General features: G+C 37.4%; 52 protein-coding genes (2 of these 52 cut by a window edge). 44 read left to right on the plus strand and 8 right to left on the minus strand.

The features are described from left to right. The 27 genes from der to GMB86_RS04550 form a co-directional block, all read left to right on the plus strand. On the plus strand, positions 1-992 hold the 3' portion of the coding sequence (gene der / locus GMB86_RS04420) for a ribosome biogenesis GTPase Der (protein WP_155217219.1). Its footprint begins 325 nt before the window's first position; 992 of the gene's 1317 nt are visible here — the last part of the coding sequence; the start codon falls outside the window, past its left edge; it ends in the stop codon at positions 990-992. 19 nt (positions 993-1011) lie between these two features. Next, positions 1012-1608 carry a glycerol-3-phosphate 1-O-acyltransferase PlsY gene (gene plsY / locus GMB86_RS04425; protein WP_155217221.1) on the plus strand — a complete coding sequence of 199 codons (597 nt, stop codon included), beginning with the start codon at positions 1012-1014 and terminating at the stop codon, positions 1606-1608. A 19-nt stretch (positions 1609-1627) separates the two neighbouring features. Next, complete coding sequence (locus GMB86_RS04430; RefSeq protein WP_155217223.1) at positions 1628-2668, plus strand: NAD(P)H-dependent glycerol-3-phosphate dehydrogenase; 1041 nt, start codon at positions 1628-1630, stop codon at positions 2666-2668. Between the two features lie 246 nt (positions 2669-2914). Beyond that, positions 2915-3175: a stage VI sporulation protein F gene (locus tag GMB86_RS04435; protein ID WP_155217225.1), complete on the plus strand. Its 261-nt coding sequence runs from the start codon at positions 2915-2917 to the stop codon at positions 3173-3175. 471 nt (positions 3176-3646) lie between these two features. Then, complete coding sequence (spoIVA, locus tag GMB86_RS04440) at positions 3647-5125, plus strand: stage IV sporulation protein A (protein ID WP_155217227.1); 1479 nt, start codon at positions 3647-3649, stop codon at positions 5123-5125. A gap of 296 nt (positions 5126-5421) precedes the next feature. Continuing rightward, positions 5422-5694 carry an HU family DNA-binding protein gene (locus tag GMB86_RS04445; RefSeq protein ID WP_141190645.1) on the plus strand — a complete coding sequence of 91 codons (273 nt, stop codon included), beginning with the start codon at positions 5422-5424 and terminating at the stop codon, positions 5692-5694. 508 nt (positions 5695-6202) lie between these two features. Then, a complete protein-coding gene (folE, locus tag GMB86_RS04450) occupies positions 6203-6766 on the plus strand; it encodes a GTP cyclohydrolase I FolE (RefSeq protein ID WP_155217229.1) in 564 nt (187 codons plus the stop codon). Positions 6767-6787: 21 nt separating this feature from the next. Then, positions 6788-7012, plus strand: coding sequence for a trp RNA-binding attenuation protein MtrB (gene mtrB / locus GMB86_RS04455; protein ID WP_230458994.1), 225 nt, complete (start codon positions 6788-6790; stop codon positions 7010-7012). 129 nt (positions 7013-7141) lie between these two features. Beyond that, complete coding sequence (locus GMB86_RS04460) at positions 7142-7957, plus strand: heptaprenyl diphosphate synthase component 1 (RefSeq protein WP_155217231.1); 816 nt, start codon at positions 7142-7144, stop codon at positions 7955-7957. After that, complete coding sequence (locus GMB86_RS04465; RefSeq protein WP_155217233.1) at positions 7947-8660, plus strand: demethylmenaquinone methyltransferase; 714 nt, start codon at positions 7947-7949, stop codon at positions 8658-8660. The genes GMB86_RS04460 and GMB86_RS04465 overlap by 11 nt, the downstream gene beginning before the upstream one ends. 241 nt (positions 8661-8901) lie before the next feature. Further along, positions 8902-9867, plus strand: a complete 966-nt coding sequence (hepT, locus tag GMB86_RS04470) for a heptaprenyl diphosphate synthase component II (protein WP_155217235.1) — start codon at positions 8902-8904, stop codon at positions 9865-9867. 284 nt (positions 9868-10151) lie between these two features. After that, positions 10152-10595 (plus strand): nucleoside-diphosphate kinase, encoded by a 444-nt coding sequence (ndk, locus tag GMB86_RS04475; RefSeq protein ID WP_155217237.1) that lies wholly within the window; start codon positions 10152-10154, stop codon positions 10593-10595. Between the two features lie 151 nt (positions 10596-10746). Beyond that, a complete protein-coding gene (locus GMB86_RS04480; RefSeq protein ID WP_155217239.1) occupies positions 10747-11541 on the plus strand; it encodes a CheR family methyltransferase in 795 nt (264 codons plus the stop codon). 13 nt (positions 11542-11554) lie between these two features. Then, entirely contained in the window at positions 11555-12721 is a 1167-nt protein-coding gene (gene aroC, locus GMB86_RS04485) for a chorismate synthase (RefSeq protein WP_155217241.1), read from the plus strand. Between the two features lie 610 nt (positions 12722-13331). Beyond that, positions 13332-14354 (plus strand): anthranilate phosphoribosyltransferase, encoded by a 1023-nt coding sequence (gene trpD / locus GMB86_RS04490; RefSeq protein ID WP_155217243.1) that lies wholly within the window; start codon positions 13332-13334, stop codon positions 14352-14354. Next, complete coding sequence (trpC, locus tag GMB86_RS04495; protein ID WP_155217245.1) at positions 14347-15108, plus strand: indole-3-glycerol phosphate synthase TrpC; 762 nt, start codon at positions 14347-14349, stop codon at positions 15106-15108. The genes trpD and trpC overlap by 8 nt, the downstream gene beginning before the upstream one ends. 1 nt (position 15109) lies before the next feature. Continuing rightward, entirely contained in the window at positions 15110-15751 is a 642-nt protein-coding gene (locus tag GMB86_RS04500; RefSeq protein WP_155217247.1) for a phosphoribosylanthranilate isomerase, read from the plus strand. After that, positions 15745-16968, plus strand: coding sequence for a tryptophan synthase subunit beta (gene trpB, locus GMB86_RS04505; protein ID WP_155217249.1), 1224 nt, complete (start codon positions 15745-15747; stop codon positions 16966-16968). Before GMB86_RS04500 ends, trpB begins: the two co-directional genes overlap by 7 nt. Then, positions 16955-17776 (plus strand): tryptophan synthase subunit alpha, encoded by an 822-nt coding sequence (gene trpA / locus GMB86_RS04510; protein WP_155217251.1) that lies wholly within the window; start codon positions 16955-16957, stop codon positions 17774-17776. The genes trpB and trpA overlap by 14 nt, the downstream gene beginning before the upstream one ends. Before the next feature lie 129 nt (positions 17777-17905). After that, positions 17906-19006, plus strand: coding sequence for a prephenate dehydrogenase (locus GMB86_RS04515; protein WP_155217392.1), 1101 nt, complete (start codon positions 17906-17908; stop codon positions 19004-19006). Between the two features lie 8 nt (positions 19007-19014). Beyond that, positions 19015-20310 (plus strand): 3-phosphoshikimate 1-carboxyvinyltransferase, encoded by a 1296-nt coding sequence (gene aroA / locus GMB86_RS04520; protein WP_155217253.1) that lies wholly within the window; start codon positions 19015-19017, stop codon positions 20308-20310. A 351-nt stretch (positions 20311-20661) separates the two neighbouring features. Then, positions 20662-21912, plus strand: a complete 1251-nt coding sequence (locus GMB86_RS04525; protein WP_155217255.1) for a tetratricopeptide repeat protein — start codon at positions 20662-20664, stop codon at positions 21910-21912. A 108-nt stretch (positions 21913-22020) separates the two neighbouring features. Then, on the plus strand, positions 22021-22575 hold the full coding sequence (locus GMB86_RS04530) for a YpiB family protein (protein WP_196220123.1): 555 nt from the start codon (positions 22021-22023) through the stop codon (positions 22573-22575). A 57-nt stretch (positions 22576-22632) separates the two neighbouring features. Further along, positions 22633-23226, plus strand: a complete 594-nt coding sequence (locus GMB86_RS04535; RefSeq protein ID WP_408033829.1) for a DUF1405 domain-containing protein — start codon at positions 22633-22635, stop codon at positions 23224-23226. Positions 23227-23443: 217 nt separating this feature from the next. Continuing rightward, entirely contained in the window at positions 23444-24247 is an 804-nt protein-coding gene (locus GMB86_RS04540) for a sporulation protein YpjB (protein ID WP_155217261.1), read from the plus strand. A gap of 82 nt (positions 24248-24329) precedes the next feature. After that, on the plus strand, positions 24330-25010 hold the full coding sequence (locus GMB86_RS04545) for a zinc metallopeptidase (RefSeq protein ID WP_408033830.1): 681 nt from the start codon (positions 24330-24332) through the stop codon (positions 25008-25010). Between the two features lie 287 nt (positions 25011-25297). Continuing rightward, a complete protein-coding gene (locus tag GMB86_RS04550) occupies positions 25298-26221 on the plus strand; it encodes a nucleoside hydrolase (protein WP_155217265.1) in 924 nt (307 codons plus the stop codon). A 57-nt stretch (positions 26222-26278) separates the two neighbouring features. On the opposite strand, the gene GMB86_RS04555 is transcribed toward GMB86_RS04550, so the two are convergent. Beyond that, on the minus strand, positions 26279-27121 hold the full coding sequence (locus GMB86_RS04555) for a fructosamine kinase family protein (protein WP_329602754.1): 843 nt from the start codon (positions 27119-27121) through the stop codon (positions 26279-26281). 157 nt (positions 27122-27278) lie between these two features. Here GMB86_RS04555 and GMB86_RS04560 point away from each other — a divergent pair, with 157 nt between their 5' ends. Further along, positions 27279-28415 carry an NAD(P)/FAD-dependent oxidoreductase gene (locus GMB86_RS04560; protein WP_155217267.1) on the plus strand — a complete coding sequence of 379 codons (1137 nt, stop codon included), beginning with the start codon at positions 27279-27281 and terminating at the stop codon, positions 28413-28415. A 126-nt stretch (positions 28416-28541) separates the two neighbouring features. Here GMB86_RS04560 and GMB86_RS04565 read toward each other — a convergent pair whose 3' ends face one another. Continuing rightward, on the minus strand, positions 28542-29423 hold the full coding sequence (locus GMB86_RS04565; protein ID WP_155217269.1) for an alpha/beta hydrolase: 882 nt from the start codon (positions 29421-29423) through the stop codon (positions 28542-28544). A gap of 543 nt (positions 29424-29966) precedes the next feature. Here GMB86_RS04565 and GMB86_RS04570 point away from each other — a divergent pair. The 5 genes from GMB86_RS04570 to glgA all read left to right on the plus strand — a co-directional run bounded on the left by GMB86_RS04570 (position 29967) and on the right by glgA (position 37126). Next, positions 29967-30986: a glycoside hydrolase family 15 protein gene (locus GMB86_RS04570; RefSeq protein ID WP_155217394.1), complete on the plus strand. Its 1020-nt coding sequence runs from the start codon at positions 29967-29969 to the stop codon at positions 30984-30986. Positions 30987-31262: 276 nt separating this feature from the next. Continuing rightward, entirely contained in the window at positions 31263-33209 is a 1947-nt protein-coding gene (gene glgB / locus GMB86_RS04575) for a 1,4-alpha-glucan branching protein GlgB (protein ID WP_155217271.1), read from the plus strand. After that, on the plus strand, positions 33199-34356 hold the full coding sequence (locus GMB86_RS04580; protein ID WP_155217273.1) for a glucose-1-phosphate adenylyltransferase: 1158 nt from the start codon (positions 33199-33201) through the stop codon (positions 34354-34356). The genes glgB and GMB86_RS04580 overlap by 11 nt, the downstream gene beginning before the upstream one ends. Before the next feature lie 218 nt (positions 34357-34574). Continuing rightward, a complete protein-coding gene (gene glgD, locus GMB86_RS04585; RefSeq protein WP_155217275.1) occupies positions 34575-35681 on the plus strand; it encodes a glucose-1-phosphate adenylyltransferase subunit GlgD in 1107 nt (368 codons plus the stop codon). 20 nt (positions 35682-35701) lie between these two features. After that, positions 35702-37126, plus strand: a complete 1425-nt coding sequence (gene glgA, locus GMB86_RS04590; RefSeq protein WP_155217277.1) for a glycogen synthase GlgA — start codon at positions 35702-35704, stop codon at positions 37124-37126. A gap of 82 nt (positions 37127-37208) precedes the next feature. On the opposite strand, the gene GMB86_RS04595 is transcribed toward glgA, so the two are convergent. Beyond that, positions 37209-37706, minus strand: coding sequence for a metal-dependent hydrolase (locus GMB86_RS04595; protein WP_155217279.1), 498 nt, complete (start codon positions 37704-37706; stop codon positions 37209-37211). Between the two features lie 232 nt (positions 37707-37938). On the opposite strand from GMB86_RS04595, the gene pflB reads away from it, so the two are divergent. From pflB to GMB86_RS04610, 3 genes are all read left to right on the plus strand, one after another. Continuing rightward, positions 37939-40167, plus strand: coding sequence for a formate C-acetyltransferase (pflB, locus tag GMB86_RS04600; RefSeq protein ID WP_155217281.1), 2229 nt, complete (start codon positions 37939-37941; stop codon positions 40165-40167). 25 nt (positions 40168-40192) lie between these two features. Next, positions 40193-40930 carry a pyruvate formate-lyase-activating protein gene (pflA, locus tag GMB86_RS04605; protein ID WP_329602757.1) on the plus strand — a complete coding sequence of 246 codons (738 nt, stop codon included), beginning with the start codon at positions 40193-40195 and terminating at the stop codon, positions 40928-40930. A gap of 149 nt (positions 40931-41079) precedes the next feature. Further along, entirely contained in the window at positions 41080-42243 is a 1164-nt protein-coding gene (locus GMB86_RS04610; protein WP_155217283.1) for an amidohydrolase, read from the plus strand. A gap of 68 nt (positions 42244-42311) precedes the next feature. Here the strand turns inward: GMB86_RS04610 and GMB86_RS04615 are convergent, their stop codons facing one another. The 3 genes from GMB86_RS04615 to pdxS all read right to left on the minus strand — a co-directional run bounded on the left by GMB86_RS04615 (position 42312) and on the right by pdxS (position 45579). After that, positions 42312-43817, minus strand: coding sequence for an MFS transporter (locus GMB86_RS04615; protein ID WP_155217396.1), 1506 nt, complete (start codon positions 43815-43817; stop codon positions 42312-42314). A 196-nt stretch (positions 43818-44013) separates the two neighbouring features. Then, complete coding sequence (pdxT, locus tag GMB86_RS04620) at positions 44014-44604, minus strand: pyridoxal 5'-phosphate synthase glutaminase subunit PdxT (RefSeq protein ID WP_155217285.1); 591 nt, start codon at positions 44602-44604, stop codon at positions 44014-44016. Between the two features lie 84 nt (positions 44605-44688). Next, a complete protein-coding gene (gene pdxS, locus GMB86_RS04625; RefSeq protein ID WP_155217287.1) occupies positions 44689-45579 on the minus strand; it encodes a pyridoxal 5'-phosphate synthase lyase subunit PdxS in 891 nt (296 codons plus the stop codon). 191 nt (positions 45580-45770) lie between these two features. On the opposite strand from pdxS, the gene pdxR reads away from it, so the two are divergent. From pdxR to GMB86_RS04645, 4 genes are all read left to right on the plus strand, one after another. Continuing rightward, the gene (gene pdxR, locus GMB86_RS04630) at positions 45771-47207 is read left to right on the plus strand and encodes a MocR-like pyridoxine biosynthesis transcription factor PdxR (RefSeq protein ID WP_155217288.1); all 1437 of its coding nucleotides are present in this window, start codon (positions 45771-45773) and stop codon (positions 47205-47207) included. A gap of 185 nt (positions 47208-47392) precedes the next feature. Beyond that, the gene (locus GMB86_RS04635) at positions 47393-48871 is read left to right on the plus strand and encodes an amino acid ABC transporter substrate-binding protein/permease (protein WP_155217290.1); all 1479 of its coding nucleotides are present in this window, start codon (positions 47393-47395) and stop codon (positions 48869-48871) included. Next, positions 48849-49574 carry an amino acid ABC transporter ATP-binding protein gene (locus GMB86_RS04640; RefSeq protein ID WP_155217292.1) on the plus strand — a complete coding sequence of 242 codons (726 nt, stop codon included), beginning with the start codon at positions 48849-48851 and terminating at the stop codon, positions 49572-49574. Before GMB86_RS04635 ends, GMB86_RS04640 begins: the two co-directional genes overlap by 23 nt. Before the next feature lie 103 nt (positions 49575-49677). Beyond that, positions 49678-51123 (plus strand): DEAD/DEAH box helicase, encoded by a 1446-nt coding sequence (locus tag GMB86_RS04645; protein WP_155217294.1) that lies wholly within the window; start codon positions 49678-49680, stop codon positions 51121-51123. 72 nt (positions 51124-51195) lie between these two features. On the opposite strand, the gene GMB86_RS04650 is transcribed toward GMB86_RS04645, so the two are convergent. Then, a complete protein-coding gene (locus tag GMB86_RS04650; RefSeq protein WP_155217296.1) occupies positions 51196-51639 on the minus strand; it encodes a GNAT family N-acetyltransferase in 444 nt (147 codons plus the stop codon). 225 nt (positions 51640-51864) lie between these two features. On the opposite strand from GMB86_RS04650, the gene GMB86_RS04655 reads away from it, so the two are divergent. Then, complete coding sequence (locus tag GMB86_RS04655; protein WP_155217298.1) at positions 51865-52278, plus strand: DUF2871 domain-containing protein; 414 nt, start codon at positions 51865-51867, stop codon at positions 52276-52278. A 34-nt stretch (positions 52279-52312) separates the two neighbouring features. Here the strand turns inward: GMB86_RS04655 and GMB86_RS04660 are convergent, their stop codons facing one another. After that, on the minus strand, positions 52313-52837 hold the full coding sequence (locus GMB86_RS04660; protein WP_155217300.1) for a type 1 glutamine amidotransferase domain-containing protein: 525 nt from the start codon (positions 52835-52837) through the stop codon (positions 52313-52315). A 629-nt stretch (positions 52838-53466) separates the two neighbouring features. On the opposite strand from GMB86_RS04660, the gene GMB86_RS04665 reads away from it, so the two are divergent. From GMB86_RS04665 to GMB86_RS04675, 3 genes are all read left to right on the plus strand, one after another. Further along, on the plus strand, positions 53467-55500 hold the full coding sequence (locus GMB86_RS04665; protein WP_196220124.1) for a glycoside hydrolase family 32 protein: 2034 nt from the start codon (positions 53467-53469) through the stop codon (positions 55498-55500). Positions 55501-55768: 268 nt separating this feature from the next. Continuing rightward, entirely contained in the window at positions 55769-57235 is a 1467-nt protein-coding gene (katA, locus tag GMB86_RS04670; RefSeq protein ID WP_155217304.1) for a catalase KatA, read from the plus strand. Positions 57236-57525: 290 nt separating this feature from the next. Next, on the plus strand, positions 57526-57671 hold the 5' portion of the coding sequence (locus GMB86_RS04675; protein WP_230459000.1) for a Glu/Leu/Phe/Val family dehydrogenase. 1111 nt of this gene lie beyond the right edge of the window; only the first 146 of its 1257 coding nucleotides appear in the window; the start codon lies at positions 57526-57528; its stop codon lies off the right edge, out of view.

Here is a 57671-nt window from a genome sequence, read left to right on the forward strand (position 1 = left end):
GCTCGGAAAAACCCGTTGTTCTAGGAGTAAATAAGATTGATAATTTTAAGCAAAGAGAAAACTTATATGAATTTTACTCGTTAGGTCTTGGTGATCCTATCGGCATATCTGGCTCCCATGGAATCGGAATAGGGGATTTATTAGATAGCGTTGTTTCACACTTTGAACAAGAAGAGAAAGATGAGTATGATGAAACAACCATTAAATTCTCATTAATTGGGAGACCGAATGTCGGTAAATCCTCTCTTGTTAATGCTATATTAGGTGAAGAAAGAGTCATTGTGAGTGATATAGCTGGTACGACTCGTGATGCGATTGATACACCTTTTACCAGGGATAATCAAGAATATGTCATCATTGATACAGCAGGTATCCGAAAACGTGGAAAAGTATATGAAAAAACTGAGAAATATAGTGTATTACGAGCACAAAAAGCGATTGAAGGATCAGATGTTGTTCTTGTTATCATTAACGGTGAGGAAGGAATTATTGAGCAAGATAAAAAAATTGCAGGTTATGCACACGAAGCAGGTCGGGCCATTGTCATTGTCGTTAATAAATGGGATGCTGTTAAGAAAGATACGAAAACAATGGATCAATTTAAAAGAAAAATTAGAGAACAATTTCAGTATTTGAGTTATGCTCCTATTGTTTTTCTATCAGCAAAAACGAAACAAAAACTCGTTAATTTACTCCCAACAATTCAAATGGTGGCAGAGAACCATGCGATGAGAGTCCAAACAAGTCTATTAAATGATGTCATTAATGATGCGACAGCCATTACACCGCCGCCATCTGATAAAGGGAAAAGACTTAAAATTTATTATGCAACCCAGGTTAGTGTAAAACCACCAGCTTTTGTTTTATTTGTAAACGATCCAGAGCTCATGCATTTTTCTTATCAACGTTATTTAGAAAATAAAATAAGAGATACATTTGGATTTATTGGAACACCCATTCGATTGATGGTAAGAAGAAAGAACGAACAGTAAAAGGGAGAGAAAATGGGGAATGATGTTTATTTCGTTTGTACTAGCTTACTTAATTGGTTCGGTAAGTTTTAGCTATTTAATCACGAAAAAAATAAAAAAAGTTGATATTCGTAAAGAAGGAAGCGGTAATGCTGGGGCAACAAACACATTACGTGTCCTTGGCATTGGTCCAGCTATCGGCGTTCTGATCCTTGATGTTTTGAAGGGGGTCATGGCCATCCTTATCGCCCAAGCTTTACATTTAGATCTATGGGCCGTTGCATTAAGCGGCTTATGTGCTATATTAGGCCATAACTTTCCAGTATTTTTTGGGTTTAAAGGTGGAAAGGGAGTCGCCACAACAATAGGTGTCTTTATTATGCTGCTTCCGATTCCCTTTGTCATTGCAGGCATCATAGGGCTCGTTTTAATTGCTATTACGAGGTATGTATCACTTGGTTCTATCATATTAATCATTTTAACGCCTACGCTAAGTCTTATCATTGGTCATTATTCCAATAGTATAACAGCGATCGGTTTTCTTATCGTTATTTTAGCGGTATGGCAGCATAGAATGAATATTGTCCGTTTATTTCATGGAGAAGAAAACAAATTGGGTCATAAAAAAGGAGTCTAATAAAGGGGAAGTGGATTAAATGAAAAAAATAGCAGTTATTGGATCGGGAAGTTGGGGAACGGCTCTTTCTATTGTTCTTGCTGATAACGGGTATAGGGTTCAATTATGGGGGCATCGTCAAAATCAAATTGATGAAATCAATCGTTCACATACAAACCAACGCTATTTACCAGGAATCCCTTTATCTGACCAAATTATCGCTTCCTCCGATATGAAATTGGTTCTCAAAGAAGTAGATATGGTTGTGATTGTTGTTCCAACAAAAGCCATGCGTGAAGTTCTAACAAACATTCGAGAAAACCTTGACCATTCCGTCATTTTCGTTCATGGGAGTAAGGGAATCGAACCAGGGAGTTCAAAGCGTATTTCCGAAATGATCGAGGAAGAAATACCTAGTGACAAAAGGCAAGGTGTTGTTGTATTATCGGGGCCAAGTCATGCAGAAGAGGTTTGCCTTAGACACCCAACAACGGTTGCTGTAGCCTCACATTCTCTTGACGCTGCAAGACAAGTTCAAGATGCCTTTATAAATAATCATTTTCGTGTTTATACAAATGATGATATTGTTGGAGTCGAAATTGGAGGTGCTCTGAAGAATATCATCGCTTTAGGCGCTGGTATTTCAGATGGCCTTGGTTACGGAGATAACGCAAAAGCAGCACTTATTACACGAGGTCTCGCAGAAATTGCTCGATTAGGAACAAAATTAGGGGCAAATCCATTAACGTTTATCGGCCTTGCTGGAATGGGAGATCTTATTGTGACATGTACAAGTATACATAGTCGTAATTGGCGATGTGGCCATTTACTGGGGAAGGGTCACAATCTAGAAGAGGCATTAAATGAAATGGGGATGGTTGTCGAAGGTGTTAGAACGACCAAAGCAGCTCATCTACTCGCACACCAAGAAAATGTCGAGTTGCCGATTACTTCTGCCATCTATAACGTCTTATTCGAAGGAAAGTCGCCTAAACAAGCAGTAGACGAGTTAATGAATCGAGACAAAAAAGATGAAATAGGACCATTATTCGATATGTTACAAACTAAATTCAATCAATGAAACAGTTACGTAGATAAAAGATTGTGGCAGTTTTCAAAACTAGTGGATAAGAATAGTACATGGAATACATGTTTTTGACTCTGTATAAAGTAAGATTTTTTACATCATTTTCAACTACCTATTTAGAAATACCATTTCAAAAGATACGTGGGTCATGGTGTATAAATGTAAATTAGATTTTTTTTCTGCACAATGATTTCCCCCTTGCATATAATGTTTTGAAAGTAAGGAAAAGGGGGATTCTCATTGGATTCAAAAAATCCTTTTTTTGATCATATTGAAAAGAAGACCAATGTAAAGAAAGAAGATATTTTCTCGCTTGCTAACTCAGTTTCAAATGCAGACTTTCATGACGAAAAAACAGTAAGAGATCTCATTGGACAAGTTGCAAAATTGGCCAATGTATCAGTACCTAAAGAAAAAGAAGATCAACTCGTTAAAACGATTATTAACAATAACGTCCCTTTAAATTTCTCTTCTTTGTCAAAAATGTTCGATCAAAAATAAGAAACTAGGCTATCGTCAAGAGCAATATAAATGGCCATGGCATACGGTATATTGAAGACCACAACATTAGAAGAGATGCTAGTTGTAGAAGGATTTAGTCAAGTCAGGTAAAGCGTATGCTTTGCCTGATTTTTTTCATGCAAAAATGGAAAAAGTTCAAGTTGGCAGGCATGTTTAGCGCAATAGATACCCTCAATAATACTAACATAGGCGTGTTAAAAACATCATGGTCAATGCTCGAAAAGTTTTTCTTATAAAATATTAAAAAAATGGTCTGAAAGGTCAAGTTATACAATAGCTTATTTGAGAAGGGTATTTACCAAACGGCGGTCCATTTTAAATATTGGAGCTGATGCATGGTATAAAATCATAGAATTAATAGTGTAAGTTGTCATATTCGATGGACAAAGTCATATTTATATAGTATATGACGTCTTCGAAACATTTTTGGAGATCGGGAGGGTGTATAATTTGGAACAAATCGATATTTTCAAAGATATTGCTGAAAGAACTGGTGGAGATATTTATCTCGGTGTTGTTGGTGCCGTTCGTACGGGTAAATCAACCTTCATTAAAAAGTTTATGGAACTTGTTGTACTCCCTAATATTGAGAATGAGGCTGACCGTGCTCGCGCACAAGATGAATTGCCTCAAAGTGCAGCTGGCAAACAAATCATGACAACGGAGCCAAAATTTGTTCCGAATCATGCAGTCTCAGTCAAAGTAGATGATGGTCTTGAAGTCAATATCCGTATTGTTGATTGTGTGGGTTATGCCGTCAGCGGAGCAAAGGGCTTTGAAGATGAAAACGGGCCACGAATGGTGCATACACCTTGGTATGATGAGCCGATTCCATTTCAAGAAGCAGCAGAAATTGGCACAAGAAAAGTCATTCAAGAACACTCTACACTCGGTGTTGTTGTAACAACGGATGGTTCGATTGGTGAAATACCACGTGGGGACTATATTGAGGCAGAGGAACGAGTCGTTGAAGAATTAAAAGAAGTGGGTAAACCATTTATAATGATTGTCAACTCAACCCATCCTTATCATCCGAGTACAGAAGCCCTAAGAAATGAGTTAGCTGAAAAATATGACATTCCAGTGCTTGCACAAAGTGTAGAAAATATAACCGAACAGGATATTAATAATATATTGAGAGAAACATTATATGAATTTCCTGTTTTAGAGGTTAATGTTAATCTGCCAAGCTGGGTCATGGTGTTACATGATGATCACTGGCTTAGACAAAGCTATGAGGGTGCGGTCAAAGATACAGTCAAAGATATTAAGAGACTACGTGATGTTGATCGTGTTGTTGGCCACTTTGGCGAGTATGAATTTATTGAAAATGCAAAACTGGCGGGTATTAATATGGGCCAAGGTATTGCAGAAATTGATTTGTATGCACCAGATGATCTATATGATCAAGTTTTAAAAGAGGTTGTAGGTGTTGAAATACGCGGAAAAGATCACTTGCTTCAACTGATGCAAGAGTTTGCTCATGCTAAGAAAGAATATGATCAAGTAGCAGATGCCTTAACAATGGTTAAACAAACGGGGTATGGCATTGCAGCGCCCGCTCTAACTGATATGAGCCTCGATGAACCTGAAATTATAAGACAAGGATCACGATTTGGGGTTAGACTGAAGGCTGTTGCTCCTTCGATTCATATGATAAAAGTAGATGTAGAGTCAGAATTTGCACCGATTATTGGTACTGAAAAACAAAGCGAAGAGCTGGTTCGATATTTAATGCAAGATTTTGAAGATAACCCGTTATCTATATGGAATTCAGATATTTTCGGAAGATCGTTGAACTCCATTGTACGCGAGGGCATCTCAGCTAAGTTATCCCTCATGCCAGAAAATGCTCGTTATAAATTAAAAGAGACACTGGAAAGAATTATTAATGAGGGTTCAGGTGGGTTAATCGCCATTATATTGTAAATAAAAATAGAACTTACTTTTCTAAGACTCTTCAATTTGGGGGTCTTTTTTGTTGGTTTTTTTCTTTAATTATTTTAATATATACGTTCATGAGGGATGTGACCAAATTTAAAAATATAGCCATAGATACATGAAATTTAGTGATTTAAGGTTAAAAAACGATGAATATGACTATATTTTAATAAAAGATGTTGAATTATTGAATTGGTTCGTATAAGATAAGCCTTGTTAATGTTTTTGCAACCACAAAAATAATGAAAGTGATACGAATGATATTTTGAGAGGAGGTGAAGGTGTTGAATAAGACTGAACTTATTAATGCTGTAGCAGAATCTGCTGAGCTTTCCAAAAAAGATGCAACTAAAGCTGTTGATTCTGTATTTTCAACAATTGCTGATGCTCTCAAAGAAGGTAGCAAAGTGCAATTAATTGGTTTTGGTAACTTTGAAGTACGCGAACGTTCGGCGCGTAAAGGCCGCAACCCTCAAACGGGTGAAGAAATTGATATCGCTGCAAGTAAAGTACCTGCTTTTAAACCAGGCAAAGCTCTTAAAGAGTCTGTGCAATAATTTACATAGGGCTTATGCTTTCAGAATGATGCGAAGGGGTCACATGAGTGACTCCTTTTTTACACTAATAAAATAACTTGTATCGTAACTCATGCGTAAGAGGCAATGGTTAACGCCTCCTTAGATTAGCTAAAGAAGGAAAGCCATTATCGGTATTTAAATTATTTAACATATAAAAAATACTAAAAGAAGATTGGTTTAGTGAAATTGAGGGTATAGAGGTTTGTTAGGGTATTTAATAACGATGTTTTCTTTACTTTAAGGAAATGCCTATGCTAATATTTCTTTAGATAGTGATAGAAATAGAAACGGAAGTTACTCTGAGTATTTCTTTGTTTGCGACCTGTGCATAAAAGAATCCATCATTCATTTTATTATTAACAAACCTCCACTATCTCAATTTTTCATATCCTAATTTCTTAGACAACGAACTCATATCTTGTATATTATTGGCCATTTTTTTCATCATGAAGAATACATAGAAAGTTGAAACTGGAGGAAATACACCATGACTGTGGACCATAAAAAAATCGAAAAAGCGGTAACGATGATTCTTGAGGCGATTGGTGAAGATCCAAGTCGTGAAGGACTAATAGAAACGCCTCAGCGCGTTGCACGAATGTACGAAGAAGTATTTCAAGGATTACATCAAGATCCAAAAGAACATTTGTCAAAAGTTTTTGGCGAAAATCATGAAGAACTTGTTATTGTCAAAGACATTCCATTTTATTCGATGTGTGAACATCATCTAGTCCCTTTTTTTGGAAAAGTACATGTCGGTTATATCCCGAGAGGTGGTCGTGTGACTGGGCTTAGCAAACTTGCACGTGCGGTAGAAGCGGTTGCTAAAAGACCACAACTTCAAGAACGAATAACCACGACTGTTGCCGATAGTATTGCTGAATCTCTTCATCCCTATGGGGTGATTGTTGTTATAGAAGCTGAACATATGTGTATGACAATGCGAGGAGTTAAAAAACCCGGAGCAAAAACGGTGACCTCTGCAGTTAGAGGGATTTTTCAAAACGATGCAACTGCAAGAGCAGAAGCACTTTCTTTAATTAAAGACTAACAAAAAGATGAGGGATAATATATGGCTGATGAATATCAAATGAATGATTATTTTATTGTCAAAGCTGAAGAAGATGGGGTCAATGTGATCGGGATGACACGTGGGGCAGAAACGAAATTCAATCATCTAGAAAAGCTAGACAAAGGCGAAATCATGATTGCTCAATTTACAGAGCATACAGCAGCCGTCAAAATTAGAGGGAAGGCAACCGTACATACAAAGTATGGGGATATTTCCTCTGAATGATAGGATTATAGTCTCCTACTTCACTCGCTTTATGATATAATTTATAACGATCATCGGTAGTTCTAATCATTCAATCTTTTTTGATTAGAACGACAAGAAAAGGAAGAATTTTAAGTATGGGGGAATAGCATGCCAATACAAGATGAAGTTGTTCAAATATACCATAAAATTCAAAAAAAAGTTAATCACCCATACCTCAATCGCTATTTGCCTAAACCAGCCGTTGACATAGATAAAGTACTAACCCTTTTTTTATTATTTAAACAACATGGGTCTTATAAAAATATAGAACAATATGTCATGAGTGTGATGATTGCACAAATGGGGTTAGATACTCATGAAAAAATCACGAAAAATGAAAAGTTAAAAGGCCTTGAACTTAAACAAAGACAACTCACCGTCTTATCTGGTGATTTTTATAGCTCACTTTACTACTACATATTAGCAGAACAGAAAGATATCCAAATGGTTAAATGGATCTCACAAGCTATACAAGAATTAAATATAAATAAAATGCACTTTTTCTATGCTGAAAATGACGCAAATATTGATTATTATTTTGATCATTTAAGACAAATAGAATCGCACTTAATCATAAAGTTGGCAGAAAGATTAGGGATTAACGATTGGACCGATATAATAGCAGACTTCTTTTTCTTAAAGCGCCTTCATTTAGAAAGAGATTATCTAGATCACACTAGGGAAGATACTCATACGTCTTACATCTACCACATTATACAAGATACGGACATCGATAAGCGAAAATTTATAGAGCAGATTGAGAATAAGATGAATCAGATAAGAAATAAATGGTCAATGGATATCCTACCTAAAAAGCAAATTTTATCAAAACATCTAGGATACCTAATCGATCACTTCACGAAGGAAAGTCCATCATTTACGAGGACCACGTTACTTAAGGGAAGGATAAATTATGCCGATTGATGAAATGAACTCAAAACATGACAAAGTTCATCATGTGTTTCAAACCATTTATAAAAAATATGACTTTATGAATTCTCTTATAAGTTTCAATCGCCATAAATCATGGCGAAAGAGAACGATGCAATTAATGAATGTTAAAAAAGGACGTTCTGCCATTGACTTGTGTTGTGGAACAGGGGATTGGACACTTGCTTTAGGAGAGAGTGTAGGACCAAATGGTCATGTTGTTGGTCTCGATTTCAGTGACAATATGCTAGAAGTGGCTAAAATGAAATTAAATGAAACAAACCTGCAGAATGTTGAGCTTACACAGGGCGATGCCATGTCACTTCCATTTGATGACAATTCGTTTGACTATGCAACGATTGGTTTCGGTTTGCGAAATGTGCCTGATTATCTTACAGTACTAAAAGAAATGTTCCGTGTTTTAAAACCAGGCGGTATGGCTGTATGTCTTGAAACGTCACAACCCACTTTACCAGTATATAAACAAATGTATTTTTTCTACTTTAAAAATATTATGCCGATATTAGGTAAAATTTTTGCTGGCAGTTATAAAGAGTATGTTTGGTTAAATGAATCAACCCAAAACTTCCCAAACAAACAAAAGTTAGCCGAATTATTTAAAGAGGCTGGATTTCGAGATGTGGAGATTACGTCCTTTATGGGTGGAATTGCTGCCGTACATAAAGCAAAAAAATGATGAAACGTTTTATTCCGCATTAACAGCAAGTCTTGAACCCCACCTCAATGTCATGAGCGTAAACGAGCATTCCAGGTGGGGGGAACTTTCCGCATGAGCCCGATAATCAGTGGGGGATGAAGGAAACCCTCACTGATTGAAGTTATCTATCTCGCCCGAGGGGCACAAAAAGTAGAGGATGATCCCTCTTGTTACTGACTCTTTAACCTTTAAAAGAGAACTTTGAATATAGGTGAATGGTATGACAATAGCAGGAATATACAGAACACAAAAACGAAATCTAAAAGAGATCGAACAAGTTATGGAGAACCTACTCAAGACAAATCATACGACGTTGCATCAAGCAGCCGTTGATTTATTAAGAGCAGGTGGAAAACGAATTAGACCGATTCTTGTTATGTTATCTGCGGAATTTGGAAATCCCAATCATGAAGATGTAAAAAAAGCCGCAGTAACTCTTGAATTAATACATATGGCTTCGTTAGTTCATGACGATGTCGTGGATAATGCCAATCTAAGAAGGGGTAAAAAAACCGTCAAAGCGACTTGGGATAATCGTGTGGCCATGTACACAGGAGATTATATTTTTGCTCATTCCATTGAGCATATGACAGGGGTTCATCTACCTTATGCTCATCAACTTGTATCAAAAGCCATTCGAGATATTAGCTTAGGCGAAATAGAGCAAATTCGACATCTCTACAACGTGGATCAACATTTACGTCACTACCTACTGCGTATTAAACGCAAGACGGCTCTCCTCATAGCCTTAAGTTGTCAGTTGGGTGCGTTAACAGCGGGGTGCTCACACGACATTGTTCGTAAACTTTATTATTTTGGCTATTTTATTGGTATGTCATATCAAATAATAGATGATATATTGGATTTTGTGGGAACAGAGAAACAACTGGGTAAACCAGCCGGAAGCGATTTGAAACAAGGTAATATTACGTTGCCTACATTGTTTGCATTGTCTATCCCTGATGTCCGTCAACGAGTCGTATCATGTTTTGAATCTAACAATGAACAAGCCGATTGGGATGGAGCGATCCAATTAGTTAAACAATCAGGCGGGATTGAGTATGCAGAATCAATAAATGAACGGTATCTCGCTAAAGCTCTTAACATCCTTAAGAGTTTACCACAAAATCAAGTGACAGAAAATCTGAGAAAAATTGCAAAGTATCTTGGAAAAAGGAAGTATTAGTTAATTGAATGAACGTGATAAAGGGCATTTGCCTAACTATTTATCCCATCTTAGCGGCGAGTCTTGACCCTCACGTCGAGGTAAAGCTCGATTGACTGAGGCTTATAATCAGTGGGGATGAAGATAACCCCATTCAGTTTAAATAAATAAAGAATTGTCGAATTAACTGAAATTTGATAAACTACATACACCATATTTATTTTGATAGAAAGTGTCCTGCCCTAAAACGACATAACGTATAGAATTCAAATCGGAATATGGTGAACAAAGGAGATACGGAAGTCATGGAGAAAACATTTCTTATGGTAAAACCCGATGGGGTTCAAAGACAGCTTATAGGAGCTATTGTTCATCGTTTTGAAGAAAAAGGGTTTAAATTAGTTGGCGCAAAATTCATGCAAATTTCTCGCTCACTCGCTGAGCAACATTATGCTGAACATCAAGGTAAACCTTTTTTTGAAGATCTTGTTCAATTCATCACGTCCGGTCCTGTATTTGCAATGGTATGGGAGGGCAGAGATGTCATTCGTTTAGCACGTAAGATCATGGGAGCTACCAATCCACTTGAAGCCGCTCCTGGTACGATACGTTCTGATTACAGTTCATTTATGAGTCGGAATTTGATACACGGCTCAGATTCACCTGAAAGTGCTGAAAGAGAAATCCACTTGTTTTTTAACTCATCTGAAATCATTGAGTATAAGAAAGCGATTGATCAATGGATTTAAAAACCAGCCGTTCATTGGCTGGTTTTTTATACAACCTCTCAAAACTTTTAATAAGGTAAGTAATCGGTTTAATACACAGAAGTGAAATCTAGAAACAATAGGACTGGTTATCGTACATAGTCAACACTCGTTTCATTTTCCTATGTGTGATATGGAAGAGAGGTGCTTATTGCGAGTGGTTGATGATTACCAATGGTTTATAAGGCATTTTCATAGTTTAACGGGTATTGATCTCTCATTATATAAAGAAGAGCAAATGAAAAGGAGATTAACAACATTAAGGTCTAAACGAAATATTCAAACATTTCAAGAATTTTATCATGCCATGCTTAAGTCAAAACCACTTTATGAAGAATGTCTTGACCGTGTGACCATTAATGTGACTGAGTTTTATCGTAATCGACCAAGATGGGATGTTTTGGAACAATTTATTAAAGAGCAGTTTCGTGATAAACAAGAAATAAAGGTTTGGAGTGCTGCTTGTTCAACTGGTGAAGAGCCGTTTTCATTAGCAACCTTACTATCTCGCTACTTCCCATTAGAGGGCATTCAGATTACAGCCACAGATATTGACCTCAAAGTTCTTGAGAAGGCTAAAGAAGGGAACTATATTGAGAGGACATTAAACAATCTAACAGATCAGGAAAAATCCATGTTTTTTAATAAAAATGGATTAATCTATACGGTTAAAGACAAATATCGCCCATTGATTACGTTTCAACAACACAATTTGCTTTCTGACCCTGCACCTGATTCTTTTGATCTTATTGTTTGTCGAAATGTCCTCATTTATTTTAAAGAAGATGCCAAAGAGATAATCTATCAGAAGTTTGGACAAGCTCTAAAATCAAACGGATTGTTGTTCGTTGGAAGTACGGAACAAATTTTTCACCCTGAGAAGTTTAATTTGAAACCAGTTAAAACATTTTTTTATCAAAAAAATTGAGGAGAGATTAAAATTGAGAATTTTAACAGCAGGAGAATCACATGGACCACAATTGACAGCTATTATTGAAGGGCTCCCATCACAGCTTCCCATTGATAAATCATTAATCAATGCAGAATTAAAAAGAAGACAAGGGGGACATGGTCGTGGACGCCGCATGGTCATTGAGACGGACCAAGTCCAAATTGTTTCTGGAGTTAGACATGGAAAAACAACGGGAGCCCCTGTAACATTGGTCATTGAAAATAGAGACTGGAAAAACTGGACATCCATTATGACTTCAGATCCCATAGAAAATCCAGATGATGTGAAAAAGCAAGTTACAAAGCCAAGACCTGGACATGCAGATTTAAATGGTGGATTAAAATACAATCATAGAGACATGCGTAATGTTTTAGAACGATCATCTGCAAGGGAAACAGCGATGCGTGTTGCAATTGGTGCCATTGCCAAACAGTTTCTCTCTCATTTTGGGATTGATGTGGCTGGCCGTGTGATCAACATTGGAGGCGTAGTTGACACGGAAACGGTGCCGGAATCAATTGAAGAACTTAAGGAACGTACGGAAAATTCACCTGTTCGCTGTTTAGACAAACTAGCTGAAGAAAAAATGATTAACGTCATCGATGAAGCGAAAAAAAATGGCGATTCCATTGGAGGAGTCGTAGAAGTTATCGTGAATAATGTTCCTGCGGGACTTGGTAGTTTTGCTCACTACGATCGAAAACTAGATGCTAAAATTGCGATGTCTGTCCTTAGTATCAATGCTTTTAAGGGTGTTGAATTCGGGATTGGGTTTGAAGCGGCCAACCGTCCAGGAAGTAAAGTCCATGATGAAATTTTATGGAATGAAGAAGAAGGATACACGCGAAGAACCAACCGTTTGGGAGGATTTGAAGGTGGTATGACAACAGGTATGCCGATCGTGGTTAGAGGCGTTATGAAACCTATTCCAACGTTATATAAACCTCTTCAAAGTGTTGACATAAACACTAAGGAACCTTTCAGTGCAAGCATTGAGCGTTCGGATAGTTGTGCCGTTCCAGCTGCAAGTGTCGTCTGTGAACATGTCGTAGCTCTTGAAATTGCAAAAGCAGTCTCAGACAAATTTGCAGGTGATTATTTAGAGGAAAAAATAGCCTCTTTTGAAGCTTACAAAAAACATCTTTTAAACTTTTAAAACCATTCAGGCTGGCATATTTTAGTATGCTAGCTTTTAGTTATTTTTACAAAAAATTGGATAGAATGAATAAACACGATTTTTGGCTTCTTGTTGTTAAGCAAGGTTTCAATCTAGTGAGCATGACTTTACAATGCCTTTTAACGTCGATGTTCATTTACTGAAACGAGTGTGTAAAAACGGATTTAAGAAGTATATGGGGAAAAGAAAGACATCATTTAAATAGAATACAAGAATAATTAAATTGACAGACTAATGGAATTTGTTTATTATAATATTAACTTTTCCGAAGCCATAGGGCATCAGAAAATAGCTGAGTAGAGATTAGACGAGAATGAGTGTGTTTGAGCAGAGAAGAGAGCTTAGGGTTAAAATGAAAACAAACATGATATGTTTATTAATCCGTTATTAGCTACCAATTAAAATCCCCTTATCTTCTTCATCCTCATCAGACACCCATTCCTCAAATTTGGAGGGGTGCAAAGATGTTCAATAACTTAAATCCAAAATGTTCCGAATCAAACCACCGATGGCGTTGTTATTTTAAGTCAGAAGCGTATCTTGTAAAATAACTAAATCGACATCGTGTAAAAATTGAGGAGGAATCATTATGTTTAAATCAAAATTATCCGAATTATTAGATGGTCATAAATTAACGGAAGATGAAGCAATGTACATGATGGATCAAATTATGTCTGGTGAAGTTCTTCCAACTCAAATAGCCAGTTTTCTTTCTATTCTTCGCTTCCGTGGTGAAACGATTGAAGAAGTGACTGGTTTTGCACGTGCCATGCGGGCACATGCCAAAACATTTTCTTATCATGACGAGGTCATGGATACATGCGGGACGGGGGGAGATAATGCCTCTACATTTAATATCTCCACTGCTGTGGCGATTGTCCTATCTTCCCTAGGAGTAAATATAGCCAAACATGGTAATCGGTCTTTTTCTTCAAAAAGCGGAAGCGCGGATGTTTTAGAAACACTCGGAATTTCAATTCAATCCACTCCAGAAGAGGCCGTCCAAGCCCTTGATGATAAAAATATGTGTTTTCTTTTTGCACCACTATTTCATGCCTCTATGAAACATGCTGCAGGACCAAGAAAAGAACTAGGTTTTAGAACTGTCTTTAATATATTAGGTCCTTTAGCCAATCCTGCAAACAGTTCTAGACAGTTATTGGGTGTATTTAACTATGAATCCGCTTTGAAAATGGCCCATGCTCTCTCGCGTCTTGGGACAAAACGTGCTTTATTAGTCAATGGAGAAGATGGACTTGATGAAATATCCATTTGTGGAAGAACAAATATGGTTCTCGTTGAAGGGGATAAAGTCAAAGAGTTTAAACTTCAACCCGAGGACGTTGGACTAGAACGTGGATCCTTTAATGACTTAAAAGTGTCAAACAGCCAAGAAAGTGCGGCACTTATCGAAGCTATTTTTAAAGGTGAAGGAAATCAAAGTGCAACCGATATTGTATGCTTAAATGCAGGGGCAGGTTTATTTACCTATGGTAAAGTATCAACCATTGAGGAAGGCGTTCACCAAGCACGAAAAGCCATCAATCAAGGAACTGCTCTCGAACAATTAGAAAAATTAAGAAGTCATGTGGGGGTAGAACGTCTTGCTTGAAAAAATTTTGGGAACGAAGAAAGAAGAATTAGCCCAATTTCAAATGACAGAATTGGATTACACCGAACGAAAACGATATTCGTTTAAATACGCGTTAACACACCCTAATCATTCAATTGGATTAATTGCTGAAGTAAAAAAAGCATCACCATCCAAAGGCATATTTAGAGATACAATTGACCCAGCAGCCATTGGCAAAGAATATGCTTTAGCAGGAGCAGATTGTATTTCAGTCCTAACGGATAAAACATATTTTCAAGGATCAATTGAAAATTTGGTGAAGGTACGTGAACAAGTTAAGATTCCTATCCTCAGAAAAGATTTCATTATTGATCATCGTCAAGTCGAAGAAAGTAATCGAATTGGAGCGGATGCCATTCTCCTTATTGCAGCTGCACTAGAGCCAAAAAAACTGCTAGATTTATATCTCTATGCAGAAGAATTAGGTCTCGAATCGCTTGTTGAAGTGCACAACGAGGAAGAACTCGATCAAGTTCTGACGACTTTCAAACCTTCTGTTTTAGGAATTAATAACCGAAATCTGAAAACGTTTGAAACAACACTTGAAACAACGAAGAAATTAGTGAGTATGGTTCCAAAAGATCTCGTTTTAGTAAGTGAATCAGGTGTGCATACACATGAAAACATTGAGTTTCTAAAAGACCTCGGTGTTAATGGTTGTCTCGTTGGTGAAGCATTAATTAGGGCTAAAACACCAACCGATGGAATCAATCAATTATTTGGGTTGGTTTAATATGATCATAAAGTTTTGTGGAAACCGTTCTTTTCAAGACTTACAATTATCATTAAATAGTCAAGCTACACATATTGGATTAATTTTTACTCAAAAAAGCAAACGATATGTTACACCTGAGCAAATTGCGGGTTGGATTCCCAAACTCGAAAATGTATCGTCAAAGACATGGGTCGGCGTATTTGTTAATCCATCCATGGCCGAAATCATGGCGGTTTTAGAAAAGGTTCCATTAGACGTCATTCAGTGTCATGGAACCGAAACACCTGACTTCTTATTAAAGGTCAAAGAGAATACCAACAAAAGAGTATGGAAAGTGATTCATCATGCTCCAGATGCTTTAGATAAGATGCGCCAATACAAAGGGATAGCAGATGGTTATGTCATCGATAAAAAAACAGGAACATCTTGGGGTGGAACGGGCCTATCATTTGAATGGACCTATGTTCCGCTTTATCTCAAGGAAGCGAGGCATCAAAAGGTTCCTTGCATAATAGCTGGAGGCATTAATCCTAAAAATATCGTTCAACTATTAGATTATGATCCGGATGGCATCGACTTAGCGTCAGGAATTGAAACATCGAATCAAAAAGATATAACCCTAATTCAACAAATTGAAGAGAAGGTGCTACAATCATGGTAGAACAAGAGACAACGAAACAGCCAATTCAAAAGGGACGATACGGTTCTTTTGGTGGAAGATACGTACCAGAAACCCTCATGTTTGCTTGTGAGGAACTTGAAAAAGCCTACGAAGATGCTTCGAAAGATCAGGCGTTTCTTTCTGAGTACCATTCCTTGTTAAAAGAATATTCAGGTCGTCCAACACCGGTAACTTATCTAAAACGAGTAACAGAACAAGTGGGCGGGGCCAAAATCTATCTAAAACGTGAGGATCTTAATCATACGGGGGCTCACAAGATAAACAATGCCATCGGACAAGCGCTGCTCGCTGTTCGTATGGGAAAGAATAAAGTCATTGCAGAAACTGGGGCAGGTCAACATGGCGTTGCTGTAGCTACGGTAGCGGCTTATTTTGGTCTCTCTTGCAAAGTTTTTATGGGAGCCTTAGATGTTGAAAGACAAGCACTAAATGTGTTTCGTATGAGACTTTTAGGGGCAGAGGTTATCCCTGTAGAAAGTGGTAATAAAACATTAAAAGACGCTACAAATGAAGCTTTTAGGTATTGGGCGGCAAATGTTGAAGATACCTTCTATATCGTTGGCTCTGTTGTAGGACCTCACCCTTATCCAATGATGGTCAGAGATTTTCAACGGGTGATCGGTGATGAATCAAAATCGCAATTTATTGAAAAAACAGGCAAACTTCCTGATGCCATTGTTGCTTGTGTTGGCGGCGGAAGCAATGCAATGGGAATGTTCTATCCTTTCTTAGAGGATGATGTGGCTTTATTCGGTGCTGAAGCGGCAGGGAAGGGCATTGATACGGCGGAGCATGCGGCAACTTTAGCCAAAGGTACCGAAGGCGTCCTTCATGGTGCAAGAACCTATCTTATTCAAGATGAAAATGGTCAAATCATTGAACCTTATTCGATCTCAGCAGGGTTAGACTATCCAGGGATTGGACCGGAACATGCTCACTTATCAAAAAGTGGACGCGTGACCTATCGGGCTATAACAGATAAACAGGCGATGGAAGCACTTGGACTACTTTGCAAAAAAGAAGGGATCCTCCCCGCACTTGAGAGTGCTCATGCTTTTGCTTTAGCTGTTGAACAAGCAAAAACCATGGACCCTAGTCAAACCCTATTAGTCTGTCTTTCTGGTAGAGGCGATAAAGATGTTCATACAGTGATGCACTATTTAGAGAAAGAAGGGACTATTCATGAATCGATTTAATCAGTATTTGAGGCCGAATCAAGGTTCTCTTTTTATCCCTTTTATTACAGCGGGTGATCCTTCTGAGAATGCCACCGTTGATATAGCTCTTATGATGCAAAAAATGGGTGCATCGGCACTGGAACTGGGTATCCCCTTCTCAGACCCTGCAGCTGATGGTCCTGTCATTCAAAAAGCATCCTTGCGGGCCCTTAAACAAGGGATGACATTGAAAAAAGCGATGTTTTTGGCTAAAAAAATGAGAGAAAAGGGTTTGAAAATCCCCATTATCATATTTACTTACTATAATGTTCTGTTACAATTAGGGGAAGAACGGTTTATGAAATTAGCCCATGAATGTGATATAGATGGCTTACTTGTTCCTGATTTGCCATTTGAAGAAAGTGGTGATTTAAGACGTTTATGTACGAAGGAAAACATACCACTTATACAATTAGTAGCCCCAACAACTTCTGATAAACGTTTAAAACAGATTGTTGATCAGGCTCAAGGGTTCATTTATTGTGTATCTTCTCTTGGTGTTACAGGGGTACGTCAAACTTTCCATCCAGATGTTTTTCCTTTTCTGAAACGAGTACGTGAGCTATCACCGATTCCTATTGCCGTTGGCTTTGGCGTTTCTACATTTAAACATGTTGAAGCTCTTCAAGATCATTGTGATGGTGTGATCGTCGGAAGTGCCATTGTTCGTGAAATTGAAAAGCATATAGATGAATTAAAGGATGACCAAAAACGCAAGGAAGCTTTAGATGATATGTATCATCTACTTCTCAAACAACTATTTAACAAAGATACAGCTGTTATTTGAATTTTTGGCAAATACACATCACATAACATAGTGTGATGTGTATTGTTGCCAATCAAGACCTTGTTATTTTAAAAATCATATCTTACATAATCAACTAAAACTATAAGGATACAGAATACTATGTCAACTATGAAGAAAACAGTCTTAATAGCAGGACTCGGTCTAATTGGTGGATCGATTGCCCAAGCCATACGATCTGCACATCAGGTACATATCATTGGATTCGATAAAAATCTAGGAGCATGTGATGAAGCATTGAAACTGGGAATTGTTGATGAAGCTTCAGACTCTTTGGAAAAAAGTGCTATGAAAGCGGATCTCATCGTCCTTGCTGCTCCAGTTAAAGGCATTCTAGCCCTTATCCATGAACTTAGTCATCTTGAGTTGAAAGAAAATGTTTTAATCACCGATGTTGGCAGTACAAAACGAAAAATTATGGAATTGGCTAAGAAGAAATTGAAAGGTAAAGCCGTATTTATTGGTGGACACCCTATGGCAGGCTCGCATAAATCAGGGGTTGGTGCGTCCAGACCTTATTTATTTGAGAATGCGTATTATTTTATCGTGGAAGATACGGATAGAAAAAAAGCCGGAAGCCCGCAATTAATGGAATGGCTAAAAGGGACCAAAGCAAAGTTTATCTGTTTCTCTGCAAATGAGCATGATAGAGCCGTTGGTATTATCAGTCATTTCCCTCATGTTATTGCCTCTGCATTAGTCAATCACTTAAAGGACTTTTCCGAGCAAGGGATGAATTTGAGAGCATATGCAGCGGGAGGATTCCGAGATATCACTCGAATTGCTTCATCGGATCCCACCATGTGGCGAGATATTGTTTCAGATAATCGGGATGTCATACTAGACCTTCTAGATCGGTGGCAACAAGACATGTCAGAAATTAGACAAATGCTTATTAATAATGATACTACAGCCATCAATGCATTTTTCCTTGACGCAAAACACTATCGAGATGGTTTTCCGGTTAAGCAAAAAGGAGCCATAATCTCTGATTATGATTTGTATGTCGATGTTCCTGATGAGCCTTACACGATCTCGAAAGTATCAGGATTAATCGGTGAAGCGGGCATAAATTTGACAAATTTGAACATCATTGAAGGAAGAGAAAATATTCAAGGTATCATGCGCCTCTCCTTCGAATCAGAGCAGCATCGTGAGAAAGCGATGACCATTTTGAAAAAAAATAATTACACAACATACTTAAATGATTAGGTGATATTATGGTGGATATAAGTTTTTTTGGTAATCACAAAGCTTTAAAAGGAACACTAACCGTTCCTGGGGATAAATCAATTTCTCATAGATCGCTTATTTTTGGCGCTATTGCAAACGGAACGACCGTCATAAAAGGTTTATTAAGAGGAGATGATTGTCTTCATACCTTAGCTTGTTTTAAACAGCTCGGTGTAGACATTCAAGATGATGGTGATACCATTACGATCCATGGAAATGGATTAGATGGATTAAACGAATCTGAACGTATCTTAGACGTAGGTAATTCGGGAACGACGATTCGTTTATTAATGGGTCTCTTGTCAGCAAGACCTTTTTATAGTGTTTTTATTGGTGATGACTCAATCCATCGACGTCCGATGGATCGAATAATTAAACCGTTAGAGCAAATGGGCGGGCAACTCCATGGACGAAAAAATAATCGATATGTCCCTATCACGGTAGTTGGACAACCTTTAAAGCCTACAGAATACACTTTACCTGTTGCGAGTGCCCAGATTAAAAGTGCGATCATTCTGGCTGCGTTACAGACTAAAGGGGTAACTAAACTCACTGAGCCTGCAAAATCACGGGATCATACGGAAAGAATGTTGAAAGCATTTGGGGGCCATATTGAGATAGAAGGGACAACATATTTGGTTGAAGGTCCTCAAAACTTGACTGGCACCACCATTCAAGTACCTGGTGATATTTCATCAGCTGCGTTCTTTATTGTGGGGGGTCTCATTACACCAGGAAGCGAGTTAACGATCCAATCAGTCGGTGTGAATCCTACAAGAATTGGACTCTTAAAAGTATTAGAAGCTATGGGAGCGGACGTTACCCTTTCGAACGAGCGGGAGTGGAATAATGAGCCCGTCGCGGATATTATTGTTCGTTACTCTAAATTAAAAGGAACAACGATCAGTGGCGACTTAATACCACAATTAATCGATGAAATCCCAATTATTGCTTTACTAGCGACACAGGCAGATGGAGAAACCGTGATCAAAGATGCCGAAGAATTAAAAGTAAAAGAAACGAATCGAATTGATACAACCGTAGATGAATTAAGTAAACTAGGTGCAGACATTCGAGGGACAGATGATGGGATGACGATACATGGACACCCTGGTAAACCTTTAAAAGGTGGACATGTTCACAGTTACGGTGATCATCGGATTGGGATGATGTTGGCTATAGCAGGTCAGTTATCTACAGAACCCGTCATTGTCGAAGAAGCTGAAGCGATCTCTGTTTCTTTTCCTTCATTTGAAACCAAATTAAAGCAAAGTCAAAGTTAGACCTTACGAATAACAGATAGAACCCCGCATTTTAAAGCCGGGTTCTATTTTTTATGAACCAAATCAGACACTCGTGACTTCAGTCGCAAGGGGTTCAATAGAAAGTGTGATAGCTTGAAGTCAATCCCATATTTCATTATGATGTAAGATAGGCTCAAAAAATAGAGTTGTTCTTCTAATAATAAGTCAATAACTATTTCTATACATGTTGGTTAGAATTTATATAAGTAAAATTTATGCTTTTTTCGTAAACATGGTTGTTTTTGGAAGGGCTTTAGCCTTGTCTACTAGTCAAAAACAACTAGCCACAATTCCTTAGTAAAAAGCCTTAATATAAAAGGAGAGAAGAAAATGGATGACATACAACTAGCCATGAATATGATCGATACGGGTCAAACGGAGGATGGACTTTCTTTGCTTAAAGATTGTCTAAAGAAAGCAGATGACACTACAGCCTTTCAAATAGCCAATATTTATCAGGACTACGGACTAATTGATAACGCAGAGACAGTTTATGAACGATTGTTAAAAAGGTATCCGAATGATAGTACCATTCTCCTGCAAATGGCTGAACTTCATATTGATAAAGATGAGGAGGGAAAAGCGATTGAGGCACTGACAAAAATTCATAAATTAGATGAAAATTATTTAAGTGCCCAACTACTACTTGCCGACCTATATCAATTGGAAGGCTTAGATGAAGTAGCCGAGCAAAAATTATTATCTGCACATAAAATGGCCCCGAGTGAAGCGGTTATTAGTTTTGCTTTGGGTGAATTTTATATGTCGATTGGAGAGCCTAAAAAGGCTATTGACTATTACAAACAAGTCCTAAATGCGGAATCCCTCTCTCATGAAAACATTTCATTAAAATTGGCAGAAGCCTTGAGTTTAGCCGGGGATTTTGAACAAGCCATGATATATTATCAGAAAGGTTTAGAGAACGATAAGAATCTCGATGGTTTATTTGGCTATGCCGTGACGGCATCACAACTACATAAATATCAAACCGTCGTAACGGCACTAGAGGAATTGCGTAAGCTTGATCCGCAATACAGCACACTGTACCCTTTATTGGCGAAAGCCTATGATCATGAGGGGGCTCTAGAAGAAGCTCTTAAAGTTCTTGAAGATGGATTAAAACAAGATGAGTTTAATGAACGGCTATACGCCGAGGCAGGAGATTTCGCAGCGAAGTTGCATGATTGGATTAAAGCGGATGCCTATTATAAAAAAGCTTATCGATTGAATCCGGAAAGCACAGAGATTCTCATTAAATATATCGAAATAAAAGTTGAACTAGAAGAGTTTGAAGATATTATCGATATCCTAGAAGAGAATAAACAAGATGATCCGATGTTGACTTGGTACTTAGCTACAGCTTATATGAAATGTGACCGGTTAGAGGAAGCAAAGGCATGTTACAAAATATGCTATGAACACTTTTCACAGAATGCCGAATTTCTTAATGAATACGGTGAAGTGATGTGGGAATTAGGCGATCGTCAACATGCTTTAACCTACCTAGAGAAAGCTTTACAATACGATCCAGAAAATCAAAATTTGCAATCATTTGTCGAACGAATTAAAGAGGATTTTTAATTGTTTGTCGTGAAATAATAGAGTAGAAATTGTTTGTATGTTTTAATGAGTTTTATCCATTTGACCCGTAATGATGCTGTCAAAAATAAATGGAGGGAGATGAGGTCTTTGGAACAATTAATTTCTTTAGAAAAAAAACGGAAATTTTTAAAATGGTTAATAGAGCGACGTCAATTAAGAAGCCGTGAAACAGTATGGCTATTAAATTATGTCATGGATGAAGACGACTTGTTAAAAATTTTTCGATTTGTCGATAATGCACAAGGGTTATCACGTTCAATTATCTTGTCTGAGAAGTGGACATCTTCATACCCATTTGAGTATATTAAACATCAAGTAAGAACTACCGATCCAGAAAGAGCTTTTCATGATATTCGATTAAATCAAGAAGAGCCGATCTATATCCAAGTGAATCTTTCGTCTCATCAACCAACGGATGAATTTCTTGCTGTTATGGAAGAAAGCCCGAATGCTGATGTTTATATACATCATCGATACGGTCATTGTGTAGAACAAATTCTATCAAAAGCAGAAGTCTCATTTCAAAAACGAAAATTAGATGCAGAAATTAATAAGGCGCTAGATCAATTTGATAAAGGAAAATTTGAAGAATTATCAAGGGCTTTAACAGAACTAAAAGCAAACTATCCAACGCTCATATAGTCATATATTTCATGTGCTTTTTAGAAAGGGATCAGAATGACATTACTTTACTACCTCATGAAACAGAAATTTTTTCTTATTATATTACTGATAATAAATGGTTTAGGAACCGTTTATGGCTTTTGGTGGTATAAATTTCAATTAGATGATACACCCTTTAAATATCTGATCTTTGTACCTGATAGTCCGATGGCTACTCTCTTTTTCTGCATTGCCATCGTTTTTATTCTATTTCACCGGCGTTCGCTTATATTTGAAGGATTAGCGATGGTTAGCTTAGTCAAGTATGGGTTATGGGCTGTCGGTATGAATGCGGTAAGTGCTCACTTTGGTTATCCCATCCAATCGACAGAAATCATGCTGATTATCTCACATGCTTTTATGGCTATAGAAGGGATGCTATACACTAAGTTTTTTAATTTTAAAGGATGGCAATTTGCTTTGGCTGCACTTTGGCTATTTCATAATGACTTTATTGATTACATATTTGGTATGGCTCCTTGGTACCCTTATCTCAAGGAAAATATGAAGATCATAGGCTATAGTACGTTTTGGTTAAGTGTTATTAGCCTGATCTGTATCTATATGTTAACAAAGCGTCCGGTTAAATATTCAATCGATTTCAAACAAGAAAGAGATAGTTTAAAATAAAAATTTCCTCATTAACCTATAAAAAATGGCCATTTTTTGAAAAAATCAAGAATGGCTTTTTTTGATGTATTCACTTGATCAATTGCAGGCTCTGTTTAAATTATGTCAGTTAGAGATGGAATGATCAAGCGATTATCGAAAGGACAGATCATCAATATTACAGTCTATTCTTGTCCCTTTAGCCATATACTTCTCATAAGAGGAGGGACACGGGAATATGAAGAGTGTTATGCTATGCTTAGTAACTGTATTAGTATTCTTATTGCCACATAGTGTCTTGGCTAAAGAAGATGAGAACACGATTGCTCAAACTTGGCAAGAACTTGAAGACCTATCTGATCAATCCTATCAATTTGCCAACAATGGACAATATGGACAAATCGATGATCTTTTAAAAAATTTCAATAAAAAGTGGTCCATGCTTGTCGATATAACACCCATTCCAGATTTAGATCAAAGAATCATCACTTCTTCATTAAATCAAGCGCGCCAAACCATTAAATCAGATATTAGTGACAAACAAAAAAAACGTAACGTGGTTCAACTTCGACTAGCCATCGATGCAATTGAATCCGATTCTAATCCAATGTGGAAAATATTAACACCTAAAGTGATGAAATACGCCAATCAAATGCAGAACTCCGTTGAAAAAAAGGATTGGACACATTTTCAGCATCAATTAAATCTGTTTCTTGATCAGTATCAGACGATTTATCCAGCGATGATGATCGATCAGAATTCTGATCAAGTTGAACAAGTCAATGAAAAAGTCGACCAATTATCTAATAATCGGATGACAATAAGGCAAGATAAAGATAGTGTAAAAAAATTAAATCAACTCCGACAAGATTTACAGGCTGTTTTTAATCAGAAAACACAACAATCGTATTCTCAAATTGAGTGGATTCCCATAATATATATTAGTGGCGGAATTTTAATAACGCTGCTTTTAATTAGTAAATTAAGAAGGAACCCAAAAGCGATTAAAAGAAAATTAATACAAAAGGGAAAGCACGTTTGATGATGCTGAAAATTTGACAAAAGGACAATATTTGACTAAAATTGACCTTAATAAAATAGTGGAGGTTAAGTCAATCATGGGAATTGTGCAGTATCTCATTTATATGGTTATTTTAATGGCGATCCCTATGTGGGCACAAAGTCGTGTTCGTAGAAACTATGCCAAATACTCAGAAGTTCCTAATTCAACCGGTTTATCAGGCGCACAAGTCGCAAGAAAAATCCTAGATGACAATGGATTGTATGATGTGACCATTGAAGAAGTATCCGGAACACTCACAGATCATTACGATCCCTCACGTAAGGTTGTTCGATTATCTTCAGGGATCTATCATGGTGATTCTATTGCAGGAACGGCTGTCGCTGCACACGAAGTAGGGCATGCAATTCAAGATGCAACAAATTATTCTCCACTTCGAATTAGACATGCACTTGTTCCTCTTGCTAATTTGGGATCAAGTTTATCGTATATTTTGATCTTTGCAGGATTTCTACTCCAAATATTTAATCTTGCGTTAATTGGTGTCATATTTTTTGCCTTTGCTGTATTATTTCAATTGGTTACTCTACCAGTTGAATTTAACGCATCAAGCCGGGCACGTGATCAGATTGTTAGTCTAGGGATTGTTAAACGAGAAGAGGAACGCCAAGCAGGTAAAGTATTAAATGCTGCAGCTTTAACGTATGTCGCAGCCGCGCTCGTTGCCTTTATGGAACTTTTGCGATTTATCCTTATACTTTTTGCAAACCGAGATAATAACTAACATTTAAGGGACTTAAAAAAGACCAGCTTAAGTAACCCTGCTGGATCTTGATCTTTGAAAAATATCGTGTAACTTAATAAAAAATAAGTTGAAAATTAAAAGATGAGCGGCTGTTTATTTAACAGCCGTTTTTGGTTTACTTCTAAGTGTCTTAAAAGGATTGCCAACCCATAGACCCATTGGTATAATAAGCTTTGTATTTTTTCATAAAAATAAAAAAACGATTACTACATATCCTTCATCATCTCATTAATAATAGATACATAAAAAGAAAGAAGGGACATTGAATGCAAAAAGTAATACTGGATGTCGATACAGGAATCGATGATGCTCTTGCCATTATGCTGGCAACAGAATCAGAAGAGTTAGATATATTAGGGATTACAACCGTAAGCGGAAATGTATCTCTTGAACAAGCCACTCGAAATACCTTAAAAGTTTTACAAATGGTAGGGAAAGAAAAGGAGATTAACGTTTATCCTGGTGCATTTGAACCGCTCCTTAGAAAAAAGTTTCATGAACACCGTGTACACGGTAATGATGGACTTGGCGGAGCATTAACGGATATGGAATTACGCGCAAAGCCTTCATCAAAGCATGCGGCTCATTTTATCATTGATCAAGTCCATCGTTATCCAAATGAAGTCACACTCATTATGACCGCTCCTTTAACGAATCTTGTCCATGTTTTAAAATTAGATCCTACGTTTGCAAGAGATGTTAAGAGAGTTATTTTCATGGGGGGAGCCGCTAAAACACAAGGGAATGTTACCCCTGTTGCTGAATTTAATATTTATGCCGATCCAGAAGCGGCAAAGATTGTTTTCCATTCAGGAATACCATTAACGATGGTAGGGCTAGATGTGACGATGAAAACTCTTTTACATGATTACCATGTTGATGAACTAAAGGGATCTCGTTATTACGATTTTATTCATAAAAGTGCTCAATATTATATGAACTTCAGACAGTTTGATGAAGTGATCACAGCTTGCCCTATGCACGATCCACTGGCGGTAGGCGTCGCTATTGATCCAACTATGATTCAAACTGAAAGTCTCTATGTAGATGTCGAAACCGAAAGTTCTTTATGTGATGGACAAACCGTTTGCGATCTGCGTTTTCAATTAAATCAACAAGAAAACATGGATGTCGCATTAGACGTCGATAGCGATCGATTTATATCCATGCTTCTTCATAGATTGAAATAAGTGCTTAATTGGGGTGTTAAATATGGCACCTCAAATTTTGATTTACAAGCTAAAATTTTAACCATTACAGACCCTTAAGATACGATCCACTGATCCACCATAACTTTCACCAAACAAGTTTAAGTGCGCGAGTAAATAATAGAGTTGATAGGCAGGAACTCTTTCTTCCCATCCAGATTCTAACGGAAAAGCCTTTTGATAGGATGCATAAAATGCGTCGCTAAACCCACCAAATAACTTAGTCATCGCAAGGTCCATTTCGCGGTCACCATAGAAAACAGCAGGATCAATGAAGACTGGCTCGCCTTGAGTTGTGAACATGACATTACCGCTCCATAAGTCTCCATGTAATAGCCTTGGCGTCACCGCTCTATCCTCATTTTTAAATTGATCGATAAACTTACCGAAGAGTTTTTCACGTTGCCGGTTCCAAAATCCCTGTTCCTTTGCCATCTTAACAAGAGGATTCAATCGTTGATGGATATAAAAGGAAGTCCAGTTTTCATCTGGCCCGTTCGATTGTGGTAAAGTTCCCAGATAATTATTTTCAGATAAACCAAAATATGATTGGGTATCCGTATGCAGCTGAGCAAGAGCACGTCCACAAAGAGCATCATTACGAGGACCGCTTTCTATGGCTTCCATGAGGATATACGCATCATTTTTTATTTGTCCAACATCATAGACCATCGGAGTCCGCACTTTTTTTCCTAATAAATTAAGTCCATAAGCTTCTTTTTTAAAAAAATGAGCTTTCATGTGACGATGGATTTTTAAAAAATACGATTGTTTAGTCGTCTCAATTAAATAAGCTTCATTAATATCTCCACCACTCACACGTTTAACATCCTGTATACTTTCAATAGGTAGATTAGATAACCATTGATGATCCTCTATCACTGTGTTATACCTTCTTTCTTTAAATTCTTATTAGATTAATCATCTAATAAGAATTAGATTGACTTCCTTCCTAACGACAAGACATATCCAATTACTAAATACCATTCTATTATTATGATAGAATGAAACTAGAAGATTATAAAGCGAGATGAATGATATGCAGAAAATCGTAATCATAGGCGGCGGGATCATTGGGATGAGTGCAGCCTATACATTAAGTCAATCAAAGAACTATGACGTGACCGTTATTGATCAAAAAGATCCAGGTCAGGCAACAGACGCAGCAGCGGGTATTATTTGTCCTTGGTTATCAAAACGGCGAAATAAAGTATGGTACGAGTTAGCCAAACAAGGGGCAAGATATTATCGTGAGCTGATGATAAATCTAATGAAGGAAGTTCATCATGACATAGGTTTTCAGCAAGTAGGGGCTATGTGTATTCGTGATGATAAACAATTACTCATTGACCTAGCCGAGAAAGCCGAAAGCAGACGGAAAGATGCTCCAGAAATCGGTGAAATTACGTTATTAACACATGATCAAGCTAAAGAGGAATTTCCATTATTGAAAGACCATTTTATGGGGTTAAAGATATCTGGAGGAGCTAGAGTTAACGGTAGGGCACTACGGAATGCCTTAGAAATGGCCGCTGTTAAACAAGGGGCATCGGTCTTACATGGCTTTGCCAATCTTTGTCAAACAAATGGTGTTGTAGATGGGGTAGGTTGTCATACGATCGAAAGCATCATACCCGCTGATCAGGTCATCATTGCCGCCGGCGCTTGGGAAAGACATCTATTAGCTCCGCTTGGATTAATGACGGATATTACGCCCCAAAAGGGCCAGTTATTACATTTAAGATTAAACAATAAACAAACGGGTGTTTGGCCAGTTATTTTGCCTCCAATTGGTCAAAGTATAGTTCCATTTGAACATGGACAAGTGGTTATAGGGGCAACCCACGAAAAGCATAAAGGATTTGATCTTTCACCTACTGTAGGAAGTATATATGATATTCTACACCAAGCTCTTCGTTTTGCCCCTGGACTGGCTGAAGGAGAGATCAAAGAGTGGAGAGTAGGTTCTCGAGGATTTACGTCTGATTTTTCACCTTTTATAGGAAGAGTACCGGGTTATCCTAATCTCTTAACAGCCAATGGTCTTGGGGCATCGGGATTAACAACAGGTCCATTAGTTGGAAAGTTACTAGCAGAAAGTGTGATGGGTCTGGATTTAACTATGCCAATAGATAACTACGATCCGGCTCCTTATATACGAGAAATAAAAAAATGATCAAGACATTAACATAAAAAGATGAAACGAACGTAAAAAAAGGGAGTCCTAGGACTCCCTTTTTGATGTATATCATCTTATTTATCCCACCTTAACGGCAAGTAAAGCCCCCCACTGATGGAAACTTTATTTTATACCCCATAAGAAATCGGCAATCAGAGCATCTACTTTGGGATTTTCATGAAGCTTACTGTGTTGTGCCATACGTCCGGTGACGGTTTTTTCTTGATATTTTTGATGTGTAAAAATATAGCGACCTAAAAAGGCACTTTTCAGCTTTACGGTTCCATCTCCAGCCTCAGTCTTATTTATTTCACCACCAATGGCTAAAACATCTAAATCATGTGGAAGTTGATCACGTTTAGGGTATAGTACACTCGTTTTTTTCATTTGGTCGACAGTTAATTTAGAATCGTCTTGCGGTCCATCTCTCCAGCTAAATGGAGCTGCAATAGGGACAAATTTATGTACATACGGATAGTCATTTCTCGATTTTGATGTTGTTTCAAGAAAGTAAGTGGCTGTTTTACCTCCAAATGAATGCGTAACAAGGTCTATCGTCTGAATGTGCTGCTTTTGCTTTAACCATTGCATGGTTGATTCAAGCCACTTTGTTTGGTTATCTAGAGAGCCTTTATTATTTTGAAAGACGACTTGGATAAGTGGAATACGTTGATCGGTTATTTTTCCATGTACGATCAGTTCGCCACTCGGTTTCACATAGATAAGGAGTGCTCTTTCAGGGCCTTCATAAACCGATGTCAGCCGATTGAGCATGGATCGAAAGGAACCCTCAGTTCCGGTCCACCCATGTACAAAGACGACGGGATAGGAATGTTTCTTTTTTAATTGAATTTTGGAATGGTCAAAGCTAGCACTAATCGTTTCATGAGTTTTGCTCTGCTTATGTTTTGATACATTTCCATCATTAGATTTTGATAAAATGATGAATGTAGTAAACGTTGTCGACAAAATGATGACAAGGAGGATTAATCCTAGTTTTTTCATGCGTTGCGTTCTCCTTTTATACTGGGTTCGTTATTGCTAGTCATCATATCGCAATATGTAAAATCATTCAAGTGGAGCCATAAAGCGATGGAAAAATTCTCCAAACAGAATCCCTAGTCCCCTTATTTTTAATAACGAAGTTTCATCTCGTTTCTTTATTATCTGATACTCAAAGTACAAAAACAAAGTAGTAATAATAAAGAGGTTTTGGTTCATAAAGTGAAGCTTCCATTAGTGGGGGTTTTCTTCATCCCCCACTGATGGTTAGCTGAACCAATCGGACCTTTACGGGCAGTTGATCCCCACCTATCTTCTTTGAATACTCAGAATCTTGAGGTGGGGTCTTTACTTGCCGTTAAGGCGGGATAAAAAAGGGCGTATTTTTGCTGTTATTATGGTATATGTATAATCATTTTTAAAGGTTACAACATAAACTAGAAATATAAAGAAATTAAATATTTTTGAAAGCGCTTTAATTTGTTTAAAAAAATGAGGTTTGTCAACACTGAAATTAAGGTAAAAAATAGTGGAGGTGTTTTGATGATGAATACAGATCAAGCGTTAAAAGTACTCGATCAAATGCGTTTACCCAATGGGGCCTATACGGCTAGCCTATCGAAGGATTATAGCTATGTTTGGATTAGAGACGTTGTTTATTCTGTACTACCTTTTATTCAAAAACCATCTGAACGATACGAAAAGGCATATCATGCATTATTAGACCTTTTCTTAAAATATGAATGGAAAATAGATATTCATCGAAATAAAAAACCTGTTCAACTTTATGAATATATTCATTCTCGTTATTCTAGGGATCTCAAAGAAATGAATGCTGAATGGGGTCATGCTCAAAATGATGCAATAGGTGCTTTTCTTTGGGGAATAGGAGAAGGTGTAAAGAATGGGCAAAGAGTGATACGTGACCATCATGATATACGAATAATCCAAAAGCTAGTAGACTATCTTGAATGCTTAGAATACTGGACTGCAAAAGATAATGGCATGTGGGAAGAGAATATGGAGGTGCATGCCTCGAGCGTCGGTGCTTGTGTTGCTGGACTTCAAGCTGTCAAATTGATTGTCAACGTGAAGGACGACCTTATTAAAAAAGGTGAGGAAACACTCAATCACTTACTCCCTAGAGAAAGTGAAACAAAAGAAACGGACTTAGCTCTCTTATCGTTAATCTATCCGTATCGTTTGGTAAGTCATGATATGGCATTGACTATTCTTGAAAATGTGACCTCGCAACTTGAACGTACGTATGGCTGTATCCGTTATAAAAATGACCAGTATTATAATGAAGGTGCAGAAGCTGAATGGTGTTTTGCTTTCCCATGGCTTGGACTGTGCTATGACGAACTCGGCATGATTGACAAAGCTGAAGAGTATTTTGAAAAAACTAAAAAAATCGTTCCAGAAGACTGGGCAGTTCCTGAACTATATATTGGAGGGAAAAATATTCCTAATCAAAATACACCTCTTGCTTGGTCAGTTGCACTATCCTATATCTTAATTAATCGCATACAATATTCACTCACCTATCGAGCTGTTCAGACATAGAATCCACGAGTTTCAGGTGATTAAGTAAGAAAACGTTTAGAACATTATCTGTTCTAAGCGTTTTTTTATTTACTTAGTACCATATTATGACGACATAAGTTTTTCTTGATATTTATCATATGACTAAATATAAATTTCAACACCGATTTTATTGAAAAAATAATTTTTAATAAATAACGGATTCGACAAAATTAGATGATAAATTACAAAGGATTCTGAATACTTTCGTAGAATCATTAATATAAGATTTAATAAGGGATTTGGAGGTGGGAATAATTGAGTCAATTACTGGAAAATAAGCAAGACATCCTTCCCAGTGAAGAGGATATTTATCTTTTTCATGAAGGAACATTGTATGAGGGTTATAAGCTATTTGGCGCCCAAGTTATAACAGACCAAGATATTCTTGGTGTACGCTTTACCGTTTGGGCACCGAATGCAAAGCATGTCTCTGTTGTAGGTGATTTCAATCAGTGGAATGGAATCAATCATCGAATGACTAATGTGCATTCAGGGATTTGGACATTATTTATACCTAACTTAGTCGAAGGTGACATATACAAGTATGAGATTGTAACTCCAACAAATCAGACCATTTTGAAAGCGGATCCATACGCGTTTTTCTCTGAATTACGCCCTAACACGGCTTCGGTTGTTTATTCATTAGATCATTATGAATGGCACGACCAAAAATGGATCAGAGATCGCAAAAAATACGACTCGTATCATTCAACCATGTTAACTTACGAATGCCACCTCGGTTCTTGGAAAAAGAAGGACAATGGAGAGTTTTATTCATATAGGGAAGACGCAGATCAAATGATTGACTATGTTCTTAAGCATGGATTTACTCACATTGAAATCATGCCAGTTATGGAACACCCTTATGATCGATCCTGGGGTTATCAGATTACAGGATATTTCTCTGTCACGAGTCGATACGGTAAACCAGAGGATTTTATGTATTTTATCGATCAATGCCATCAAAAAGGGATTGGTGTTATTTTAGACTGGGTCCCTTTACACTTTTGCAAAGATGCTCATGGGCTTGGTCAATTCGATGGGACGGCGCTTTATGAACCGGAAGATCCTATGCGTTCAGAACGACCACTGTGGGGGACTTATAACTTTGATTTTCATAAACCCGAAGTGGTTAGTTTCTTAATCTCAAATGCGATCTTTTGGATGGATAAGTATCATATTGATGGTTTCCGTATTGATGCTGTTTCTTATTTGATTTATTTAAATCATGACCATACGTTACCGTCCGCTTTAAAAAATAAGTATGGTGGAGATGAAAACCTTGAAGGAATTGCTTTTATAAAGCAACTTAACGAAGTGGTATTTAAAAACTATCCACATGCCTTAATGATAGCAGAAGAAGCCACCGATTGGCCTTTGGTATCCTATCCAACGGATAAAGGAGGGCTCGGTTTTAACTATAAATGGAACATGGGCTGGGTCAATGATCTGCTTCGTTATATGCAGCTAGACACACAAGACAGGCGTCACCATCATAATATGTTGACATTTTCCATGTATTACGCCTTTTCAGAAAACTATATTCTTCCATTCTCCCATGATGAACTTGTGTATGGGAAACGTTCTTTATTAAATAAAATGCCGGGTGACTATTGGCAAAAATTTGCTAACTTAAGGTTACTTTATGCTTATTTCTTAACCCATCCTGGTAAAAAACTTATTTTTATGGGAAGTGAATTTGCTCAATTCGACGAATGGAAAGATATAGCACAATTGGATTGGAACTTACTAAACTTTGAATCTCATCATAAGTTTAATCAGTTTTTTATAACAATCAATCATTTTTACCAAAAAATGCCTTGTCTATGGAAATTAGATCATATTTCTGAAGGATTTGAGTGGATTGACCCGCATAATAATGAACAAAGCATCATAATTTTTATTAGAAGAGGAAAAAGAAAAGGTGATTATTGCATCGTCTTATGTAATTTTACAGAAACTGTTTACCACAATTTTAGAATTGGCGTTCCCTCTTTTGGAAAATACCTAGAAGTATTTAATACTGACTTAGAAGAGTTTGGCGGTTCTGGGCAATATAATGCTGAATCGATTAGGGTGGAAAAAGAACCCTACCATAATCAACCGTACAGCATGGAAGTCACCGTTCCTCCATTGGGGGTGAGCATCTTCATGAAACAAACAAAAAGACGAAGGAGGGAGGATTTTATTTATGACAAATAAAAAATGGATGGCCATGTTATTAGCAGGGGGACAAGGAACAAGATTAGGTGAATTGACAAATACATTAGCGAAACCCGCTGTTCCTTTTGGAGGTAAATACCGTATTATAGATTTCACATTAAGTAATTGCATGCATTCAGGGGTTGACACGGTTGGGGTGCTTACGCAATACCAGCCTCATCTTCTCAATACTTACGTGGGAAATGGTCGCCCATGGGATCTAGATCGAAAATTTGGAGGAGCGTACGTCCTTCCGCCTTATCGAGGCCAAAATGGTGGCCAATGGTATAAAGGAACGGCTAATGCCGTTTATCAAAATATCAAATTCATAGACCAGAATGATCCTGAATACGTCTTGGTTATTTCAGGAGATCACATTTATCAAATGGACTATAATAAATTATTAGAATTTCATATGGAAAAACAGGCTGAAGCGACGATCGCCGTCATTCAAGTACCATGGCATGATGCCAATCGCTTTGGCATTATGGATACCAATGAACAAGATAGAATTACAGAGTTTCATGAAAAACCAAGTTTACCAAAAAGCAATCTAGCATCCATGGGGGTATATTTGTTTAATTGGAAGTCATTACGTCGGCACTTAATTCAAGACGATCAAGATCCAAATTCATCCAATGATTTTGGCAAAGATATCATACCAAAGATGTTAGCAGATAAAAGTCGAATTTACGCTTACAGATTCTCTGATTACTGGAAAGATGTTGGTACGATTGAAAGTCTGTGGGAAGCAAATATGGATTTATTGAAAGAAAAGCCACCATTGAATTTAAATGATCCTCACTGGAAGATACTTACTGGCAATGCTAATCATCCACCTCAATATATCTCTCCAGAGGCTGAAATTAGACAGTCATTAATAAACGAAGGGTCAATGGTTTTTGGTAAAGTTATTCGATCTGTTATTTCATATAACGTTAAGATCGGAAAGGGATGTAATATTAAAGATTCGGTCATTATGCCGAATGTCACGATAGGAGAAAATGTGACGATTGAACGATCGATTGTGACAAGTAACACAGTTGTTGAAGCTGGGTCTACTTTTGGCACTTCAAACCCATCCCAAAATATTACCTTAATAAGTAATAAAGAGAGTATGACTTCTCATATTCGAGAAGTGTTATAACTAAATTATTTTAGTGCAAATAATAAAGCATAATGCCATTATTTATAGTTAAGTTTTATATAAACATGAATGAAATCAAGGTTTTGTTTCTTCGGTCCTCTTGTAGATATAAAGTCTACATATAGTTCCCCGAAACCTCGTTCTTGACCTTCTGTCATTTATGCAAACTATTTTTCAAAATGTAATTTTATAACTGGTCCTAAAAGGGGATGTGTTTATTGGATAGGGTACTAGGAATCGTAAACCTCATTAATGAAAAACAATATTTAAAAGAATTAACTTTGAATCGTTGCCTTGCTTCTGTACCCTTTGGAGGACGGAATCGACTCATTGATTTTACACTTTCTAATTATATACATGCCAATATTAGTAAAGTAGCCATCTTTGCTAAAGAAAATTATCGATCCATAATGGATCATTTAGGAACAGGGAAAGAATGGGATCTCGATCGAAGAAATGGTGGTTTATTCTTTTTTCCACCGATGCAGCCCAATAAAATGATTCATGGCGATTTGGAACAATTCAAAGATCAGATCGATTTTTTTCATCGTTCAGCTGCTGATTTAGTTATCATATCGCCAGGTCATCATGTTTGTAAAATTGATTTTACTGATGTGATCAAAGAACATAAAAAAAGTAAAGCGGATATGACGGTTGTTTACAAGGCGTATGATGGTGAGCCTGTTTCAAAACCCCTCTATAATACATGTAAGATCGGGGAAGCGGGAGAAGTTCAAGATATAAGTTTATACACAGGAATTGATGAAGGCGATTTAGTATGTCTTGAAACGTACGTAATAAATAAAGAGGTCCTCATCGATATCATCGAAACTTGCGTCAATAATAAAGAATATGATCTGCTCAAAGATGGAATCAAAGCAAACTTGATGAAACGACGTGTGAACGGGTATGCATTTGATGGTGTTTTACCTTTTATCCATTCTTTGAAAACGTTTCATAAGAGTAATATGACGTTGCTAGATCCTAATATTTTAAATTCCTTCTTCTTTCGTGACTGGGATATTTTCACGAAGGTGAAACATGAACCCCCAGCCAAATATTCTGCTTTTTCTAAGGTTAACACGGCATTAATTGCTAACGGATGCGATATCGAGGGAGTCGTTGAAAATAGCATTATATTTCGTGGGGTTAAAATACGAAAAGGAGCGGTTGTAAAAAATTGCATTATCATGCAAAAAGGGGAGATAGAAGAAGGCGCTTTCCTAGAAAATGTGATTACAGATAAACAAGTAAAGGTTAGAAAAAATCAAGTTGTCATGGGTGATCTTGATCCAATGGTGATAAAAAAGGGCGAGATCATTTAATCTATCGGAGGGTCCAAGTCATGAACGTACTATATGCAGCATCTGAATGCGCCCCATTTGTTAAAACAGGAGGACTTGGCGATGTCATAGGTGCTTTACCTAAATCATTAACGAATCAAGATCTTCATATTAGTGTTGTCTTACCTAAATACGAAGACATTCCTGTGAAATACACAGAAAATCTTGAGTTTGTAACAAGTATAAATGTTTCAGTTGGTTGGCGTCAGCAATATTGCGGAATATTGAAACTGGAAAAAGATGAAGTAACATACTATTTTCTAGATAATGAATATTACTTTAAGCGCCATGGAAGTTATGGTTATCATGATGATGGTGAGCGGTTTGCATTCTTTTCAAGAGCGGTTCTTGAAAGTTTACCACATTTAAAAGATAAACCGGATATCATTCATTGTCATGATTGGCAAACAGGACCAATTAGCGTGATGCTTAAAGCACATTTTGCCCATAACCCATTTTATAGAAATATTAAAACGGTCTTTACCATTCATAATTTGAGGTATCAAGGGATTTATCCAAAAGGTGTACTCTATGATTTACTAGAATTGGATGACTCATATTTTCATATGAATGGTCTTGAATTTTATGGAAATGTAAATTATATGAAGGCAGGACTTGCCTATTCAGATTGTATAACGACGGTTAGTCCTTCCTATGCCGAAGAGATACAATGGCCCTATTACGGTGAACAACTGGATGGTTTTATTCGAGCAAGACAAAACCATCTAGTTGGTATTATTAACGGAATAGATGATTCCAGTTATAATCCAGAAACTGATGATGATTTATTTCAACCTTATTCAGACATTGTTGGTAAGCAACTCAATAAACAAAAGCTACAAGAAAAACTACATCTACCGGTACGAACTGATACTCCTGTGATATCTATGATTACTCGTTTGGTAGATCAAAAAGGGATCGATTTAATTCTTCGAGTCTTCCATGAACTTATGAGTTATGATGTTCAATTCGTTCTACTCGGAACAGGGGATTATCGATACGAACAAGCATTTAAGGATCTAGGGTTTCAATATCCAGATAAAGCCTCAATCAATATCTATTTTGACGAATCATTAGCACGACAAATTTATTCGGGATCTGATCTCTTTCTCATGCCATCACAATTTGAACCTTGTGGGATTGGTCAATTAATTTCGTTTCGCTATGGAACCATTCCTATCGTGAGAGAAACGGGTGGATTGAAAGATACCGTTATTCCATATAATGAATTTACTGACGAAGGTACGGGTTTTACTTTTACCAATTTTAACGCACATGATATGCTATATACCATTGAACGTGCACTAGGCTTTTTTCATCAAACGGAGAAATGGAAGAGGCTAGTGGAACAAGCCATGAAGTTGGATTTTAGCTGGGATGCGTCAGCTGAAAAATATCATTCTCTATACAAACAGCTGGTTTTATAAACTAGAACCAAACCCCATCACACCTATGATGGGGTTTGTTTTACAAATAAGTCAGCTATTCTATAATTGAATACATAAAAGGTTATCCAACTGTAATAGGAAGAAGATGATGAAAGAGGAATAGTGACTGAACAATAATATATAGGGATAAAAGATGACGAATTAATTTTTCAGTCCGGCTTCCTGTATGCGTTGTTATTGGTAATTTAATAGACATGGATAGGGGAAATAGTAACTTTATCCCTTGTTTTGTTGCCGCGTCAAGTATAAGATGACTTATTATGCCTATCATAAGACCCGTAGTCAAGTCCGAATAAGGGACAAAACGGTATCCTAAGTATCCAATAATAATAAGAAATAACAAACTATGGGTCATCGTTCGGTGACCAAAAAAGATGCGAATGAGTCGCGCAAGTACAGGGAGTTTCCGACCAATTTTACTCCCACTATGACAAATATCAGGAAGTAAACTACCAAGTGTTGCAAAAGGCAAAACTAAGAATGGATCTAAAGTGGGCTCATACTGTACAGATATTAAAGCTGCCGCGAGCCCTCCTACTATGTGTGTTTTTCCAGTCATTTTTTTCTCCTTAATATGAAAGTTGAATCTCAGAAGTATCGAGAAATGAAGCTAATCATGATATGTATATGGATACATATGTTCCCCTATCATAACAGATTTCAAAGAGGAAGTATAGGTTTTAACAAAATAATCGTTGGACAACATGATTTCACAAAGGTGTAACATTCAGGACATAAGATGAGTGTTTGATTATCATATAATAAGATTAGAAACAAGGAGGCGATAGTCTATGGAGAAATGGAAGGGCTTTCAAGGAAATGTTTGGAAAGAGGAAATTGATGTGAGAGATTTCATTATGACAAACTATTCACTTTATGAAGGAGATGAAGCCTTTTTAGAAGGACCGACCGAAGCAACGAAATTCCTCTGGAAACAAGTTATGTCTTTATCAAAACTAGAAAGAGAACGTGGCGGAGTACTTGATATGGATACCCATATTGTTTCGACGATCACCTCCCATGAGCCTGGTTACTTAGATAAAGATGATGAAAAGATTGTTGGATTGCAAACGGATAAACCTTTCAAACGTTCCCTTCAGCCTTTTGGCGGTATTCGGATGGCTGAAGTATCAGCTAAAGCTTATGGCTATGAAATAGATAAAGAGATCAGTTCAATTTTTAGAGATTGGCGGAAAACACATAATCAAGGTGTCTTTGATGCTTATACGGATGAAATGAGGGCAGCGAGACGCTCAGGTATTATTACTGGTCTACCAGATGCTTATGGACGAGGTAGAATAATAGGTGATTATCGCCGAGTCGCTTTATATGGCGTTGATCGTTTGATTGCCGAGAAACAAAAAGACTTGCGAAATACAGGGATAACAACCATGTCGGATGATGTCATTCGAGCAAGGGAAGAACTAAATGAACAAATCCGGGCTCTTCAGGATTTAAAAACTATGGCGCAAAGTTATGGGTTTGATATTTCTGAACCTGCTTTTACTGCTCAAGAAGCCTTTCAGTGGCTCTATTTTGGTTATTTAGCCGCCATCAAAGAACAAAACGGAGCAGCTATGAGTTTAGGCAGAACGTCGACATTCCTAGATATATACATTGAACGTGATTTGAACGAAGGGCGGATAACAGAAAAAGAAGCCCAAGAAATTGTCGATCACTTTATTATTAAACTAAGGATGGTACAGTTTGCCAGAACGCCTGAATACAATGAACTGTTTTCAGGAGATCCAACGTGGGTCACAGAATCGATTGGGGGAGTTAGTGAAGACGGAAGAGCGCTTGTAACGAAGAATTCCTTTAGATTCTTGCATACATTGACCAATTTGGGTCCTGCACCAGAGCCTAATTTAACCGTATTATGGTCAACACGTTTGCCTGAAGCTTTTAAACGCTATTGTGCAAAAATATCAATTGAATCTTCGGCCATTCAATACGAAAATGATGATATTATGCGTCCAGAATGGGGTGATGATTACGGAATCGCTTGCTGTGTATCTGCTATGAGAATTGGAAAACAAATGCAATTCTTCGGTGCCAGGGCCAATCTAGCAAAGACATTGCTTTATGCCATTAATGGTGGAAAAGATGAGAAGTCGAAAGTACAAGTCGGCCCTAACTACGAACCTATCACTTCTGATGTACTAGATTATGAAGAAGTGATGGAGAAATATGATCAAATGATGGAATGGCTTGCTGGGCTTTACTTAAATACACTGAATGTGATTCATTATATGCATGATAAATATTCGTATGAACGATTAGAAATGGCCTTACATGATACCGAAATTTTACGAACGATGGCAACAGGAATTGCGGGATTATCGGTTGCGGCCGATAGCTTAAGCGCTATAAAATATGCCGTTGTGACACCTATTCGTGATGAAAATGGTCTTGCCGTTGATTTTAACATTACAGGGGATTTCCCTAAATACGGTAATAACGATGACCGTGTCGATAGAATAGCCGTGGATCTGGTGAAAAGATTTATGACGAAAGTAAAAAAACACCCAGCCTATCGCGGAGCAAAGCATACAACTTCCGTCTTAACGATTACATCGAATGTGGTCTATGGTAAAAAAACGGGTTCAACGCCTGATGGAAGAAAAGCCGGTGAACCTTTTGCACCAGGTGCTAATCCTATGCATGGAAGAGATACAAAAGGGGCTTTAGCATCCTTATGTTCTGTGGCGAAAATTCCTTACTCATATTGTTTAGATGGAATTTCAAATACCTTCTCTATTATTCCAAGTGCACTCGGAAAGAGCCCAGAAGATCAATATCAAAATTTGGTTGGTATGTTAGATGGATATGTGATGAAAAAAGGTCATCATCTTAATGTCAATGTATTTAAACGTGAGACGCTTTTAGATGCCATGGAACATCCTGAACAATATCCACAGTTAACCATTCGCGTCTCAGGGTATGCCGTTAATTTTATTAAGTTAACACGTGAACAACAACTCGATGTCATTCATCGTACGATGCATGCCATGATGTAAGAAGAAGGTGACTTAAGTGAAGAAGGTGATTGGACGGATCCATTCCACAGAATCGCTTGGTTCTGTGGATGGACCAGGTATCCGTTTTGTCGTATTTATGCAGGGCTGTGTGCTCAGGTGTCAATATTGTCATAATCCCGATACTTGGGAAGTAAATAAAGGGATAGAAGTCACGGCTGATGAAATCCTACAAGAAGCTTTATCGTATAAACCTTTTATGGACGCCTCTGGTGGTGGACTTACGGTCAGCGGTGGAGAACCGTTGATGCAGATTCCATTTTTAATCGAATTATTCACAAAATGTAAGCAACAAGGGATCCATACAACGATTGATACAAGTGGAGGTGTTTTTTCGGGCGACCCTCATTTTATTGAGCGTCTTGAAGTGCTTCTACAAGTAACCGATTTGGTATTGCTTGATCTAAAGCAGATTAATAATCAAAAACATCAACAATTAACAGGAAAATCGAATGAACATATCTTACAAATGGCAAGATTCCTATCTAATCACAATCAAGATATGTGGATTAGACATGTCCTCGTTCCTGGTATATCTGATGATGAAAACGATCTTCAAGAACTTGGCGATTTTATCGCCACGTTAAAACATGTTAAGAAAGTAGAAATTTTGCCTTATCATACGATGGGAGTCTATAAGTGGGAAAAGTTGGGATTGGTTTATCCTCTTCAAGATGTCAAACCACCATCCATAGAGAGTATTAAACAGGCAGAAAAATATCTCCATGTAGAGTCTTATAACTAGTTAGAGCACTCCAAGTCATCATGATATTGGAGTGTTTTTTTCTGGGGAGAAGTTGGAGACGTTTTTTGTTCTTTTTTCACGAGTCTTAAAGTTATATAGACAGATTTGTGATAAGATACTAGAAGAGTCTAAGCAGAGGAGTGAGGGGTTTGGTTCATACAGCACTCACGGTTACAACCGGACAACTTGAATCAAAACTAATAGAAATTCGTCATCATCTTCATCAAGAACCAGAAATTTCAAATGAAGAATTTGAAACAACAAAAAAGCTGAGGGACTGGTTAGGTGATTTAGATATAAGCATACTTGATTTACCTTTAAAAACGGGCTTGGTTGCAGAAGTTAGTGGTGATCCGAAAGGGCCAGTCGTAGCGATTAGAGGGGATATTGATGCTCTTCCCATTCATGAGGAAACGACGTTACCTTATAAATCGCGATTCGATGGAAAAATGCATGCGTGCGGACATGATTTTCATACAACGGCCGTATTAGGTGCCGCTTATGTGCTCAAACAAAAAGAGCATGAACTAAAAGGAACGGTTCGTATTATTTTCCAACCAGCAGAAGAAACGGGTCCAGGAGCAATTGATATCCTAAATACACATGCTCTTGATGATGTTCAAGCCATTTTTGGCCTTCATAATATGCCAAGTCTTGAATTAGGGCAACTTGGAACTCGTATTGGAGCGATGTCTTCAAATTGTGATCGATTTGAAATTATGGTTGAAGGAGTAGGCACACACGCAGCACACCCAGATTTAGGGGTCGATCCGATTCTCGTTGCTGGTCATATTTTGGTTGCACTGCAGTCTATCGTTAGCCGTAATATTGATTGGCAAGATAGTGCTGTCGTCAGTATTTGTCAGCTTCATAGCGGGAATACATGGAATGTTATCCCCTCAATGGCTCAATTAGAGGGAACTGTACGATCACTTGACCTCGATATTAGAGAAACAATAAAAGGAAAAATAAAACAAGTCGTTGAGGGAATCGCAAGCGCATTTGGAGCGAAGGCCACTTTTATTTGGCATGGTGGATCTCCAGCCGTGATGAATGATGAAAAATGGACCCTGTTTACCATTGAAAAGGCTAAAGAAGTGGGTTTTGAAGTCATTGACATTAAGCCGCCTTCTTCAGGAGAAGACTTTTCTCATTATCAAGAAAAAATACCAGGTACGTTTGTTCATATAGGCACTTCAACACCTTATTCACTCCATCATCCCAAATTTGAGATTGATGACCGAGCTTTGATGCCAAGCGTTAAATTGCTGGCTACTTTAGCAGAACAAGCGCTTGTAGATATTATAAGTTAAACAATCGGCAGAAAATGGCAAAAGAAACGCCTCATCGGTAAATTAAAACCGAAGAGGCGTTTCTTTTATTATTTTACATTTTGATGGATGTTAGGTTGTTTGAATCTTGAGCGTTTTGAATGATATAAACGCCAGCCTGTGAGTAAAGCACCAAGTAGACAAATACTCGCAGAACTTAAGAAGACAACATGCATGCCATCTAAGAAAATGTCAGGGCGATGAGGAATTAATGCAGTCACACGATACCTAGCTTCCCGGCTCATGACAGAAAATAAAATGCTTGTCGCAGCGGATATACCAACAACCATACCTAGATTCCGAACGAGAGCATTGATGCTTCCTGCGATGCCGAGTTGTGTTCTTTTTACGGTAGACATAACGAGAGAGTTGTTGGGAGATTGGAACAACCCACAACTTATTCCAAGAAGAGCCACCCAAACACAAACAAGCCAAATGCCACTCTCTTGATGAAGACCAGCGAGTCCAAATTGAACTACAACCATCATTAAGAGTCCAACGAAGGTTAATAGCTCTGAACCAATTTTATCAGATAACGCCCCGCTTAGTGGTGCCACAATCACCATCGTTATGGGAAAGAGCATCAGAACTAATCCTGCATGCGAAGGCGATAAAAGGAGAATATCTTGAGTATAAAAAGGTGATACGATATTGAAACAAAAGTTTGAAACAAAGACAAGAAATCCACAAAAAATACTTAATGAGAATAATGGATTTTTAAAAATGGATAACTTGATCATTGGGTCTTCTTTGTGACTTTCAACGTATAGGAAAAAGATCAATAAAATGACACTAGCGAAAAATGCCGCAATGATGCGAAGGTCGGTATAACCAGCTTGCTGCCCTAGTAAAAGACCAGTGAAAAGACTAATGATGGATAAGGCGAACAAAACGCTGCCTGTGATATCGAGTTTTGACCGTAATTTGATCATATCTTTTGGTAGTATCATCCATCCAAGTATAATGGCAATGAGACCGATCGGAATATTTACCCAAAAAATAGACTGCCAACCCAGTGAAGAAACCATAAATCCCCCTAGACTAGGGCCAGTAATACTACCGAGTGAAACAAAAGTTCCAAGTAATCCAAGCGCTTTTCCCCGATGATTAGCAGGAAAGATTTCAGTAATGATCCCTTGGTTATTTGCCATTGTCATAGAGGCACCAATCGCCTGTACGATACGTGAAGTTAGTAAAAAAGTTAAGCTATGACTGAATCCACACAATAAAGAACCAAATATAAAAATGATACATCCTAATTTAAACATGTTTATTTTGCCTACGATATCACCGAGTCTACCAAAAAAAAGAATGATGGAACAAATGGTTAAAATATAGCCGCTGACAATCCATTGTGATTGAGCAATGGATAAATTTAGATCTTTTGAAATCGATGGAAGGGCAATATTAACAATGCTCCCATCTAAAGTTGACATAAATACAAATAAATTAAGAACAATTAAGATGATCCATCGTTTTTTTTGAATGAGTGGATCATCCTGGTACGTTTTGACTTGAGATTGCAAAAACAACACCTCATCACTATTTAGTTGCATTTGCAACTACGTTCATCAAACCTCATGATACAAAGAAAAAGTTGGTAACGCAACTATGTAAAATGAAGAATTTTTTACATATTGGTTACTTCAAAAAATATACAAGCCTGGAGATATTTAATCGATAAAAAAATCCTAATGGATAGTTGCTCCATCAGGATTTTTTTTATTTCTAATATTATTAGAAGAATTATGACTAAGCTTTAACTTTAGCTTCACGAGCCATGTCAACAAATAAACCAATCATACGATAATCATCTGTTAACTCTGGATGAAAGGATGTAGCAAGGAGATTTCCTTGACGAACAGCCACAATTCGATCATCACAAGTAGAAAGGACTTCGACATGATCATTGACTGAAAGAATATGGGGAGCTCGAATAAAAATAGCTGGGAACGGTGCATCAAGTCCCGTTATATCTAAACCGGCTTCAAAGCTGTCGACTTGACGTCCAAATGAATTACGTCTTACTTTGACATCCATTAAGCCAAGTGACTCTTCCTCTTCCGTATCTCCTTCAATATCTTTAGCCAAGATGATCATACCGGCACATGTGCCAAAAAGGGCTTTTCCTTTCTTAGCAAAGGCACGAATCGGTTCGAGGAAACCGTATTTTAACATCAATTTACGAATCGTCGTACTTTCACCACCAGGTAAAATTAACCCATCTAAATCATCAAGTTGTTCCGGCTTTTTAACACTAACGGCCTCAGCACCACACTTTTCAATATGGTGTAGATGTTCAGAAACAGCTCCTTGCAAGGCTAAAACGCCAATTTTCACCATTAAGATCGCTCCTTTCGATGACTTAATTTGAAAAGAAAAACGGACTACTCATCCGCTTTTCTTTTCATAGCTTATCTTCTCTTATTACCAACCACGTTCTTGCATACGTTGTTCCAATGTTAAATCGGCAATATCAATCCCTTTCATAGCCGTACCAAGTTCTTTAGAAAGTTCGCCGATTAATTTGTAATCTGTATAATATGTGGTAGCTTGTACAATGGCTTTCGCGAATTTTTCAGGATTCTCAGATTTAAAAATACCTGATCCAACGAAGACTCCGTCAGCTCCAAGTTCCATCATAAGAGCGGCATCAGCAGGAGTAGCCACACCACCTGCGGCGAAGTTAACAACTGGGAGACGTCCAGCTTCTTTAATTTGTTTTAATACTTCATATGGTGCACCGAAGTTTTTCGCAGCTGTCATGAGTTCATCGTCATTCATGTTAACAACTTGGCGCACTTGAGAATTGACTTTACGCATGTGACGCACGGCTTCAACAATATTTCCTGTTCCTGGTTCGCCTTTCGTACGAAGCATGGCAGCACCTTCACCAATACGGCGAGCAGCTTCACCTATATCACGGCAACCACATACGAATGGTACAGTGTACTGATTTTTAAGTAAATGATACTCTTCATCAGCAGGTGTTAAAACTTCACTTTCGTCAATATAATCCACACCCATGGCTTCAAGAACACGAGCTTCAGTAATGTGCCCAATACGAGCTTTCGCCATAACAGGGATTGATACAGCATTCATAACTTCCTCAACGATACGAGGATCAGCCATACGAGCGACGCCGCCAGCTTTTCGAATATCAGAAGGGACACGTTCAAGTGCCATAACGGCAACTGCACCAGCTTCTTCAGCAACTTTAGCTTGCTCAGCATTTACAACGTCCATGATGACGCCGCCTTTTTGCATTTGTGCCATTCCGCGTTTGACACGATCCGTTCCTACAACTGTATTAACCATTGATCCATTCCTCCAATTACATTCATTTTCAATTTATCTTTTGATAAATAAATGCGTATTATTTATAAGATTATGATAAAGTATGACATAATAAATGAAACCGTCCAATTGGATGTTTTATTTCTCATCCAATTTTAAAATATAATCGTTTTAACGAGATAAATCACTTTTTAGAAAAAGGAAGAAGCAAAATGTGGGAAATTGATAAGAAGAGTAAACAGCCGATATATCGACAAATAAGCGACCAATTACGTGAAAAAATTATGAAAGGTGAATATACACCAGGTAGTGTCTTACCAACAGAAAGAAAGTTAGCAGAGCAGATTGGAGTGAACCGTTCTACAGTTGTACATGCCTACGATGAATTAACGTCTATTGGATTAATAGAAAGAAAAAGGGGAAGTGGGACGAAAGTAAGTACACAAAAATGGGGAATTTCGCCAGCTGGTTCAACCAATTGGAAAGCCTATGTTGATAGTGGATCTTTTTTACCACCCCATCCACTTATTCAAAAAATACATGAACTTTCTCACAACAAATCATTATGGAATTTAGCAGGTGGTGAACTTGGACCTGATTTGTTTCCTGACAGTTTACTTAAACCACAATATGAAAAAATATTAGGGGCAGAAGAATTGTTTGAGGATGAGGATCCACAAGGCTATCGACCTTTAAGAGAAACCATTAGCCATCATATGAAAGAAGTCTATCATGTGGACACAACGGCAGACTCAATTATGATAACGAGTGGGGCCCAACAGGCGATTTATCTCATGACTCAGTGTCTTTTATCTCCTGGAGATGCCATTGCAATTGAAGCACCATCTTATTATTACTCTTTGCCGTTGTTTCAATCCGCCGGTCTTCGGATATTTGCTCTGCCGATAGATGAAGAGGGGATTAATCCCGAAGATGTCAAAGTTTTGTATCAAAAACATCGTATTAAACTTGTGTTCTTAAATCCCATTTTTCAGAATCCAACCAGTGTATCTTTGTCTGAAGACAGAAAAAAAGAGCTGGTTGACCTTTGTGCATCTTTATCAATTCCAATTGTAGAGGACAATCCTTTTAGTTTACTTTCATATGATGAGGAATCAGGAAGCCTGATGAAATCAAAGGACCAAACTGGAAATGTTCTATATTTAGGTTCTTTATCAAAAACGGTCGGTTCAAACATACGTATTGGTTGGCTGATTGCTCCAAAAACGGTCATTCAAAGGTTAATGGATGCAAGAAATCAAATGGATTTTGGATTAAGTATATTTCCGCAATTAGTGGCCGATCATTTTATGTCATCAGGAAAGTATCAGGAACATGTTGATCGACTCGTAGCTGAATTAAAGGATAGACGGGATCGTGCAATAGAGATACTAGAGCGAGACTTTAAGGATTATGTGACGTTTCAAACTCCTCATGGAGGGTTGTATATCTGGTTAAGATTAAAGACCCCCATTCAAGACTCGAAATTACTCCACCAAGCAGCAAATCACGGTGTCATCATTATGCCGGGGAGTGTATTGGGGTCTTCCGAGGGTTACATTAGGTTAACGTTTGCACGGCTTGCAAAAGACGAATTAGAAGCTGCACTTGAAGCTTTAAGACAGACCTTTCATAGTTTAATAAAGTAAAGTATAAATCACATACACCGGTCATTAAGATGTTTTTAAAAGTATTGAATTGTGCTAATATGATATTATGTGTGTGAATGAAAGTAGATATATTTTTAAAAAAAAACATAGAGTTCTTTACTAGTTTTTGGCCAAATGAGATAACCCAAGTAAGACAACCTATGTAAATACATCAAGGAGGACTCATGAAAAGGATAGGATTTGGATTTTTCACAATTATTTTTTTATTAATGATGATGATTTCTGGATGTTCCCAATCAAACTCATCTAATCAAAAGCACCCCAACGCTAAACAAGGTCAAACATATACGATCGCAACAGATGTTACATTCGCTCCATTTGAATTTAAAGATGAAAGCGGCGAATATGTTGGAATAGATATGGAACTATTAAAGGCCATTGCGGAAGATCAAGGGTTTAAATATGAAATGAAACCACTCGGCTTTAATGCTGCTGTACAAGCACTCGAATCAAAACAAGTGGATGGCGTTATTGCCGGTATGAGTATAACGGATGAACGTCAAAAGAAATTCGATTTTTCAAAACCCTATTTTGATTCAGGGGTCGTTATGGCCATTGCTGAAACAAATAAAGAGATAAAATCTTATAAGGATTTAAAAGGGAAGAAAGTAGCTGTGAAAACAGGTACTGAAGGAGCAGCGTTTGCTGATTCAATCAAAGATAAATATGGATTTAAAACCGTCTCTTTTGATGATTCTGCTAATATGTATGATGACGTCAAGGGTGGCAATACGGTCGCATGTTTTGATGACTATCCTGTTATTGCTTACGGTACAACGCAACATAACGGTTTAAAGATGGTCACCGATAAAGAAAAAGGGGCATCTTATGGCTTTGCAGTAAGCAAAGGACAAAATAAAGAGTTATTAGAAAAATTTAATGCTGGATTAGAAAATTTGAAAGCCAATGGTAAATACGATCAACTCATGAACAAATACCTTGGCAAGCAGGCGCAGAAAAGTGTAGAGAAAGATACCAGTTTCTTTGGACTTGTAAAATCAAGTATGCCTAGTTTGATGCACGGGTTATGGTTAACCATTGAACTGACGGTTATTTCTTTAATCTTTGCTTCAATTCTTGGTTTAATTTTTGGATTTATGCGGGTATCAACGAAGAAAGTCATCAGAGCGATTGGTTTAATCTACGTTGATATATTTAGAGGCACGCCACTCCTTGTACAAGCGTTCTTTATTTATTTTGGAATTCCAACTGCTCTTGATTTTCGTATGAGTGCTCTCTTAGCAGGGGTTATCACGTTAAGTTTAAATGCAGGTGCCTATATGGCTGAAATCGTCAGAGGCGGTATTCAATCGGTTGATAAAGGACAGATGGAAGCAGCTCGTAGTCTTGGTTTACCATATGGAAAATCGATGATGAAAGTTATTTTGCCTCAAGCGGTTCGTATTATGATTCCGTCGATTATTAACCAATTTGTTATGACATTAAAAGACACGTCGATTCTATCGATTATTGGAATTGCAGAGTTAACACAAAGCGGAAAAATTATCATCGCGAGGAATTTTGAATCCTTTAAAATATGGCTGATTGTAGCGATTATGTACTTTATTATCATCACGATCTTAACAAAAATATCCAATCGCCTAGAAAGGAGAATTCGTCATGGTAAAGTTAAAAGTAACTAATCTAAAAAAGAGTTACGGAGACTTGCAAGTCTTAAAAGACATCGATTTAGAAGTAAAAGAAGGTGAAGTGGTCTGTGTTATCGGTCCTTCAGGTTCAGGTAAAAGTACGTTTTTACGTTGTTTAAACCAACTTGAAGAAATGAATGGCGGAACAATTATCGTTGATGACAACGATCTTAGTAAGAAGGTTAATATTAATAAAGTCCGTGAGAATATTGGAATGGTGTTTCAAAATTTCAACCTATTTCCTCATTTAAGTACGTTACAAAACATCACCTTAGCTCCTGTTCAATTAAAGAAACAAACAAAAGCAGAAGCTAAAGAGTCAGCTCTTAAACTACTTGATCGTGTCGGCTTGAAAGACAAGGCAAATAGTTATCCAGATCAATTATCTGGAGGTCAAAAACAACGTGTAGCCATTGCTCGAGCTCTTGCGATGAATCCGGATATTATGTTGTTTGATGAACCTACAAGTGCATTAGATCCTGAAATGGTTGGTGAAGTACTCAATGTAATGAAAGGTTTAGCCAAAGATGGGATGACCATGGTCGTTGTGACCCATGAAATGGGCTTTGCCAGGGAAGTATCAGATCGTGTGATTTTCATGGACGGTGGCTATATTGTCGAACAAGGGTCACCAAAAGAAGTGTTTGCACACCCGAAAAATCCAAGAACCATTGACTTCCTGAACAAAGTATTGTAAAAGACATGGACCTCTTTTTATGGGGTCCTTGTTTTTTGGGTTTATTCCATGAAAAAGTGGCATAATGAAATATATATGAGAAAACAGAAAATGAGGGTTATTGATGTATACATCCAGTTTTAAAAAAGTCTCACTTAGTCAAGAAATATTACAAGCTTTATCACGTTTAAATTATCATCAACCTACACTTGTTCAGGCAAAAGTTATCCCCAATATATTGAAAAAGAAGGATATGATAGTCAAATCCCAAACAGGGAGCGGGAAAACAGCTGCCTTTGGCATACCTATTTGTGAACTCGTCGATTGGGAAGAAAATAAACCTCAAGCGTTAATATTGACTCCAACACGTGAATTAGCGGCACAAATTAAAGAAGATATAACCAACATTGGGCGCTTTAAACGAATCAAAGCAACTGTTATTTACGGTAAGCAGCCTTTTGATAGACAAAAGAACGAATTGAAACAAAAATCACATGTGGTTGTTGGTACTCCGGGACGTGTCTTAGATCATATTAACAAAGGAACTCTAGTCTTAGAGCGAATTCAATACTTTGTGATCGATGAAGCCGATGAAATGTTAAATAGGGGATTTATCGAACAAGTGGAAGCGATTATGGCAAAGTTACCTGAGAATCGTGTCACACTCTTATTCTCAGCAACGATACCAGAAAGTATTAAACAATTATGTCAACGTTATATGAATGAACCGATTGACATAGAGATAGAGCAAGAAGATGTAACGACCAATAGAATACAACATAAATATTACGAAATTAAAGGTGAAGAAAAGTTTTGTTTACTCAAAAACATCTTGACTATTGAAAATCCAGATAGTTGTATTATCTTCTGTCGAACGCAAGAACAAGTGAATACACTTTTTCAAGGCTTAAAGCGGTTAAACTATCCTTGTCAAAAAATTCATGGTGGCTTGTCACAAGAAGAACGGTTTCATGTTATGAAGGAGTTTAAACTCGGGAAATTCCGTTATCTTGTGGCTACTGATATAGCAGCAAGAGGAATCGATGTGGATAATATTTCTCTTGTCATGAATTATGACATCCCGCTTGAAAAAGAAAGCTATGTCCATCGTACTGGGAGGACTGGACGAGCTGGGAAAAAAGGGCTTGCTATCACATTTGTGACCCCTCGTGAGAAACCTATATTAGAAGAAATCCAAGACTACATTGGTTTTAAGCTAAAAAAGGAATCAATCCCAACTAGACAAGACGTGTTGAAACATCAGGCATCGTTTCAAAAGACACTAAGCGAAACACCGAAACTTAAACGAGATAAAAGTGAATCACTAAATCAAGACATTATGAAATTGTATTTTAATGGCGGAAAAAAGAAGAAATTGAGAGCCGTTGATTTTGTCGGAACCATTGCAAAACTCGAAGGCGTTACAGCTGATGATATTGGCATTATAACGATACAAGAAACCTCGACTTATGTCGATATCCTTAACGGAAAAGGACCAATAGTGCTTAACGCCATGAAAGAGACGAAGGTAAAAGGAAAACAGTTAAAAGTTTATGAAGCTAGGCAATAACATGCCCATCATGAATCTAAAAAATCAACCATCCCATATATGAATAAGGATGGTTGATTTTTTGAGTTAAATCTAAATCTCTAAAATCATATCAACATGAGGAATATCGTCTTCTAGATACGGTTCTGAAACATCTTTAAAACCAAATCGCTCATAGAGTCCTTTCGCTTGTACTTGAGCTTGTAGTTTAATTTTTTTGGGATGTAGTTCGTCTATAGAAAACTGAATAGCTTTGTCGATCATTTCCCTTGCAATCCCTTGTTTTCTGTATTCCTTTTTAACAATAATACGACCAAGGGATAGTTCAGGGTAAATGACCCCTTCTGGAACAATTCGGAGATAAGCAATAATCTGACCGTCTTTTTCGGTAAATAAGTGGTAGCAATCTTGATCTTTATCATCTATATCTTGAAAAGGACAGGCCTGTTCAACAATGAAAATACGATTCCGTTCATTAAGTATTTGATAGAGCTCTGACGTTGTTAATTCAGAGAATGTTTTTAAATGCCAATCCATGATTTCACCTCTCTATACACTAATCTTCATTATAAGCGACCAAACTTTAATCTAGCAATCTTAATTTAATCGCATTTTTATTATAAATGCAATGGGGTAAGACTTTCCATGACTACTTTCATTCTTATCATTCTCTATATCGATTGAGTTGGCTCTTATTGATCCAATGGCTAGATAAAATGATATAATCATAGAGGATGAAAATCTTTTGTAAGGGGATTGGAAATGAAAAAGTTATACTTTTCAGCACTTATTTATATGATACTGGGATTATTAGCAGGTATTTTTTACAGAGAAATAACGAAAGCATACAACTTCACAGGCCAATCGATGTTGTCTGTCTTGCATACGCATTTACTTGCTCTTGGTATGATGATGTTCTTGATTTTCTTAGTGTTAGAGAAACTTTTTACTTTATCAAAAAGTAAGTTGTTCTTACCGTTTTTCTGGCTATACAATATCGGCCTGCTCTGGACGATTGGATTTATGGTCATCCACGGAACGATGACCGTGCTTGGTAAATCCGTTGGACCCGCAATCTCAGGTATGGCTGGACTTGGACATATTTTATTAACTGTAGCTTTGGTTCTATTCTTTATTATCCTATTTGAAAGATTAAAAGCATCAAAATCCATATAAAAAAAGTGCGTTCATAAATAGAACGCACTTTTTTTTACTTAGATTCAATGACTTTAATGAGTTCTTTTAAATAATCAGGTAAGTCAGGTGGTCTACGGCTAGAAACAATGTGTCCATCAACAACAACAGGTTTATTATGCCAAATGGCACCTGCATTTGTCATATCGTCTTTAATTCCAGGTGTACTTGTAACGTATACGCCATCAAGTATGCCAGCAGATATCAGAACCCAACCTGCATGACAAATTTGGCCTATTGGTTTTTTGTTTTCATGAAAGTGCCGAACAATGGAAAGGACTTCTGGGAAACGGCGGAGTTTATCTGGAGACCATCCCCCTGGGACAACAACTGCATCATATTCTTCTGGGTTAACTTCACTGAAAGTAAAATCTGATTCTGCAGGAACGCCATATTTACCGATATATTTATGATGAGCCTCTTCCGCAATTAAGTGAACAATGGTGCCTGCTTCACGAAGACGTAAGATCGGATACCATAACTCTAAATCTTCAAAATCATCGCTGACAAAAGATAATACTTTTTTTCCTGTTAATGACATAAATAATTCTTCCTTTCCTAGTGAAAATAGGTGAATACTATCACTTTAACAAAGATGAGAAGAATATGCTCGTAAGATGAAATAAAAGGTCATAATAGAAGAATCATGATTTCATAATTTAACCAATAACAAGGAATTAGAGGTTGTCAACTAACGAGTACAAGTCTGAGCTAAAAAAATCTAATTTAATAAAACATGCCTTCATGTCAGGTATGTTTTTTTGTTTATAAATTAAATAATTCATTTCTTTATACAAAATGGATAAAAGTAACTTTAATGTACAGTATAACTATAAACGTACTATAAGAGGTTGTTCAAAAAGTCACCAAATGATAAGCTACGAATCTCCGACGCTATCCAAGAGGATCTTCAACTAAAATCGCTCACGTCCTGTGGCTGGCGCCTGAAGCCACCACATCCTGTGGAATGCCGGTCCTCTAGCAAAAACAAGAGGATCTTCAACTAAAATCGCTCACGTCCTGTGGCTGGCGCCTGAAGCTACTACATCCTGTGGAAGTCCGGTCCTCAGGAACTGCGCGCTCTTATCTTCTTGCTTCTAATTTGTCACCTTTTTGAACACGCACTATAAGTGGAAGGAGAAAAGAACGACAAGAAAAAGAGGTGTGATGTTGTTAAAGAAATTAATGGTTATCTTTAGTTTGGGCTTCACCATGTTTATATGTCCACAGATAAGTCATGCCTATGATGCTGAGTATTATCAAGAACCTTATCGTAATCAAGTTCATTTTTCACCTGAATTTGGGTGGATGAATGATCCAAATGGCCTTGTCTATTATCATGGACTCTATCACATGTTTTATCAATATTACCCATATGGCTTATTATGGGGTCCGATGCATTGGGGACATGTGATTAGTACAGATTTAACCCATTGGATTCCTCAAAAAATAGCTTTATATCCTGATGCTCAAGGAAACATTTTTTCAGGAAGTATTATTATTGACAAGAAAAATGATTCAGGGTTTGGAAAAGATACTATGATCGCTTTCTATACCAATGATCGGAAAGGGATACAAGATCAACGAATGGCCGTAAGCCACGACGAGGGACAAACGTGGAAAAAAATCCATGAACCCATAATGAGAAATCCAGGAATAAAAGATTGGCGCGATCCGAATGTTTTCTGGTATGAAAAGGATAAAAAATGGATCATGGTTCTTGCTGCCCAACATAAAGCGATGTTTTATTCATCTAAGAATTTAAAGCAATGGACACTCATGAGTACGTTTGGATCAACGGATCAAAGTAAAGGAGTTTGGGAATGTCCCTCTCTCATGCGGTTGCCAGTTGAAAACTCAAATCAAAAGAAATGGGTCCTGCAAATAAGCCGAACGGACGGTTCGCCTGCTGGTGGAACGGGTGTTGAATATTTTGTTGGTGATTTTAACGGCCAGCATTTTATTCAAAGTCGAAAATTAAAAAGGAGAGACTGGGTCAATTATGGAGCAGATTATTATGCGGCTATCCCATGGAATAATCTTGAAGGCCCTAGAGGAGAACGCGTGACAATAGCATGGATGAGTAACTGGAAATATGCTGAGAGAATACCCACGACGCCCTGGCGAAATTCCATGACTTTACCCGTTAGTTTAACTTTAGTAAAAATGGGTGACTCCTTTCGATTAAAACAAACGCCGATTTATCATCTTAAACCTCAAGATGGACACATTCGTTTTCATCAGAAGACCATACAACCAAGTACGAACGTTCTTAAAGGTCACAAGTTTAAGGTAGGCGAAATAAAAGCAGAATTTGACCTATCGAAGTCAAACGCAAAGGAATTTGGTTTCAGACTAAGGGAAGGTGTCGGTCAATACACGAAGATTGGTTATCAAGTAACAACCCATCAATTACTTGTTGATCGCTCGCATTCGTCAGATTTTCATTTTAACTCAGATATAACGGGTGTGCATGCTATACATATGAATCCAACCAACCATAAAATCCAGTTACACATATTTTTAGATCGTTCATCAATAGAAGTATTCGGAAATGATGGAATCCGAGTCATTACAGATCAAATTTTTCCTAGGGCGAAAAGCGATCGTATCTCGCTCTATAGTTCTGGTGGTCATACAGTCATAACTTCATTTGTTCTTCAACCTTTTACTTCGATTTGGGGGTCTTCTCCTCTCGTTTCAAACATTAAGAAGTGGCAAACGATAAAGGGAATCTGGGCTGACTCGATTAGTGGGAAAGTGGGTCAAAGTGAAGGTGAAGGCAGCATTTTATCTAATAGGATGGGTAAAAATTTCGAATATGAAAGTGACGTAACCATTCTAAACAAACACTATATTAATAAGATAACAGGTACCGGAGGTTTGATTTTTTATTCTGACAAGGTGGCAAAAAATATGTACGTCGCGGCCCTTGATGTTTCGCATAAGTCTGTTCAGCTTATCAAATATGACAATGGGAAGCGAATGGTTATCGCTCAAAAGCCCATGACTTTAATTGGAAACCAAAAATATCATTTGAAAGTAGTCGCTAGGCAGCATTTAATCAAGATTTATTTAGATAAGAATTTGGTCATCGAAAAAGAAGATCCTACATTTAAACAAGGATTAGTTGGGTTATATACCTTTCAGTCTACATCCGCTTTTCAAAACATCCGTTTAAAACTAAAAACTAAAATGAGATGACCAGGCAATTAGAGCCTGGTTTTTTCGATTTTCTCAACTAATTAATTAACCTCTCATTTGTGATGACATCTTTAAGAAAAGTTTTATTGATTGCAAAATTGATTCCTACATCAATCGTTATAAAAACCCTTTTATATGGTAGGACAATTGTTCGTTAAAAAAGAAAAGCAAAAATGGTTGATTTATAAAAAGTATTAAATTATAATAATTATCAAATGGAAATAAAAATAAATAAGTATTTAATTTAAATAAAAATGGAGAGGTGACCATGAAGGAAAATAATAAACATTTGACAACGAGTTGGGGAGCACCTGTTGGTGATAATCAAAATTCAATGACAGCCGGTTATAGAGGACCCACATTAATACAAGACGTGCATCTTATTGAAAAATTAGCTCATTTTAATCGAGAAAGAGTTCCAGAAAGAGTCGTTCATGCCAAAGGTGGCGGTGCACATGGTTATTTTGAAGTGACGAATGATCTAACAAACTATACGAAAGCGAGTTTCTTGTCTGAAGTTGGCAAAAGAACACCTCTGTTTATTCGGTTTTCAACGGTTGCAGGTGAAAATGGTTCAGCCGACACCTTGCGTGATCCAAGAGGGTTTGCGGTAAAATTTTATACAGATGAAGGGAATTACGATATAGTAGGTAATAATACACCGGTCTTTTTTATTCGAGATGCGATTAAATTTCCGGATTTTATTCATACTCAAAAAAGAGATCCTAAAACTCATTTAAAAAACCCGACCGCTGTATGGGATTTCTGGTCGCTTTCACCAGAATCACTGCATCAGGTGACGATCTTAATGTCTGACCGCGGAATCCCTGCAACATTTAGACATATGCACGGTTTTGGAAGTCATACATTTAAATGGACAAATGAAGCTGGGGAAGGTGTCTGGATTAAATATCATTTTAAAACCGATCAAGGTGTTAAAAATTTAACTGCAGATGTTGCTGAGCAGCTTGCCGGTGAAAATCCAGATTATCATATTGAAGATCTGCAAAATGCCATAAAAAATGGAGACTTTCCGTCATGGACATTATATGTTCAAATCATGCCGTTAGAAGATGCTAATACTTACCGTTTTGATCCGTTTGATGTGACTAAAGTTTGGTCCCAAAAAGATTACCCCTTAATTGAAGTAGGAAAAATGGTATTAAATCGAAACCCTGAGAATTACTTTGCCGAAGTCGAACAGGCGACATTCTCACCTGGCACATTGGTACCAGGCATCGATGTTTCACCAGATAAAATGTTACAAGGTCGACTTTTTGCGTATGGAGATGCTCACAGACACCGTGTAGGTACTAATCACCAATTGTTACCGATTAATCGTCCCCGAGTCGACGTCAATCATTATCAACGTGACGGCGCTATGCGTTTCGATGAAAATGGCGGAGGATCAACCTATTATGAACCGAATAGTTTTGGAGGGCCTACAGAGACACCTGAAGCAAAACAGGCGACTTATCCTGTTCAAGGAACTGTCGATAGTGTAACCTACGACCACAATGATCACTATACGCAAGCGGGTGATTTATATCGATTAATGACGGATGGCGAAAAGACGAGATTGATCGAAAATATTGTAGCAGCTATGAAACCAGTTGAAAAAGAAGAGATTAAACTTAGACAGATTGGACACTTTTATAAAGCCGACCCTGATTATGGGTTGCGCGTGGCAGCTGGTCTAGGTTTACAAGTCCCTGAAGAGGTAAAAAATAAATAAAATGATGGACCAAAAGAACCTGTTCCAGTTGTGAAGGAACAGGTTCTTTAACATACTTTGTGAATTTGTCCAACAGATATGCTAGATAAACTGACATAAAAGATTATTATTTTCTTAGTTACTAATAATTTTAATATAATATGTCATATTATCTTACAAAATTGTATAAATGTAAGTTTATCTCCCCTATTATTGTTTTCGGAAGATAGTTCAAGACAATATGAAAAAGAATGGGGATAACAATGTCGATACTAGTTGAAGAAAAAAATCGCAAAACTTCAGAAGTAGGAATGAATAAAAAGGAGAATCCACTAGGTGAATTTCAGGAAACATTATATGAAGCAACAGAGCTCCTATCTTACCCTAAAGAGGCCTATCATTTTTTAAAAAGTCCGGTGCGATTTTTGGAGGTTAACATTCCTGTTCAGATGGATGA

Source organism: Terrilactibacillus tamarindi (assembly GCF_009718825.1).
GTDB lineage: Bacteria > Bacillota > Bacilli > Bacillales > Sporolactobacillaceae > Terrilactibacillus > Terrilactibacillus tamarindi.

What these genes read in the sequence shown, in the direction of transcription:
- plsY (WP_155217221.1), top strand. Translation starts at nt 1,012, where the DNA reads ATGATGTTTATTTCGTTTGTACTAGCTTACTTAATTGGTTCGGTAAGT.
- GMB86_RS04430 (WP_155217223.1), top strand. Translation starts at nt 1,628, where the DNA reads ATGAAAAAAATAGCAGTTATTGGATCGGGAAGTTGGGGAACGGCTCTT.
- folE (WP_155217229.1), top strand. Translation starts at nt 6,203, where the DNA reads ATGACTGTGGACCATAAAAAAATCGAAAAAGCGGTAACGATGATTCTT.
- mtrB (WP_230458994.1), top strand. Translation starts at nt 6,788, where the DNA reads ATGGCTGATGAATATCAAATGAATGATTATTTTATTGTCAAAGCTGAA.
- GMB86_RS04460 (WP_155217231.1), top strand. Translation starts at nt 7,142, where the DNA reads ATGCCAATACAAGATGAAGTTGTTCAAATATACCATAAAATTCAAAAA.
- GMB86_RS04465 (WP_155217233.1), top strand. Translation starts at nt 7,947, where the DNA reads ATGCCGATTGATGAAATGAACTCAAAACATGACAAAGTTCATCATGTG.
- hepT (WP_155217235.1), top strand. Translation starts at nt 8,902, where the DNA reads ATGACAATAGCAGGAATATACAGAACACAAAAACGAAATCTAAAAGAG.
- ndk (WP_155217237.1), top strand. Translation starts at nt 10,152, where the DNA reads ATGGAGAAAACATTTCTTATGGTAAAACCCGATGGGGTTCAAAGACAG.
- GMB86_RS04480 (WP_155217239.1), top strand. Translation starts at nt 10,747, where the DNA reads ATGGAAGAGAGGTGCTTATTGCGAGTGGTTGATGATTACCAATGGTTT.
- trpD (WP_155217243.1), top strand. Translation starts at nt 13,332, where the DNA reads ATGTTTAAATCAAAATTATCCGAATTATTAGATGGTCATAAATTAACG.
- GMB86_RS04500 (WP_155217247.1), top strand. Translation starts at nt 15,110, where the DNA reads ATGATCATAAAGTTTTGTGGAAACCGTTCTTTTCAAGACTTACAATTA.
- trpB (WP_155217249.1), top strand. Translation starts at nt 15,745, where the DNA reads ATGGTAGAACAAGAGACAACGAAACAGCCAATTCAAAAGGGACGATAC.
- trpA (WP_155217251.1), top strand. Translation starts at nt 16,955, where the DNA reads ATGAATCGATTTAATCAGTATTTGAGGCCGAATCAAGGTTCTCTTTTT.
- GMB86_RS04515 (WP_155217392.1), top strand. Translation starts at nt 17,906, where the DNA reads ATGAAGAAAACAGTCTTAATAGCAGGACTCGGTCTAATTGGTGGATCG.
- aroA (WP_155217253.1), top strand. Translation starts at nt 19,015, where the DNA reads ATGGTGGATATAAGTTTTTTTGGTAATCACAAAGCTTTAAAAGGAACA.
- GMB86_RS04525 (WP_155217255.1), top strand. Translation starts at nt 20,662, where the DNA reads ATGGATGACATACAACTAGCCATGAATATGATCGATACGGGTCAAACG.
- GMB86_RS04535 (WP_408033829.1), top strand. Translation starts at nt 22,633, where the DNA reads ATGAAACAGAAATTTTTTCTTATTATATTACTGATAATAAATGGTTTA.
- GMB86_RS04540 (WP_155217261.1), top strand. Translation starts at nt 23,444, where the DNA reads ATGAAGAGTGTTATGCTATGCTTAGTAACTGTATTAGTATTCTTATTG.
- GMB86_RS04550 (WP_155217265.1), top strand. Translation starts at nt 25,298, where the DNA reads ATGCAAAAAGTAATACTGGATGTCGATACAGGAATCGATGATGCTCTT.
- GMB86_RS04560 (WP_155217267.1), top strand. Translation starts at nt 27,279, where the DNA reads ATGCAGAAAATCGTAATCATAGGCGGCGGGATCATTGGGATGAGTGCA.
- GMB86_RS04565 (WP_155217269.1), bottom strand. Translation starts at nt 29,423, where the DNA reads ATGAAAAAACTAGGATTAATCCTCCTTGTCATCATTTTGTCGACAACG.
- GMB86_RS04570 (WP_155217394.1), top strand. Translation starts at nt 29,967, where the DNA reads ATGAATACAGATCAAGCGTTAAAAGTACTCGATCAAATGCGTTTACCC.
- GMB86_RS04580 (WP_155217273.1), top strand. Translation starts at nt 33,199, where the DNA reads ATGACAAATAAAAAATGGATGGCCATGTTATTAGCAGGGGGACAAGGA.
- glgA (WP_155217277.1), top strand. Translation starts at nt 35,702, where the DNA reads ATGAACGTACTATATGCAGCATCTGAATGCGCCCCATTTGTTAAAACA.
- GMB86_RS04595 (WP_155217279.1), bottom strand. Translation starts at nt 37,706, where the DNA reads ATGACTGGAAAAACACACATAGTAGGAGGGCTCGCGGCAGCTTTAATA.
- pflB (WP_155217281.1), top strand. Translation starts at nt 37,939, where the DNA reads ATGGAGAAATGGAAGGGCTTTCAAGGAAATGTTTGGAAAGAGGAAATT.
- GMB86_RS04615 (WP_155217396.1), bottom strand. Translation starts at nt 43,817, where the DNA reads ATGCAACTAAATAGTGATGAGGTGTTGTTTTTGCAATCTCAAGTCAAA.
- pdxT (WP_155217285.1), bottom strand. Translation starts at nt 44,604, where the DNA reads ATGGTGAAAATTGGCGTTTTAGCCTTGCAAGGAGCTGTTTCTGAACAT.
- pdxS (WP_155217287.1), bottom strand. Translation starts at nt 45,579, where the DNA reads ATGGTTAATACAGTTGTAGGAACGGATCGTGTCAAACGCGGAATGGCA.
- pdxR (WP_155217288.1), top strand. Translation starts at nt 45,771, where the DNA reads ATGTGGGAAATTGATAAGAAGAGTAAACAGCCGATATATCGACAAATA.
- GMB86_RS04635 (WP_155217290.1), top strand. Translation starts at nt 47,393, where the DNA reads ATGAAAAGGATAGGATTTGGATTTTTCACAATTATTTTTTTATTAATG.
- GMB86_RS04640 (WP_155217292.1), top strand. Translation starts at nt 48,849, where the DNA reads ATGGTAAAGTTAAAAGTAACTAATCTAAAAAAGAGTTACGGAGACTTG.
- GMB86_RS04645 (WP_155217294.1), top strand. Translation starts at nt 49,678, where the DNA reads ATGTATACATCCAGTTTTAAAAAAGTCTCACTTAGTCAAGAAATATTA.
- GMB86_RS04650 (WP_155217296.1), bottom strand. Translation starts at nt 51,639, where the DNA reads ATGGATTGGCATTTAAAAACATTCTCTGAATTAACAACGTCAGAGCTC.
- GMB86_RS04655 (WP_155217298.1), top strand. Translation starts at nt 51,865, where the DNA reads ATGAAAAAGTTATACTTTTCAGCACTTATTTATATGATACTGGGATTA.
- GMB86_RS04660 (WP_155217300.1), bottom strand. Translation starts at nt 52,837, where the DNA reads ATGTCATTAACAGGAAAAAAAGTATTATCTTTTGTCAGCGATGATTTT.
- katA (WP_155217304.1), top strand. Translation starts at nt 55,769, where the DNA reads ATGAAGGAAAATAATAAACATTTGACAACGAGTTGGGGAGCACCTGTT.